51 protein-coding genes and 1 tRNA gene (1 of these 52 running past the window's edge) are annotated in these 57,671 nt (G+C 60.9%); 32 read left to right on the top strand and 20 right to left on the bottom strand.

From position 1 onward, the window contains the following. The 3 genes from J3361_RS16855 to J3361_RS16845 form a co-directional block, all read left to right on the top strand. Positions 1 to 10: transfer RNA gene (locus J3361_RS16855), tRNA-Ile, on the top strand (it extends 67 nt beyond the left edge of the window). Between the two features lie 464 nt (positions 11 to 474). Continuing rightward, positions 475 to 1,905, top strand: coding sequence for an alanine/glycine:cation symporter family protein (locus J3361_RS16850; protein WP_207965523.1), 1,431 nt, complete (start codon positions 475 to 477; stop codon positions 1,903 to 1,905). A gap of 200 nt (positions 1,906 to 2,105) precedes the next feature. After that, complete coding sequence (locus J3361_RS16845) at positions 2,106 to 2,567, top strand: Lrp/AsnC family transcriptional regulator (RefSeq protein WP_207965522.1); 462 nt, start codon at positions 2,106 to 2,108, stop codon at positions 2,565 to 2,567. A gap of 60 nt (positions 2,568 to 2,627) precedes the next feature. Here the strand turns inward: J3361_RS16845 and J3361_RS16840 are convergent, their stop codons facing one another. Further along, positions 2,628 to 2,942: an XRE family transcriptional regulator gene (locus J3361_RS16840; RefSeq protein ID WP_207965521.1), complete on the bottom strand. Its 315-nt coding sequence runs from the start codon at positions 2,940 to 2,942 to the stop codon at positions 2,628 to 2,630. Between the two features lie 19 nt (positions 2,943 to 2,961). Beyond that, positions 2,962 to 3,300 carry a type II toxin-antitoxin system RelE/ParE family toxin gene (locus J3361_RS16835; RefSeq protein ID WP_207965520.1) on the bottom strand — a complete coding sequence of 113 codons (339 nt, stop codon included), beginning with the start codon at positions 3,298 to 3,300 and terminating at the stop codon, positions 2,962 to 2,964. Between the two features lie 274 nt (positions 3,301 to 3,574). Between J3361_RS16835 and J3361_RS16830 the strand changes: the two genes are divergently transcribed. The 9 genes from J3361_RS16830 to J3361_RS16790 all read left to right on the top strand — a co-directional run bounded on the left by J3361_RS16830 (position 3,575) and on the right by J3361_RS16790 (position 13,952). After that, positions 3,575 to 5,257 carry an NAD(P)/FAD-dependent oxidoreductase gene (locus J3361_RS16830; RefSeq protein WP_207965519.1) on the top strand — a complete coding sequence of 561 codons (1,683 nt, stop codon included), beginning with the start codon at positions 3,575 to 3,577 and terminating at the stop codon, positions 5,255 to 5,257. Between the two features lie 12 nt (positions 5,258 to 5,269). Further along, positions 5,270 to 6,064 carry a carbon-nitrogen hydrolase family protein gene (locus J3361_RS16825; protein ID WP_207965518.1) on the top strand — a complete coding sequence of 265 codons (795 nt, stop codon included), beginning with the start codon at positions 5,270 to 5,272 and terminating at the stop codon, positions 6,062 to 6,064. Between the two features lie 62 nt (positions 6,065 to 6,126). Next, positions 6,127 to 8,559, top strand: coding sequence for a pyrroloquinoline quinone biosynthesis protein PqqF (gene pqqF / locus J3361_RS16820; protein ID WP_207965517.1), 2,433 nt, complete (start codon positions 6,127 to 6,129; stop codon positions 8,557 to 8,559). Between the two features lie 169 nt (positions 8,560 to 8,728). Continuing rightward, entirely contained in the window at positions 8,729 to 8,803 is a 75-nt protein-coding gene (gene pqqA / locus J3361_RS16815) for a pyrroloquinoline quinone precursor peptide PqqA (protein ID WP_003177660.1), read from the top strand. 80 nt (positions 8,804 to 8,883) lie between these two features. Then, positions 8,884 to 9,795, top strand: a complete 912-nt coding sequence (pqqB, locus tag J3361_RS16810) for a pyrroloquinoline quinone biosynthesis protein PqqB (RefSeq protein ID WP_207965516.1) — start codon at positions 8,884 to 8,886, stop codon at positions 9,793 to 9,795. A 214-nt stretch (positions 9,796 to 10,009) separates the two neighbouring features. Further along, positions 10,010 to 10,762, top strand: a complete 753-nt coding sequence (gene pqqC, locus J3361_RS16805; RefSeq protein ID WP_186729607.1) for a pyrroloquinoline-quinone synthase PqqC — start codon at positions 10,010 to 10,012, stop codon at positions 10,760 to 10,762. Further along, positions 10,759 to 11,034, top strand: a complete 276-nt coding sequence (pqqD, locus tag J3361_RS16800) for a pyrroloquinoline quinone biosynthesis peptide chaperone PqqD (protein ID WP_207965515.1) — start codon at positions 10,759 to 10,761, stop codon at positions 11,032 to 11,034. The genes pqqC and pqqD overlap by 4 nt, the downstream gene beginning before the upstream one ends. Further along, positions 11,006 to 12,157 carry a pyrroloquinoline quinone biosynthesis protein PqqE gene (gene pqqE, locus J3361_RS16795; protein WP_207965514.1) on the top strand — a complete coding sequence of 384 codons (1,152 nt, stop codon included), beginning with the start codon at positions 11,006 to 11,008 and terminating at the stop codon, positions 12,155 to 12,157. The genes pqqD and pqqE overlap by 29 nt, the downstream gene beginning before the upstream one ends. Further along, positions 12,123 to 13,952, top strand: a complete 1,830-nt coding sequence (locus tag J3361_RS16790) for a S9 family peptidase (protein WP_207965513.1) — start codon at positions 12,123 to 12,125, stop codon at positions 13,950 to 13,952. Before pqqE ends, J3361_RS16790 begins: the two co-directional genes overlap by 35 nt. A gap of 141 nt (positions 13,953 to 14,093) precedes the next feature. Here the strand turns inward: J3361_RS16790 and J3361_RS16785 are convergent, their stop codons facing one another. The 11 genes from J3361_RS16785 to bioB all read right to left on the bottom strand — a co-directional run bounded on the left by J3361_RS16785 (position 14,094) and on the right by bioB (position 27,288). Continuing rightward, positions 14,094 to 14,252, bottom strand: coding sequence for a YqaE/Pmp3 family membrane protein (locus J3361_RS16785; protein ID WP_003177654.1), 159 nt, complete (start codon positions 14,250 to 14,252; stop codon positions 14,094 to 14,096). A 346-nt stretch (positions 14,253 to 14,598) separates the two neighbouring features. Beyond that, positions 14,599 to 16,377, bottom strand: coding sequence for an acyl-CoA dehydrogenase C-terminal domain-containing protein (locus tag J3361_RS16780; RefSeq protein ID WP_207965512.1), 1,779 nt, complete (start codon positions 16,375 to 16,377; stop codon positions 14,599 to 14,601). A gap of 256 nt (positions 16,378 to 16,633) precedes the next feature. Then, positions 16,634 to 18,430 carry an acyl-CoA dehydrogenase C-terminal domain-containing protein gene (locus J3361_RS16775; protein WP_207965511.1) on the bottom strand — a complete coding sequence of 599 codons (1,797 nt, stop codon included), beginning with the start codon at positions 18,428 to 18,430 and terminating at the stop codon, positions 16,634 to 16,636. 91 nt (positions 18,431 to 18,521) lie between these two features. Beyond that, positions 18,522 to 19,811, bottom strand: a complete 1,290-nt coding sequence (locus J3361_RS16770) for a GGDEF domain-containing protein (protein ID WP_207965510.1) — start codon at positions 19,809 to 19,811, stop codon at positions 18,522 to 18,524. 387 nt (positions 19,812 to 20,198) lie between these two features. Next, complete coding sequence (locus tag J3361_RS16765) at positions 20,199 to 22,004, bottom strand: phenylacyl-CoA dehydrogenase (protein WP_053125979.1); 1,806 nt, start codon at positions 22,002 to 22,004, stop codon at positions 20,199 to 20,201. A gap of 276 nt (positions 22,005 to 22,280) precedes the next feature. After that, on the bottom strand, positions 22,281 to 22,577 hold the full coding sequence (locus J3361_RS16760) for a pyrroloquinoline quinone biosynthesis protein PqqE (protein ID WP_207965509.1): 297 nt from the start codon (positions 22,575 to 22,577) through the stop codon (positions 22,281 to 22,283). A gap of 119 nt (positions 22,578 to 22,696) precedes the next feature. Then, positions 22,697 to 23,377, bottom strand: coding sequence for a dethiobiotin synthase (bioD, locus tag J3361_RS16755; protein WP_207965508.1), 681 nt, complete (start codon positions 23,375 to 23,377; stop codon positions 22,697 to 22,699). After that, positions 23,374 to 24,186 carry a malonyl-ACP O-methyltransferase BioC gene (gene bioC, locus J3361_RS16750; RefSeq protein WP_207965507.1) on the bottom strand — a complete coding sequence of 271 codons (813 nt, stop codon included), beginning with the start codon at positions 24,184 to 24,186 and terminating at the stop codon, positions 23,374 to 23,376. Before bioC ends, bioD begins: the two co-directional genes overlap by 4 nt. Further along, entirely contained in the window at positions 24,179 to 24,910 is a 732-nt protein-coding gene (locus J3361_RS16745; RefSeq protein WP_207965506.1) for an alpha/beta fold hydrolase, read from the bottom strand. Before J3361_RS16745 ends, bioC begins: the two co-directional genes overlap by 8 nt. Then, positions 24,903 to 26,081: an 8-amino-7-oxononanoate synthase gene (gene bioF / locus J3361_RS16740; RefSeq protein ID WP_207965505.1), complete on the bottom strand. Its 1,179-nt coding sequence runs from the start codon at positions 26,079 to 26,081 to the stop codon at positions 24,903 to 24,905. The genes J3361_RS16745 and bioF overlap by 8 nt, the downstream gene beginning before the upstream one ends. Positions 26,082 to 26,232: 151 nt before the next feature. Next, positions 26,233 to 27,288: a biotin synthase BioB gene (gene bioB, locus J3361_RS16735; RefSeq protein ID WP_186706935.1), complete on the bottom strand. Its 1,056-nt coding sequence runs from the start codon at positions 27,286 to 27,288 to the stop codon at positions 26,233 to 26,235. Positions 27,289 to 27,378: 90 nt separating this feature from the next. Between bioB and J3361_RS16730 the strand changes: the two genes are divergently transcribed. The 5 genes from J3361_RS16730 to rarD all read left to right on the top strand — a co-directional run bounded on the left by J3361_RS16730 (position 27,379) and on the right by rarD (position 33,166). Next, on the top strand, positions 27,379 to 28,119 hold the full coding sequence (locus J3361_RS16730; protein WP_207965504.1) for a ComF family protein: 741 nt from the start codon (positions 27,379 to 27,381) through the stop codon (positions 28,117 to 28,119). Positions 28,120 to 28,177: 58 nt separating this feature from the next. Next, the gene (locus J3361_RS16725; protein ID WP_207965503.1) at positions 28,178 to 28,942 is read left to right on the top strand and encodes a TOBE domain-containing protein; all 765 of its coding nucleotides are present in this window, start codon (positions 28,178 to 28,180) and stop codon (positions 28,940 to 28,942) included. A gap of 67 nt (positions 28,943 to 29,009) precedes the next feature. Beyond that, entirely contained in the window at positions 29,010 to 30,905 is a 1,896-nt protein-coding gene (locus J3361_RS16720) for a PhoX family phosphatase (RefSeq protein ID WP_207965502.1), read from the top strand. A 197-nt stretch (positions 30,906 to 31,102) separates the two neighbouring features. Continuing rightward, a complete protein-coding gene (locus tag J3361_RS16715) occupies positions 31,103 to 32,077 on the top strand; it encodes a serine/threonine protein kinase (RefSeq protein ID WP_207965501.1) in 975 nt (324 codons plus the stop codon). A 201-nt stretch (positions 32,078 to 32,278) separates the two neighbouring features. Then, on the top strand, positions 32,279 to 33,166 hold the full coding sequence (gene rarD / locus J3361_RS16710) for an EamA family transporter RarD (RefSeq protein WP_207965500.1): 888 nt from the start codon (positions 32,279 to 32,281) through the stop codon (positions 33,164 to 33,166). A 214-nt stretch (positions 33,167 to 33,380) separates the two neighbouring features. On the opposite strand, the gene J3361_RS16705 is transcribed toward rarD, so the two are convergent. Continuing rightward, positions 33,381 to 33,902: an ACT domain-containing protein gene (locus tag J3361_RS16705; RefSeq protein WP_207965499.1), complete on the bottom strand. Its 522-nt coding sequence runs from the start codon at positions 33,900 to 33,902 to the stop codon at positions 33,381 to 33,383. Positions 33,903 to 34,452: 550 nt separating this feature from the next. On the opposite strand from J3361_RS16705, the gene J3361_RS16700 reads away from it, so the two are divergent. Further along, positions 34,453 to 36,630 carry a malate synthase G gene (locus J3361_RS16700; protein ID WP_207965498.1) on the top strand — a complete coding sequence of 726 codons (2,178 nt, stop codon included), beginning with the start codon at positions 34,453 to 34,455 and terminating at the stop codon, positions 36,628 to 36,630. Between the two features lie 195 nt (positions 36,631 to 36,825). Here the strand turns inward: J3361_RS16700 and J3361_RS16695 are convergent, their stop codons facing one another. After that, the gene (locus tag J3361_RS16695; RefSeq protein ID WP_207965497.1) at positions 36,826 to 37,272 is read right to left on the bottom strand and encodes a response regulator; all 447 of its coding nucleotides are present in this window, start codon (positions 37,270 to 37,272) and stop codon (positions 36,826 to 36,828) included. A 257-nt stretch (positions 37,273 to 37,529) separates the two neighbouring features. On the opposite strand from J3361_RS16695, the gene J3361_RS16690 reads away from it, so the two are divergent. From J3361_RS16690 to J3361_RS16655, 8 genes are all read left to right on the top strand, one after another. Then, complete coding sequence (locus tag J3361_RS16690) at positions 37,530 to 39,464, top strand: putative nucleotidyltransferase substrate binding domain-containing protein (protein WP_347709636.1); 1,935 nt, start codon at positions 37,530 to 37,532, stop codon at positions 39,462 to 39,464. Next, positions 39,461 to 40,168 (top strand): 3'-5' exonuclease, encoded by a 708-nt coding sequence (locus tag J3361_RS16685; protein WP_207965495.1) that lies wholly within the window; start codon positions 39,461 to 39,463, stop codon positions 40,166 to 40,168. Before J3361_RS16690 ends, J3361_RS16685 begins: the two co-directional genes overlap by 4 nt. A gap of 230 nt (positions 40,169 to 40,398) precedes the next feature. Further along, positions 40,399 to 40,917, top strand: a complete 519-nt coding sequence (locus J3361_RS16680; RefSeq protein ID WP_018607416.1) for an RNA polymerase sigma factor — start codon at positions 40,399 to 40,401, stop codon at positions 40,915 to 40,917. Then, positions 40,914 to 41,888 (top strand): FecR family protein, encoded by a 975-nt coding sequence (locus tag J3361_RS16675; RefSeq protein WP_207965494.1) that lies wholly within the window; start codon positions 40,914 to 40,916, stop codon positions 41,886 to 41,888. The genes J3361_RS16680 and J3361_RS16675 overlap by 4 nt, the downstream gene beginning before the upstream one ends. Positions 41,889 to 42,121: 233 nt before the next feature. Further along, a complete protein-coding gene (locus tag J3361_RS16670) occupies positions 42,122 to 44,560 on the top strand; it encodes a TonB-dependent siderophore receptor (RefSeq protein ID WP_207965493.1) in 2,439 nt (812 codons plus the stop codon). Between the two features lie 222 nt (positions 44,561 to 44,782). After that, entirely contained in the window at positions 44,783 to 45,913 is a 1,131-nt protein-coding gene (locus tag J3361_RS16665) for a PepSY-associated TM helix domain-containing protein (RefSeq protein WP_207965492.1), read from the top strand. Continuing rightward, positions 45,910 to 46,089, top strand: a complete 180-nt coding sequence (locus J3361_RS16660; RefSeq protein WP_207965491.1) for a hypothetical protein — start codon at positions 45,910 to 45,912, stop codon at positions 46,087 to 46,089. The genes J3361_RS16665 and J3361_RS16660 overlap by 4 nt, the downstream gene beginning before the upstream one ends. A gap of 198 nt (positions 46,090 to 46,287) precedes the next feature. Next, entirely contained in the window at positions 46,288 to 46,917 is a 630-nt protein-coding gene (locus tag J3361_RS16655) for a glutathione S-transferase (protein ID WP_207965490.1), read from the top strand. Between the two features lie 264 nt (positions 46,918 to 47,181). On the opposite strand, the gene creD is transcribed toward J3361_RS16655, so the two are convergent. From creD to creB, 3 genes are all read right to left on the bottom strand, one after another. Continuing rightward, positions 47,182 to 48,555 (bottom strand): cell envelope integrity protein CreD, encoded by a 1,374-nt coding sequence (creD, locus tag J3361_RS16650; protein WP_207965489.1) that lies wholly within the window; start codon positions 48,553 to 48,555, stop codon positions 47,182 to 47,184. A gap of 227 nt (positions 48,556 to 48,782) precedes the next feature. Continuing rightward, complete coding sequence (creC, locus tag J3361_RS16645) at positions 48,783 to 50,201, bottom strand: two-component system sensor histidine kinase CreC (protein WP_207965488.1); 1,419 nt, start codon at positions 50,199 to 50,201, stop codon at positions 48,783 to 48,785. After that, entirely contained in the window at positions 50,201 to 50,881 is a 681-nt protein-coding gene (gene creB, locus J3361_RS16640; protein WP_207965487.1) for a two-component system response regulator CreB, read from the bottom strand. Before creB ends, creC begins: the two co-directional genes overlap by 1 nt. A gap of 180 nt (positions 50,882 to 51,061) precedes the next feature. Between creB and J3361_RS29540 the strand changes: the two genes are divergently transcribed. After that, positions 51,062 to 52,090, top strand: a complete 1,029-nt coding sequence (locus J3361_RS29540) for an RHS repeat-associated core domain-containing protein (protein ID WP_243458903.1) — start codon at positions 51,062 to 51,064, stop codon at positions 52,088 to 52,090. 66 nt (positions 52,091 to 52,156) lie between these two features. Here J3361_RS29540 and J3361_RS16630 read toward each other — a convergent pair whose 3' ends face one another. Further along, on the bottom strand, positions 52,157 to 52,663 hold the full coding sequence (locus J3361_RS16630) for an ATP-dependent zinc protease (protein ID WP_207965486.1): 507 nt from the start codon (positions 52,661 to 52,663) through the stop codon (positions 52,157 to 52,159). Positions 52,664 to 53,004: 341 nt separating this feature from the next. Between J3361_RS16630 and J3361_RS16625 the strand changes: the two genes are divergently transcribed. The 3 genes from J3361_RS16625 to J3361_RS16615 all read left to right on the top strand — a co-directional run bounded on the left by J3361_RS16625 (position 53,005) and on the right by J3361_RS16615 (position 55,537). Next, a complete protein-coding gene (locus J3361_RS16625; protein WP_207965485.1) occupies positions 53,005 to 53,898 on the top strand; it encodes an acyltransferase in 894 nt (297 codons plus the stop codon). Positions 53,899 to 53,979: 81 nt separating this feature from the next. After that, positions 53,980 to 54,999: an RHS repeat-associated core domain-containing protein gene (locus J3361_RS29535; RefSeq protein ID WP_243458902.1), complete on the top strand. Its 1,020-nt coding sequence runs from the start codon at positions 53,980 to 53,982 to the stop codon at positions 54,997 to 54,999. Between the two features lie 130 nt (positions 55,000 to 55,129). Continuing rightward, on the top strand, positions 55,130 to 55,537 hold the full coding sequence (locus J3361_RS16615; RefSeq protein ID WP_207965484.1) for a DUF3757 domain-containing protein: 408 nt from the start codon (positions 55,130 to 55,132) through the stop codon (positions 55,535 to 55,537). A gap of 33 nt (positions 55,538 to 55,570) precedes the next feature. Here J3361_RS16615 and J3361_RS16610 read toward each other — a convergent pair whose 3' ends face one another. Continuing rightward, on the bottom strand, positions 55,571 to 56,146 hold the full coding sequence (locus J3361_RS16610; protein ID WP_207965483.1) for a DUF2780 domain-containing protein: 576 nt from the start codon (positions 56,144 to 56,146) through the stop codon (positions 55,571 to 55,573). 303 nt (positions 56,147 to 56,449) lie between these two features. On the opposite strand from J3361_RS16610, the gene J3361_RS16605 reads away from it, so the two are divergent. After that, positions 56,450 to 56,872 (top strand): DUF3757 domain-containing protein, encoded by a 423-nt coding sequence (locus tag J3361_RS16605; RefSeq protein WP_207965482.1) that lies wholly within the window; start codon positions 56,450 to 56,452, stop codon positions 56,870 to 56,872. A 105-nt stretch (positions 56,873 to 56,977) separates the two neighbouring features. Continuing rightward, entirely contained in the window at positions 56,978 to 57,553 is a 576-nt protein-coding gene (locus J3361_RS16600; protein ID WP_207965481.1) for a hypothetical protein, read from the top strand. Positions 57,554 to 57,671: the final 118 nt, after the last annotated feature.

Raw genomic sequence — 57,671 nt, 5'->3', positions numbered from 1 at the left:
GGGCCCACCAAATTGAAAGCCGCGCATTGCGCGGCTTTTGCGTTTTTGAGCGGCAAGACTGGGCGCCGTTGCCAGAGGGGTGAGCCAAGTTGCTTCGCGATGAGGGCATCCTTCCTGTCATGCATCCACAACCAGCTATATTCAATGTCACCGATACCGACACCCGGAAAAAATAGCAGTAGCCCTCATGTGCACAGGAGAGCCCCTGAGATGGATCGCGCATAACAATCAGGGCCCAAATTTACCACTCTGTAGTAAAGTGCGCGCGCCAGGGCCCGGCCACTGCCAGCGATAAAGGCCGGTGTTGCCCTCGAACAACTCGACGGTGCCATGTTTGCGGGTTTTCGGATCGGAAACGATCGGCGGCATCGAAACCGTCCGAAGAAGAGAATCGGATGTAAAGCCAGTCATAACTGATCGCGGGACGCTCAAGAGAGCGGCACCGCCGATAATAAGAAAAAATAGGAGAAACAGATGGAATTCCTGCAAACGCTGTTTGGGTATGTCGACAGCCTCACGTGGGGGTGGTCGCTCATACCCATTCTCGTAGTCTTCGGGGTGTTCATCACAATTATGTCGGGCTTCGTCCAATTCCAATTCTTTGGCCGGATGTTCCGCGTACTTTCAGGGAAGAACCAGAACAGCGACCCTAACAACCTCAGCGCACGCCAAGCGTTACTCGTATCTGTGGGCGGTCGCGTGGGCGGCGGAAACATTGCCGGTGTAGCCGTCGCGATTACTCTCGGTGGGCCCGGAGCTGTTTTCTGGATGTGGTGCATCGCGCTCATCGGCATGGCGACCAGTCTCGTCGAATGTACGCTTGCCCAGATTTATAAGCGCACCGACGGTGAACATTCCTTCCGTGGCGGCCCAGCCGACTATATCCGGCATGGCCTCGGGTCGAACTACAACTGGCTTGCGATAGTTTATGCCGTCTGCCTGCTGTCGGCCTTCGGCCTTGGCTTCAACGCCTTCCAAGGCAACACTGTTGCGGGCGCAATGCTGGATTCGTTCGGGATCAGCCGCTTTGTGACCGGAGCGCTGCTGGTCGTTGTCACCGGGTTCGTGATCTTTGGTGGAATCAAGCGCATCGCCAAGGCGGCCGATGTCGTGGTCCCCTTCATGGCGCTGGGTTACTTGGCGCTTGCCCTGATCGTCATCGTGATGAACATCGGTGAAATTCCGGCGCTCTTCGTACGCATCGTCTCGGGCGCCTTCGGCTATGAAGAAGCTATCGCCGGTGGCATGGGGGCGGCGATTGCGCAAGGCTTGCGCCGCGGGCTGTTCTCAAACGAGGCGGGGCTAGGTTCGGCGCCGAACGTCGCAGCGACCGCGCTGGTACATCACCCGGTCAGCCAGGGCATCACCCAATCGTTCTCGGTCTTTATCGACACGATCGTGATTTGCTCGTGCACCGCGTTCATCATCCTGCTGGGTGATGTCTACGTTGCCGGAGCAACAGGTGTCGATGGTGTCGTACTGACACAGCAGTCACTGGCCAGCCATTTCGGTGAATGGTCACGCTACGCGCTATCGATGGCGATCCTGCTCTTCGCCTTCTCGTCCATCATCTATAACGTCTATCTGGGCGAGAACGCACTGGCGGCCATCACCAAATCGAAACCAGCGCTGCTGGTGCTGCGCGTGTTGATCTTGGGCTTGATTTTCCTCGGCGCCGCAGCCCCCAACGCCACATCGGTCTTCTTCTTCTCAGACCCGATGATGGGCATTCTGGCACTTGTGAACCTGATTGCGATTCTGATGCTTTTCCCGACTGCAATACGGGTGATCAACGACTTCCGCGCGCAGTTGAAAGCCGGTGTGGCAAGGCCAGTCTTCGATCCTGCAAAATTCCCCGACCTCGATCTCGACCGCAAGGCATGGGATACCGATCGCTGGAAATGATCCTGGCCCGGTCGCCGCCTGGACTGGGCTGCGGCCACATTTGAAACGGGCTAATCCCCGCATCGTCAAATCTGCGGATACTGCCGCCATGACCAAGGTCATGGCGGCACGCATTTCCCGATCGCATCCGACTGGAGTAGGTGGCAAAGGCATGCAAGCCTGTAACATGCCTACCACCGATATCCACGCCGGAGCCCCTCTTGTCTGACACCCGCCCCCCCATCCTCGACGAAATCGACCGGCAACTGATCGCGGCGCTGCAAATCAACGCCCGGGAAAGCGTCGCAATGCTGGCCCGGCAATTGGGCATCGCCCGCACGACCGTGACTTCGCGGCTGGCGCGCCTGGAAAAGACCAAAGTGATTACCGGCTACGGCGTGCGCCTGGGCCAACGGGTGATTGACGGCGGCTTGCAGGCTTACGTCGGCATCAAGGTCCAACCGCGCTCCGGCAAGGACGTGCTGCGACGCTTGAGCGCCATGGCCCAGGTCCAGCAACTGTGCGCGGTCAGCGGTGAGTTCGACTATGTCGCCTGGCTGCGCACGGAATCGCCGGAGCAACTGGATCAGTTACTGGACCAGATCGGCAGCGTGGACGGTGTCGAGAAAACCACCACCTCGATTATCCTCAGCAGCAAGATCGATCGGGGCCAGCCGGTCTAGCCCTGCGCAACTTAACCTGTGAGAGCGAGCTTGCTCGCTCCCACAGAGGAACATCGCCAGTTATGGTGTTTGATGGGCAAAGTTTTCGATCCTGACCTGCCCTTCCGGAAAGGTCGCGATAATCTCCAATTCGCCGCCCATGGCCCGGATGTAGTTTCGCAATGTGCTGATGTACATGTCCGTACGGCGCTCCATTTTCGAGACTGCCGCCTGGTTGATATGCAGTGCCTTGGCCAAGGCTTCCTGGCTCAGCTCCTGCGCCTGACGCAACTCGTGCAACGGCATTTCTGCACGCAATTTCTGATACAGAGCCTGTGCCCTAGCCTGGGAGTCAGGCGAACGACGCGCCATCAAGTCAGAAAATTTCTTAGCCATTGTCAAAGCCCTCTCTGTTCTATATTTCCAAATGCTCGTCATAGAGGCGTTCGGCCAAAGGCACATAATCCTGATACCAACGGTCCTGACCGGCTTTGTTCCCTCCGATCAGCAGGATGGCGCAGCGGCGCGGATCAAACGCATAGAGCACACGATAAGGCCTACCTGCGTGTTGCACTCGTAACTCACGAAGATTGCCATGACGCGAACCTTTGATATCACTGGTGTGAGGAAAGCCCAGATACGGCCCTGTATCGCCGAGCAGCATCACCGAAACCTGTACCGAGTCTTGCTCCGACTCACTGAGAAGGTTCCACCACATCTCGAATTCGTCAGTGTATTCAACGTCCCACTTCATATAAATATGCCACCCAGGTTATATAACCTCAAGGGAATAACCATAGGAGTTTTGTCAGGTGTCTGCTCCTGTTGATCGCGCAAGCAATTGTTAAGGAGAGTTTCTGTGGGACTGGTTTCGTCATTACGATTGAGCAATTGGTCAAAATGACTGAAAGGTACTCAAAACGACGACATATTGTGTCTTATTAACGTGTTCCACCCTCCCTAGAATGGCTGGCATCTTTCCTATACTCAGACGCGAAGCCGCGTCGAGTCGCCCATCAAGGTCAGCCATGAACAAGAACAATCGCCACCCAGCAGACGGTAAGAAGCCCATCACCATTTTCGGGCCGGACTTTCCTTTCGCCTTTGACGACTGGATCGAACATCCGGCTGGCCTGGGCAGCATTCCCGCCCACAACCACGGTACGGAAGTGGCAATTGTCGGTGCCGGAATCGCCGGTCTGGTGGCGGCCTACGAGCTGATGAAGCTGGGCCTCAAACCTGTGGTCTACGAGGCGTCGAAGATGGGCGGACGCCTGCGCTCGCAGGCGTTCAACGGCGCCGAAGGGGTGATCGCCGAGCTGGGCGGCATGCGTTTTCCAGTGTCGTCCACGGCGTTCTACCACTACGTCGACAAGCTGGGCCTGGAGACCAAGCCCTTCCCCAACCCGCTGACCCCGGCCTCCGGCAGTACGGTCATCGATCTGGAAGGACAGACCTATTACGCACAGAAACTGGCGGACCTCCCTGCCCTGTTCCAGGAAGTCGCCGACGCTTGGGCCGATGCGCTGGAAGATGGTTCGCGCTTCAGCGAGATCCAGCAAGCGATCCGCGACCGCGACGTGCCACGCCTCAAGGAACTGTGGAACACCTTGGTGCCCCTCTGGGACGACCGCACTTTCTATGATTTTGTCGCCACCTCCAAGGCGTTCGCCAAGCTCTCGTTCCAGCACCGCGAAGTGTTCGGCCAAGTCGGTTTCGGCACAGGCGGCTGGGATTCGGATTTCCCCAATTCGATGCTGGAAATCTTCCGCGTCGTGATGACCAACTGTGACGACCACCAGCACCTGGTGGTCGGCGGCGTCGAGCAGGTGCCCCACGGCATCTGGAACCATGTGCCGGAACGCTGTGCGCACTGGCCCGAAGGAACCAGCCTGAATTCGCTGCACCTGGGCGCCCCCCGCAGCGGCGTGAAGCGCATTGCTCGTGCGGCCGATGGCCGGTTCAGCGTGACGGACGTCTGGGAAAACACCCGCGAGTACGCCGCCGTGCTGGTCACCTGCCAGAGCTGGCTGCTGACCACTCAGATCGAATGTGAAGAAGCGCTGTTCTCGCAAAAAATGTGGATGGCGCTGGACCGCACCCGCTACATGCAATCGTCCAAGACATTCGTGATGGTCGACCGGCCGTTCTGGAAGGACAAGGACCCGGAAACCGGCCGCGACCTGATGAGCATGACCCTGACCGACCGCCTGACCCGTGGCACCTACCTGTTCGACAACGGCGACGACAAGCCTGGGGTGATTTGCCTGTCATATTCCTGGATGAGCGACGCGCTGAAAATGCTCCCGCACCCGGTGGAGAAACGCGTGAAGCTGGCCCTCGACGCCCTGAAGAAGATCTACCCCAAGGTCGATATCGCCGCGCGGATCATCGGCGATCCGATCACCGTGTCCTGGGAGGCCGACCCGCATTTCCTCGGCGCGTTCAAGGGCGCCCTGCCCGGCCACTACCGCTACAACCAGCGTATGTACGCGCACTTCATGCAGGACGACATGCCGGCCGAACAACGCGGGATCTTTATCGCCGGCGATGACGTCTCATGGACACCTGCCTGGGTCGAAGGCGCGGTACAGACCTCACTCAATGCCGTGTGGGGCATCATGAAGCACTTCGGCGGCGAAACTCACGCCGAGAACCCGGGTCCAGGTGATGTGTTCCATGAGATCGGTCCGATCGCCCTGCCCGAATAAAAGGAGTTTTTGATGCGTGTAGCCCTCTACCAATGCCCACCGCTGCCGCTGGATCCAGCCGGCAACCTGCAACGCCTGCATCAGGTGGCGCTGGAGGCCAGGGGCGCCGATGTGCTGGTGCTGCCGGAGATGTTCATGACCGGCTACAACATCGGCGTCGACGCGGTGAATGTGTTGGCCGAAGTCTACAACGGCGAATGGGCGCAACAGATCGGCCGCATAGCCAAGGCGGCCGGCCTGGCGATTGCCTATGGCTACCCCGAACGCAGCGAAGACGGGCAGATCTACAACGCCGTCCAGTTGATCGACGCCCAGGGCGAGCGCCTGGCCAACTACCGCAAGAGCCACCTGTTCGGTGACCTCGATCACGCCATGTTCAGCGCCGGCGACTCAGCGCTGCCTATCGTCGAGCTCAACGGCTGGAAACTCGGCCTGCTGATCTGCTACGACCTGGAGTTCCCGGAGAACGCCCGACGCCTGGCCCTGGCCGGCGCCGAACTGATCCTGGTGCCGACCGCCAACATGCAACCCTACGAGTTCATCGCCGACGTCACCGTCCGTGCCCGGGCCATCGAAAACCAATGTTTCGTGGCCTACGCCAATTATTGCGGCCACGAAGGTGAACTGCTGTATTGCGGCCAAAGCAGCATCGCCGCACCGAATGGCAGCCGACCGGCGCTTGCGGGGTTGGACGAGGCCCTGATCGTCGCTGAACTGGATCGACAACTGATGGACGACTCCCGCACGGCTTACAACTACCTGCACGACCGCCGTCCCGAGCTTTACGAAGACCTGCACAAACACTGATTGAGGATTGAGAAAGGGCCCTGATCCGCTAGCATGGGCGCATCTTTGTTCTGGAAGCGCTCATGCCGGCCCCCGCCCCCCTCCGTCTCCACACTGAAACCCTGGCCAACGGCTTGCGGGTGACCTTGCGTCATGTCCCAGGCCTCAAGCGCAGCGCTGCGGTACTGCGCGTCGCGGCTGGCAGCCATGACGCCCCCCTGGCCTGGCCGGGCATGGCGCACTTGCTCGAACATCTGTTCTTCCTTGGCTCCGAACGGTTTCCCACCGGTGAGTCCCTGATGGCCTACGTGCAACGGCACGGCGGTCAGATCAATGCGCGCACCTGCGAACGCACCACGGACTTTTTCTTCGAATTGCCTCCCGCTACCTTCGCCGACGGATTGGAGCGATTGGGGGACATGCTCGCCCACCCAAGCCTGGATAAAGCCGATCAGTTGCGGGAACGAGAAGTGCTGCACGCGGAGTTCATCGCCTGGTCCCAGGACACGGCTGCCCAGCAACAGCTTGCCTTGCATGACGGCCTGTCGGCGTCCCACCCGCTGCGGGGTTTTCATGCGGGTAATCGCGACAGCCTCGCGGTGGAGCACGCCGAATTCCAAATCGCATTGCACGATTTCTATCGCCGTTTCTACCAGAGTGGCCAGATGACCCTGAGCCTCGTCGGCCCGCAGAGCCTCGATACCTTGAAAGCGCTGGCGGAACAGTTCGGCAGCCATGTGCCGACCGGTGAAGCGGTCGCCAGATCATCACCGCCAAAACTGATGGCATCTTCCCAAACGAGTTATCGACAGGTCCGCGAAGGTTGTCTCGACCTGCTGTTCGCCTTCGAAACGCTGCCCACCGCCTCGCCCCAAGCCTTGGACTTTCTCTGTACGTGGCTGAACTCCAGCAAACCGGGCGGCTTGCTCGCCACACTGCGCCAGCGCGGCCTGGCCGACAGCCTCAAGGCCACTGCGCTGTATGAATTTGCCGGACAGGCACTGCTGCACATCGAACTCAAGCATGGCAACACTCCCGCAGCGGCGCACATCCAGCCGTTGCTGCACGACTGGTTGGGCTTCTTTGCCGCCCAGGATGCCTGGGGGCCGTTGCGCGAGGAGTTCACCGCGTTGTTGCAGCGTCGGCAGGAGACCGGATCGGCCTTGCAGTTGGCCCGCTGGGACGGTGAAGGACGTGATGAACCGCTACAGGCAAATGACTTGGCGAGACTCAGGGACATCCTCAAGCAACTGCACGCCGCTGATCACGTCGCGGAGCAATGGCAACTGCCCACGCCCAACCCGTTCCTGCAAATGCCAAGCGAAGCGCCTCGCGCCGGGCTGATACGCGGCCAGACCAGCGCCCACCGCGGCTTGCGGACCTTCGCCCAAGACCGCTCCCGAGGCCGGCGGGAACGCTCGCCCATGCAGTTCAGCCAGGCGCTGCCCGACAACGGTCGCGACGGCGCGGTGTACCTGCGCTGGCACCTGACGACCCAGGCACCGCTGGATCTTCAAGCCCGACTCGACCGGCATTTGGAGGACGTACGTGAGGATGCTCGCCAAGCAGGCGTGGACGTCAGTTTCGAACTGTCCGCTCACCAAGGGTTGTTGAAGCTGGTCGGCTTGCAGGCCCCGATGCCGCTGGTACTCGAACACGTTCTGGCGAAGCTTTCACAACCGCTGCCCACGGCTCAGGCCGCCGACGAACCCACACCCATACCGATTCGACACCTGCTCAAAGCGCTGCCGAATCACCACCGGCAATCGCCAGCGTTGCCAATGCCCGACAGCGATCAAGATGTGTGGACAACGGCCCGTTGGGATGGACTGTCCATCGGTCTGTCGGCCGCCACTCAAAGTGCGCTAGGCCCGGCGTTGGCCCGTGTGCCAGGTATCGCCAGCGAGGACATCAGCCTGACTGCCGCGCCGTGCGGGCGACGCATCTGGCATAGGCTCCAGACCCACAGTGAAGAAGCGGCCGTGTTACTGTTTTGCCCCACCACCACCCTGGCGCTGGCCGACGAAGCCGCCTGGCGGTTGCTGGCACAGCTGTGCCAGACGCCGTTCTATCAGCGCCTGCGCGTGGAGCTGCAGTTGGGTTATGCCGTGTTCAGCGGCTTGAAGCAGATCGATGGGCAAACCGGGTTGTTGTTCGGCGTCCAGTCGCCCAGCGTCTCGGCGACGCAATTGATCACCCACATCGAGCAATTCCTGGTCGGGTTACCGGCGCTGATCCAGCAGCTCGATGATGCGTCCCTGGCCGGCCAGCAACAGGCGCTCGCCGCCCAACTCCGGATTGATGCCCTGCCCCGCGCCCAGGCCGCCGAACTGCTCTGGCAGGGCAAGCTGGCTGGCCGCCCGTCGGATTACCTTGAGCAATTGGCCGATGCCATCCTGTGCCTGGACCGCGCCCAGCTAGAGGCAGCCGCCCGTGGTTTGCTCGACGCCGAAGGAGGATGGTGTTGCCTAAGCAACGAAACCTGCCCGAAAGAAGGTTGGCAAGCGGCGCAGTGATCATTGCAGCCGCTGTAATGAGCTTTCTTCGAGATTCGCGGCGAACGAATTTGTCAGATTTAGTAACATAGCCGCCTAAGCATCTGAACATCTCCGAACAGAGGTGGACTATATGTATAGGCCTCACCGTTCCATCGAACCAAGTTCCCCCAACCAAAGGAGTATTCCCATGTCCTGGTCCAAACCCGCATATATCGACCTGCGTATCGGTTTCGAAGTCACCATGTACTTCGCCAGCCGCTGATTGCTGCAAGCGCTTGAGCACGCAGCACTACGCCTCGGCCAGCCGAGGCGTTTTTATTTCGGTTTGCAGATGGAGCAGCCATGTTCGTCCAGATTCTAGGTTCCGCCGCCGGTGGCGGTTTCCCCCAGTGGAACTGCAACTGCGCCAACTGCGCAGGGTTTCGCAACGGCAGCCTGCGGGCCCAGGCGCGTACCCAGTCGTCCATCGCCCTGTCCGATGACGGGGTGAACTGGGTGCTGTGCAACGCCTCTCCGGACATTCGCGCCCAGCTCCAGGGCTTTGCCCCGATGCAGCCGGGCCGGGCCCTGCGCGACACGGGCATTGGCGCGATCATCCTGATGGACAGCCAGATCGACCACACCACCGGCCTGCTCAGCCTGCGCGAAGGTTGCCCGCATCAAGTCTGGTGCACCGACATGGTCCATGAAGACCTGAGCACGGGTTTTCCGCTGTTCAACATGCTGACCCATTGGAATGGCGGGTTGAGCTGGAATCGCATCGAACTCGACCAGAGCTTCACCATCGCCGCCTGCCCGAACCTGCGCTTTACCCCGCTGCCCCTGCGCAGCGCCGCACCGCCCTATTCGCCCCATCGCTTCGACCCGCACCCGGGCGACAACATCGGACTGATCGTCGAAGACCTGCGCACCGGCGGCAAGCTGTTCTATGCCCCGGGGCTGGGCAAGGTCGACGAGTCGTTGCTAACGATCATGGCCGGCAGCGACTGCCTGCTGGTGGACGGCACGATGTGGGACGACGATGAAATGCAACGCCGTGGCGTCGGCACCCGCACCGGTCGGGAAATGGGCCACCTGGCTCAAAACGGCCCCGGCGGCATGCTGGAAGTGCTGGAGCAACTGCCCGAGCAGCGCAAGGTCCTTATTCATATCAACAACACCAACCCGATCCTGGACGAAGACTCGCCCGAGCGGGCTGAGCTTGTACGTCGAAAGATTGAAGTGGCTTACGACGGAATGAGTATTGAGTTGTAGAAAGGGTAGGACGATGGTGGACGTGAGCTTGCGGTTGTATCAGCCAACATTATTGCTGGCTGACAGGACGCATTCGCGAGCAAGCCCGCTCCCACAGAGACCGAGTAAGACTTGATATTTCATGCACCGCAAAACCAATGTGGGAGCGGGCTCGCTCGCGAAAAGGCCAGAACAGGCACCCCAACCGCCAGCGGTTATTCCCCGGAGAACCGAAATGACTGACACCCCCCTGTCCCCCGCCGAGTTCGAAGCCGCCCTGCGTGCCAAAGGCGCGTATTACCACATCCATCACCCCTATCACGTGGCGATGTATGAAGGCCGTGCCACTCGCGAGCAGATCCAGGGCTGGGTCGCGAACCGCTTCTACTACCAAGTGAATATCCCCCTCAAGGACGCCGCGATCCTGGCCAACTGCCCGGATCGGGAAATCCGCCGCGAGTGGATCCAGCGCCTGCTCGACCATGACGGCGCGCCCGGCGAAGACGGCGGCATCGAAGCCTGGCTGCGGCTGGGCCAGGCGGTGGGCCTGGACCCCGATCAACTGCGCTCCCAGGAATTGGTGCTGCCCGGCGTGCGCTTCGCGGTGGACGCCTACGTCAACTTCGCCCGCCGGGCCAGTTGGCAGGAAGCCGCCAGCAGCTCGCTGACTGAACTGTTCGCCCCGCAGATCCACCAGTCGCGCCTGGACAGCTGGCCGCAGCATTACCCGTGGATCGACCCGACCGGCTACGAATACTTCCGCACCCGCCTGGGCCAGGCCCGGCGTGATGTGGAACATGGCCTGGCGATCACCTTGCAGCACTACACCACCCGCGCCGGGCAGGAGCGCATGCTGGAGATTCTCCAGTTCAAACTGGACATCCTCTGGAGCATGCTCGACGCCATGACCATGGCCTACGAACTGAACCGCCCGCCCTATCACACCGTGACCGACCAACGGGTTTGGCACAAAGGAATTACCTTATGAGCTTCGACCGCAGCCAAACCCCACATTGGCGCCCCGGCTATCGCTTCCAGTACGAACCGGCCCAGAAAGGCCATGTGCTGCTCTATCCTGAAGGCATGATCAAGCTGAACGACAGCGCTGCGCTGATCGGCGGCCTGATCGATGGTGAACGGAATGTCGCGGCGATCATCGGCGAGTTGGCGAAGCAGTTCCCCGACGTGCCGGAACTCGGTGACGACATCGAGCAATTCATGGAGGTCGCCCGTGCAGAGCACTGGATCACGCTTGCCTGAAAAGGCCACCGTCGGTTTGCCGCTGTGGCTGCTGGCCGAACTGACCTATCGGTGCCCGCTGCAATGCCCGTACTGCTCCAACCCGCTGGACTTCGCCGAACAGGGCAAGGAGCTGAGCACCGAGCAGTGGTTCAAGGTGTTTCGCGAAGCCCGGGAGATGGGCGCCGCGCAGCTGGGTTTCTCCGGCGGTGAGCCGCTGGTGCGCCAGGACCTGGCCGAATTGATCGGTGAGGCGCGCCGGCTGGGCTTCTACACCAACCTGATCACCTCTGGCATCGGTTTGACCGAACAGAAAATCAGCGACTTCAAGAAAGCCGGCCTGGACCATATCCAGATCAGTTTCCAGGCCAGCGACGAGCAGGTGAACAACCTCCTGGCCGGCTCGAAGAAAGCCTTCGCGCAGAAACTGGAAATGGCCCGGGCGGTGAAGGCCCACGGCTATCCGATGGTGCTGAACTTCGTGACCCATCGGCACAACATCGACAAGATCGACCGCATCATCGAGCTGTGCATCGCCCTCGAAGCTGACTTCGTCGAGCTCGCCACCTGCCAGTTCTATGGCTGGGCGCAGCTCAACCGCGTCGGCCTGCTGCCCACGCGGGAGCAATTGGTGCGTGCCGAGCGCATCACCAATGAATACCGCGCCAAGCTGGAAGCTGAAGGCAACCCGTGCAAGCTTATCTTTGTCACACCGGACTACTATGAGGAACGCCCCAAGGGTTGCATGAACGGCTGGGGCAGCATTTTCCTGACCGTCACTCCGGACGGCACGGCACTCCCCTGTCACGGCGCCCGACAGCTGCCGGTGCAATTTCCCAACGTGCGCGACCACAGCATGCAGCACATCTGGTACGACTCGTTCGGCTTCAACCGCTTCCGCGGTTATGACTGGATGCCCGAACCGTGTCGCTCTTGCGATGAAAAGGAAAAGGATTTCGGCGGCTGCCGCTGCCAGGCGTTCATGCTCACGGGCGATGCCAGCAATGCCGACCCGGTGTGCAGTAAATCCGAACATCACGGGGTGATTCTAAAGGCGCGCGAAGAAGCCGAGCACGCCACACAAACCATTGAACAGTTGGCCTTTCGCAATGAACGAAACTCGCGCCTCATCGCTAAATGCTGAGCCTTTCAGCGCCACCCAGGCCGTAGCCGCCGGCACCGACTTCGCCGAACTGCAGCTCGGGCCTCTGGGCTTGTTCTGGAATGAGTACCGCCCCGCGGATGGCGCCTGCCGGATCTGGCATTGGCAAGACGCCAAGGCTCGCTGCCTGACGCCGGACGGCTTCAGCGCCCGCAGTCGGGTCTATGAATACGGCGGCGGGTCGTTCTGCCTGAGCAACGACGGCGTGCTGTTCGTCAACGAGGCCGACCAACAGCTGTACCACCAATCCCTGAGTGATGGGCGCCCCGTAGCGCTGACCTCGGGCGAGTGCCGCTATGGCGACCTTGCCTTCGCCGACGGCCAGGTGTTGGCGGTGGAAGAACAGGCCAACCAGCATCGCCTGGTGTCGATCGGGTTGGCGGATCGTCAACGGCATCTGTTGGCCGAAGGCGCTGATTTCTACGCGGCACCTACGCTGAGCCCGGATGGCCAGCGGCTTGCCTGGATTGAATGGAGCCGTCCGCATCAACCCTGGACAGCAACGCGCTTGATGCTGGCCGAGCGCAATGCTTCGGGCTGGAGTGAGCCGCGCTGTGTGGCCGGCAGCGGTGAAGAAGAGTCTATCCAGCAACCGCGCTTCGACGCGGCCAGTCGCCTTTACTGCCTGACTGATCGCGGGGGTTATTGGCAGCCCTGGATGGAATCGGCCCAGGATTTAGAACCATTGCCCGCCGCCGCAGCCGATCATGCCCCCGCGCCATGGCAGTTGGGTGGTTGTACTTGGCTGCCACTGGACGAACACACCTACCTGGCAAGCTGGACTGAAGCGGGTTTCGGACGCCTGGGCCTGTGCCGCCGTGACGATGCCAGCGAAGACTTCACCGGCACCTACAGCCGCTTTCGCAGCCTGGCGCTGGATGAGCGGTTCATCTACGCCATCGCTGCCTCGCCGACCAGTCCATCGACAGTCATTGCCATCGAGCGGCAGCGTCATGAAGTGGCGGTGCTGGCCGGCGGTGTCGCGCCGTTGCCCATCGAACAGATCAGTCGCCCCCAGACCCTGCGGTATCCATCCGGGTCAGGTGAGGCCCACGGGTTCTTCTACCCGGCCAAGAATGCAGCCGCGAAGCCGCCCTTGGTGGTGTTCATTCACGGTGGTCCCACTTCGGCCTGTTACCCCCTGCTCGATCCGCGTATCCAGTACTGGACCCAGCGTGGCTTTGCCGTCGCCGACCTCAACTACCGCGGCAGCAGCGGCTATGGCCGGGCCTACCGCCAGGCGTTGCATTTGAATTGGGGCGTCGTGGATGTCGAGGACGCCTGCGCGGTGGTTGCTTACCTGGATGAACAAGGCTTGATTGACAGCCGTCACGCGTTCATTCGCGGTGGCAGTGCCGGTGGCTACACGACCCTCTGCGCCTTGGCGTTCCAGGATGTATTCCGCGCCGGCGCGAGCCTCTATGGCGTGAGCGATCCTGTCGCCCTCGGCCGGGCCACGCACAAGTTCGAAGGTGATTACCTGGACTGGCTGATCGGCGACCCGCAACAAGACGTCGAACGCTACCGCGCCCGTACTCCGCTGTTGCACGCCGGGAACATCCGCGTGCCGGTGATCTTTTTCCAGGGTGAACTGGACGCCGTGGTGGTGCCGCAGCAAACCCGCGACATGGTCACCGCTTTACAGGCCAACGGCGTGGCGGTCGAGACGCACTACTATCCGGATGAACGCCACGGTTTTCGCAAGGCGGCGAACCAGGCGCATGCCCTGGAGCATGAGTGGTTGTTCTATCGCAAGGTGATGGATGGCTCCACATAGGAGATGCCAAACCAATGTGGGAGCGAGCCTGCTCGCGATAGCAATGGTTCAGTCAACATCCCTACAGACTGATACACCGCTATCGCGAGCAGGCTCGCTCCCACAGGGCTTTCAACAACTCTTTAAATTTGCGCCAGGTTCTCAGCGCTTGGCGATGATGTACACCGCGTGCACGATGCCGGGAATGTAACCCAGCAGCGTCAGCAGGATATTCAGCCAGAACGCCCCGCCAAAGCCCACTTGCAGGAACACCCCCAGTGGTGGCAGCAGGATGGCGATAATGATGCGAATGAAATCCATGGATGACTCCCCTGATCGATGATGGCCAAATTGCCCTATAGCTCATTGACCCCAGACCGCTCGTCAGGGTTCAGTGGGACGCATACAGAAGCAGCCCCAAGGGTTGGACACCTGCAAGAATAAAAACGCAGGCAAAAGAAAACCCCGCCGAAGCGGGGCTTTGCAGACTGTTTCCCTGACATCCATTTCACTCCGCCGTCCTGGCAGAATCCTACGTGTCCGTGTTGTTACTTTTGCGCGTCCTGCGCTACGTCCATGGAAGCTAGGTTAGCCCTGGATCCAATTCGCCGATAGAGGGAAAACACCGGCACGTTGTGTAAGCAAATACTTACACAATGTCATCGTTTCAGAACTGGCTGGCTTCCAGCAGGAACAGCGACTCGCTGCCGGCCTTGACCGACGCACTCAAGGAATGAATACGCGGCAGCAGGCGGGCGAAATAGAACCGCGCCGTGCCGAGTTTGCTCGCGTAGAAATCCTCTTGGTGTTCCTTGCCCAGGGCCGCCCTGGCCATCAGTGCCCACATGTAGGCATAGGCGGTGTAGCCAAACGCTTGGAGGTATTCCACCGACGCGGCGCCAATTTCGTTCGGGTTGCTCTTCGCCCGGTCCAGCAGCCAGTCGGTCAATTCGTCCAGCGTGTCGACCGCGCTGTTCAACGGCTTGACGAACTCTTCCAGGTCGCTGCTCGCCGTGGCGGTGAAATGGCGAATCTCATCGGCGAACAAGCGGTAGAACGCACCGCCGCTGCCAACGATCTTGCGCCCCACCAGGTCCAGCGCCTGGATACCGTTGGTGCCTTCGTAGATCTGGGTGATGCGCACGTCACGCACCAGTTGTTCCTGGCCCCACTCACGAATGTAACCATGGCCGCCGAACACTTGTTGACCATGGACGGTGGTTTCCAGGCCGAGGTCGGTCAGGAACGCCTTGGCCACCGGCGTCAGCAACGCCACCAAGTCTTCGGCGCGCTTGCGGGTGACCGGGTCTTCGCTGAACTTGGCGGTGTCCAGTTGCATCGCCACGTAGGTGGAAAACGCCCGGCCACCCTCGTTCGAGGCTTTCATGGTCAGCAGCATCCGACGCACGTCGGGGTGGACGATGATCGGGTCAGCGACCTTGTCCTTGTTCTGCGCACCGGTGGGCGAACGGCTTTGCAGGCGGTCGCGGGCGTATTCGACGGCGTTCTGGTAGGAGCGCTCACCGGTGGCCAAGCCCTGGATGCCAACCCCGAGGCGCTCGTAGTTCATCATGGTGAACATCGCCGCCAGGCCTTTGTTCGGCTCGCCCACCAGATAGCCCACGGCTTCATCGAAGTTCATCACGCAGGTGGCGGACGCCTGGATGCCCATCTTATGTTCGATCGACCCGCAGTTGGCCGCGTTGCGCGCGCCCAGGCTGCCGTCGGCATTGACCATGAACTTGGGCACCAGGAACAGCGAAATGCCCTTGGGGCCTGCCGGCGCGTCCGGCAGTTTCGCCAGTACCAGGTGAATGATGTTCTCGGTGAGGTCGTGCTCGCCACCGGTGATGAAGATCTTCGTGCCACTGACCTTGTAGGAACCGTCGGCCTGGGGCTCGGCCTTGGTGCGGATGATCCCCAGGTCCGTACCGGCGTGGGGCTCGGTCAGGCACATGGAACCGGCCCAGACGCCAGCGTACATGTTCGGCAGGTACGTCGCCTTCAGCTCTTCGCTGGCATGGGCATTGATCGACAGGCAAGCACCGGCGGTCAGCATCGGGTACAGGCCGAAGGACAGGCTCGCGGAGTTGACCATTTCCTCGACCTGGGCCGAAACGGCCTTGGGCATGCCCATGCCGCCGTACACCGGGTCACCGCCGACACCGACCCAACCGCCTTCAGCATACGTCTTGTAGGCCTGTGGGAAACCTGCCGGCGTGGTGACGGCGCCGTCCGCCCAGTGGCAACCTTCTTCGTCAGCGGAGCGACTGAGAGGCGCGATGCTTTTGCTGGTGACTTTGCCGGCTTCTTCCAGGATCGCTTCGACCGTTTCAGCGTCCACGGTGTCGGCCAGCACCGGCAATTGGGCCCAGAGTTTCGCGACCTCGAACACTTCATTGAGGACGAAGCGCATATCGCGCAGGGGCGCTTTGTAGTCAGCCATGGCAAACCTCGCAGGATCTAAACAATTGTTCGTAAAAGACGGTTTTTCGCAGTGACCTGAGTGTACCTCAACAACTTTTGCGACACATAGGGTCAACCAATGACTGTTTTGTTATTTTTAGTCATAACCGAAGTTCGAGTAATTTATCGTGGCGAGGGAGCTTGCTCCCGCTTGAGTGCGCAGCGCTCACAAAGAGGGTCTGCTGCGCAGCCCAGCGGGAGCAAGCTCCCTCGCCACAGAGAAATGTTTCAGCCCATCAGAGTGCAAACAACTCCGCAGGCAATTGCATCAGGCAATCACTCCCCGCCTCGATGGCGGCCCGATGAGCGGTCGTACGCGGCAACAGGCGCTTGAAGTAAAACTCGCACGTCGCCAATTTGGCCTGGCAAAAATCACCATTTCCCGTGCCGCTGTCGAGTTGCGCCTGGGCCACCAAGGCCATGCGCAACCACAGGTAGGCCAGGATGATGTAGCCGCTGTACATCAAGTAGTCCACTGAGGCGGCGCCCACTTCATCCGGGTTCTTCATGGCGGCCATGCCAACCCGGGTGGTCAGTTCGCCCCATTGCTGGTTGAGCCCGTCCAGTTGCGCCACGTAATCCTTGAGCTGCGGATGTCCAGCGTTGGCGGCGCAAAATTTATGGACGATTTTGGTGAAGCCACGCAGCAACTTGCCCTGACTACCCAATACCTTGCGCCCCAGCAGATCCAAGGCCTGGATGCCATTGGTGCCCTCGTAGATCGGTGCAATGCGACAGTCGCGCACCAACTGCTCCATGCCCCACTCGCGAATGAAGCCGTGGCCGCCGAAGACCTGCATACCGTGGTTGGTCACCTCCAGCCCGGTGTCGGTCATGAAGGCCTTGCAGATCGGGGTGAGGAACGCCAGCAGGTCCTCGGCTTCCTGGCGGGCGGTTTCGTCCGGGCTCAGGTGGGCGGTATCGAGCAGTTGCGCGGTGAAATAGGTCAGCGCCCGGTTGCCTTCGTTGAAGGCTTTCATGGTCAGCAACATCCTGCGCACATCGGGATGGACGATGATCGGGTCGGCGACTTTTTCCGGCGCCTTGGGGCCGGTCAGCGCGCGCATTTGCAAACGGTCGTTGGCGTATTTGATCGCACCCTGGAAGCTCGCTTCCCCCAGACACAGGCCCTGCATGCCGGTGCCGAGCCGGGCGTGGTTCATCATGGTGAACATGCAGTTGAGGCCCTTGTTCGGCTCGCCGATCAGGAACCCCTTGGCCCCGTCGAAGTTCAGCACGCAAGTGGCCGAGGCCTTGATGCCCATCTTGTGTTCGATCGAGCCACAGGACACGCCATTGCGCACCCCGGCCTCACCCGAGGCGTCGGGCAGGAACTTGGGCACGATGAACAACGAGATGCCTTTGGTCCCGGCGGGAGCATCCGGCAACTTGGCCAGCACCAGGTGGATGATGTTATCGCTCATGTCGTGTTCGCCGGCGGAAATGAAGATCTTGCTGCCGGAGATCGCGTAGCTGCCGTCGGCCTGGGGCACAGCGCGGGTCTTGATGATGCCCAGGTCGGTGCCGCAGTGGGCTTCGGTCAGGCACATGGTGCCGGTCCACTGGCCGGCGGTGAGTTTGCCCAAGTAGGTCTGTTTCTGTTCTGCGCTGCCGTGGGCGTGAATGGCTGACATGGCGCCGTGAGTCAGGCCGGGGTACATGCCCCAGGACGTGTTGCTGGAACCGATCATCTCGCTGATGACCAGGCCCAGGGAGCTGGGCAAGCCTTGGCCACCATAGGCCGGATCCGCCGCCAAGCCGTGCCAGCCGCCTTCCACGTATTGTGCGAAAGCCTGCTTGAAACCTGTAGGCGTGGTGACTACGCCGTTGTCGAAATGGCAGCCCTCTTCATCACCGGAGCGATTGAGCGGCGCCAACACGTTTTCACAGAACCTGGCGCCTTCCTCGAGGATCGCGCTGACCATGTCTGGGCTGGCATCGCTGGCACCCAGTTCGGCATAACGGCCATGGAAATCGAAGACATGATCGATCAGAAAGCGCATGTCGCGCAGGGGGGCTTGGTACTCGGGCATGGTGGTTTTCTCCGGTAGCAGATCGTTCCAACCTACTGCCGGCCACCCAGGCCCACAATCACAGTCCAGACGCTGAATGCGCCGTCATCACTCAACCCGCGGCGGCTTCCATGCGCACCGCGCCACGACGGTTCTGGCCGAACGCGACCACACAGTTACGTCCCGCGCCCTTGGCGTTATACAGCGCCTGGTCGGCGGACTTGAGCACTTCTTCGGGCGTGCGTTGTTCGAGACGTTCCGCGACACCGATGCTGACCGTCACCGATACGCTGGACGCACCCGCGCCGGAGCGACGCTGGCGGCCTTGCTGATCGTCCTGGGGACGGCTGTCGGGATTGCGTAGCTGGATCGCGTATGTCTCGATGGACTGGCGGATGACTTCCAGATGGGGCATGCACTCGTCGATGGTCTTGCCTGCGAACACCAGGGCAAATTCCTCACCGCCGTAGCGATACGCCCTACCGCCACCGCCGATTTTCGACAGTTTGCTGGCGACCAGGCGCAGCACCTGATCCCCCACATCGTGGCCGTGGGTGTCGTTGAATTTCTTGAAATGGTCCACGTCGCTCATCGCCAACACATAGTTACGCCCCAGGCGCTGCATGCGTTCGTTCAGTGCCCGACGGCCCGGCAGGCCGGTGAGTTCGTCACGGAAGGCCATTTGATAGGCCTCGTGGGCGACCGCCGCGGCGATCATCAACATCACCTGGCTGCACATGATGTTCAGGGTGAATGGCAGGATGAAGGTTTTCGGCAACATCCAGAACAACCCGAGCAGTCCCACCAATTGCGCCGCGTGCAACGGCCGGGGGTTACGCCAGTATTGCCAGGCCAGCAGCAGGAACGCGGCGGCGAACATCGGGTAGGACAATTGGATCAGGCTCATCCAGGCGCCGTGCAACGCGGGCCAGCGGATCTCCGAAAGCCACAACAGCAAGGCCTGGGGAAAACTCTGCTCCAGGGCCAGCGCCACGCTGCCGAAAACCAGCAACACCGCGAACCGCGCCACCATGTCCTGGAACAAGTGGGTGCGCTCCTGCCACGCCGCGAACAACCCGAACAGCAGCGGCAACAACAGGCAGACGAGATGGAACACCACCGCCGCGTCTTCGCGCACCTTGCCGTTATCACGATAGAAGTCGGTCTGGGTGTCCAGGAGGAAGTAGGCGATGTACACCGTGACCATCAGAAACAGCTCGCGTTGACGTCGGTAGACGGCGCTATACGCCCCGCCCAGCAACAACACCAGCGTTGGCAGAACGTTGAACAACGAAGTGAAGAAAACGTTGAGATCCTTGACGTAGGCAGCCGCAAGCCCCGCCACCAACAACAGCAACGACGGTAGGAAATGGCTCAGACGTACAGCGGAAAAACGCGGCAAGGGTAAAGCTCCGACCCGGCTGATCAAAGATGGCATTGTGCCTGCAACTGGAACAGTAAGGCACGCGAGATGTGACAGATGTCACACTGCCATCGCTGTAACGGCAGAGCGGGAGGATTTCTTAGGGTTGGGTTGGATGAATATTGTTTCAGGATCACCGCGCCCCTCCTGTGGCGAGGGAGCTTGCTCCCGCTCGGCTGCGAAGCAGTCGTAAACCGGCGGGTGCGGTGTGTCTGATATTCCGCATTTGGCAGGTTTGGGGCCGCTTCGCAGCCCAGCGGGAGCAAGCTCCCTCGCCACGGGTTTGCCTTGATTTGGGGTTATCGCAGACACGAAAAAGCCGCTACTCCCGAAGAAGCAGCGGCTGTGTGAAGAACCGCCTAAGGCTTAGTAGCCCAGCGCGAAGTCTTCTTCTTTCATGTCCATCAGGTTGTTGGCGCCCGACAGCATGGTTGCCACATGGGTACGGGTACGCGGCAAGATGCGCTGGAAGTAGAAGCGCGCGGTCTGCAGCTTGGCGGTGTAGAAGGCTTCTTCGGTGGTGCCGGCGGCGAGTTTTTCCGCCGCCAGGCGTGCCATGTCGGCCCAGAAATAAGCCAGGCAGGCGTAACCGGAGTACATCAGGTAATCCACCGATGCCGCGCCCACTTCTTCGCGATCCTTCATGGCTGCCATACCGACTTTCATGGTCAGTTCGCCCCATTCCTTGTTCAGCGCAGCCAGGGGTTCGACGAACTCCTTGACCGCTTCGTTGCCTTCGTTGCCCTGGCAGAACTTGTGGACGATCTTGGTGAAGCCCTTGAGCGCCTCGCCCTGGGTCATCAGCACTTTACGGCCCAGCAAGTCGAGGGCCTGGATACCGGTGGTGCCTTCGTACAGCATCGAGATACGGCTGTCGCGAACGTTCTGCTCCATGCCCCATTCGGCGATGAAACCGTGGCCGCCATAGATCTGCACGCCATGGTTGGCGGACTCGAAACCAACTTCGGTCATGAAGGCCTTGGCGATCGGGGTCATGAACGCCAGCAGCGCATCGGCTTTTTTCTTCTCTTCTTCATCCACGCCGTACTTGACGATGTCGACCTGCTTGGCGGTGAAGTAGACCATCGCCCGGTTACCTTCGGCGAAGGCTTTCATGGTCAGCAGCATGCGACGCACGTCAGGGTGGACGATGATCGGGTCGGCAGCCTTGTCTGGCGCTTTCGGACCGGTCAGGGAGCGCATTTGCAGGCGGTCACGGGCATATTTCAGGCCGCCCTGGAAGCCGATCTCGGCGTGGGCCAGGCCTTGCAGCGCAGTGCCCAGACGCGCGGTGTTCATGAAGGTGAACATGCAGTTCAGGCCTTTGTTCGCCGGGCCGATCAGGAAACCGGTGGCCGCGTCGAAGTTCATCACGCAGGTGGCGTTGCCGTGGATGCCCATCTTGTGTTCCAGGGAACCACAGCTCACCGCGTTGCGCTGGCCAATGGTGCCGTCGGCGTTAGGCAGGAACTTGGGAACGATGAACAGGGAAATGCCCTTGGTGCCGGCCGGTGCATCGGGCAGGCGTGCCAGCACGATGTGGACGATGTTGTCGGCCATGTCGTGTTCGCCGGCCGAGATGAAAATCTTCGTACCGGAAACCTTGTAGGAGCCGTCGGCCTGAGGCTCGGCCTTGGTGCGCAACATGCCCAGGTCGGTGCCGCAGTGCGGTTCGGTCAGGCACATGGTGCCGGTCCATTCGCCGGACACCAGTTTGGTCAGGTAGGCCTCTTGCTGTTCGGGCGTACCGTGTTCGGAAATCGTGTTCATCGCGCCATGGGACAGGCCCGGGTACATGCCCCACGACCAGTTGGCTTCACCGACCATCTCGCTGACCGCCAGGCCCAGGGACTCCGGCAGGCCTTGACCACCATGCTCGACGTCGTGGGCCAGGCTTGGCCAGCCGCCTTCGACGAATTGCTTGTAGGCTTCCTTGAAACCGGTCGGGGTTTTCACGCCGGACTCGCTCCAGGTGCAACCTTCGATGTCACCCACGCGGTTCAGCGGAGCCAGCACCTGCTCACAAAACTTGGCGCCTTCTTCGAGAATGGCGTCAACCATGTCCGGAGTTGCGTCCTGGCAAGCCGGAAGGCTCTGATAATGCGCTTCGTAGCCAAGCAGTTCGTCACGAACGAAGCGAATATCACGCAAGGGGGCCTTGTAGTCAGGCATAGCGATAAACCTCTGCTGATGTAACCGGGAATGAACGACCGCGTGGATTTGTTGTAGCGGTCAAACAGTTGTTTGAAACATACGTTTACGCCCAAATCTTGTCAAGCGCCGATCTTTTGCCGTTCGTCATCAGCCGAAGAAAATGTCGGATACGGGAAATCCATCGCAATGAAGAATCCGCGATGCGCGTAGGAAAAGATTAGTTGAGCAATAAGACGTTAGAGACAAGAACGCCGCGAATAATCGCGGCGTTTTCGTAAATCTGGAGGAACGGGATCAGGCAAAGGTATCGATCAACGTACCGAGCATTTCGTCGGATGCCTTGGCCACGCTCACACCCAGCTGCACCTGGGACTTGCCCTGGGCCATTTCGACCATGTTGCTGGCCAGGTCAGATTGCTGGCTGCGATCCACTGAACGCAGTCGATCCACTTGGACTTCGGACGATTGACTGGTGACCGAACGCTCGATCGTATTGTTGGCGATCTGGCTGGACGCCTGATCGACGCGGTTCTGCCCTGTCTGAATCGTACTCAGACCGGCATAGAACGCGGTATTTCCTGAGATCTCCATGGCAGAGCTCGTCTTCTTGAAGGGTCGACAGTGGCCATTGAATCAGAAGCCCCGTGAAAAGGCCCGACAAAAACACTAATGGCACAGTGCCTTGCCATAGGCAAAATCTTGTTGAGGTGTCAGTCCAGCAGATCCAATTGCAAGTGTTCGGCCACGGCTTCGGCCGTCACGCTCTGGATCCGCGCCACCCTGCCCAGACAGGGTGCGGGGAGTCGCTCGGCCAGGGTTGCCAGGTTTTCTTCCAGGCGCGAGGTGGCCGGGTCGATGATGTTCGCGACCCAGCCGGCAAGCTGCAAGCCATCACGGGCGATCGCCTCGGCGGTCAACAACGCGTGGCTGATACAACCCAGGCGCACGCCCACCACCAGGATCACCGGCAAGCCCAGCGCTATCGCCAGGTCGGACAGATTATCCTGGCCGGCCAGCGGCACGCGCCAACCGCCCGCGCCTTCGATCAACGTGAAGTCGGCGCCCAGCGCCAGCACTTCACGCATCGGCCCCAACAGCGACTGCACCGTCAACGCCACGCCCGCCTCCCGGGCGGCCAAGTGCGGTGCTATGGCTGGTTCGAACGCCACCGGGTTGACCTGTGCATAAGTCAACGGCACCGAGCATTCCGCCAGCAAGGCCAAGGCATCGGCGTTGCGCAGGCCCTTGGGCGTCACGTTGCAGCCGGAAGCCACGGGTTTTCCGGCAGCCGTGCTCATGCCGGCCTGCCGCGCAGCATGCAGCAGGCCCGCCGCGACGGTGGTCTTGCCAACATCAGTGTCGGTTCCCGTGATGAAATAGGCTTGGCTCATAGCGGTTTCTCCAAAACGGCGTAGACCACTTGGTAAGTCGCGGGCAGCCCCTGTGCCTGGCGAAACTGCTCATAAGCTTCAACCAGCGCGAGGATCCGCGCCCTGCCCGTCAAGCCGCCAGGGCGACCAGGGTTCAGATTATGGGCCCCCAACGCTTTCAATTCATGGGTCAGGCTGCGCAGGTCGGAGTAATGCAACACATGGGGACAGTTTTCAAGACTGACGACCTTCAGCCCGCTGACCGCGCAAAGCTGTTGATACGTCTCGAACCCCCGGAAACGGTTGACGTGCACCAAGCCATCCACCTGACGCCAACTGTCGCGCAATTCGTACAAAGTGCCCACACAGAGGCTGGCAAAGGCCAACACTCCGCCCGGTTTCAACACACGATGAGCCTCGCTCAGCACCGCGGCAAAATCCTCGCACCACTGCACCGCCAGGCTGGAGAACACCAGGTCGCAGCTCGCCGCCTGCAAAGGCAGCCGCTCGGCGTCACCGGCGACAAAATGCGCGGCGCCACCTTGGGGTCGAGCATGGTTGAGCATACCTTCGGCGATATCCAGCGCCAGCCCTGTGCTCGCGCCGAAACGCGCGCCCAGGGCGCGGGTGAAATAGCCGGTGCCACACCCTAGGTCCAGCCAACGTTGCGGCATGAACGAAGTTGGCAAGCGATCGAGCAATTGCTGGCCGACGTCGCGCTGCAGCTCGGCCACGCTGTCATAGCTGCTCGCCGCCCGGGAAAACGAAGCCGCTACCTGACGTTTGTCGGGCAGGGCGCCGGGCAATGGGGGAAGGGACAAATCAGTCATCACCGGACTCATGCAAAAAAGCCTGGATCGCCCCCGCTACACCGTGCGGGTCATCCAGAAGGAATCCGTGGCCGGCCTGTTCGATCAGACCGATTTCAACATCCGGCAGCAAGACCAGCAAATCACCCGCAGCCTCAGCCGGCACCAAGGCGTCGAGCCCGGCAAACAGATGCAATTGCGGGCCGCGGAAGCTCTGCAATGCGGCGCGAGTATCCAATTGCGCCAGCAGCTCGAGCCCGGCCATCAGTACTTCAGGTGAGGCGTTCGGCGCCCCGGCCAATAGCAACCGCGACAAGCCGCGCGGATCGCTGCAACCCTGGGCACACAGTAGGCTGAAGCGTTTGAGAGTCTGGCGTGGGTCGGCCGCACAACCGGCGAGAAAGCCATCGAAGGTCGGGCCGTCCATCGCGCTCGGCCATTGTTCATGGGTGACAAAGGCCGGATTGCTCGCCAACGTCAACAAGCCGCAGCAATGCTCCCCCCGACGCGCCGCCAGGGCCGAGGCCAGCATGCCGCCCAGGGACCAGCCGCCAAGCCAGGCGTCCTGGGGCACGGTGGCGTCCAACTCTTCGAGCCATTCATCGGGATCGCTCGACAGCAATGCCGGCAGTGGCTCGATTTCCACCCGCAGGTGTTCGTCGAGCCCTTGCAACGCCGCCGCCAGCGGCTCCAGCGGGGAAACGCCCAGACCCCAGCCGGGCAATAGAATCAGTCGATCACGCATGGCTTGGCTCCGGTCCCAACAGGGCAGCACACTCGGCCAGTGCATTCAACAATAGCTGCACCTGGGCCTCGCTGTGGGCGGCGGTCAGGGTTACACGCAAGCGAGCGCTGCCGGCCGGCACGGTGGGTGGACGGATCGCCGTGACCATCAGCCCGCGCTCACGCAGCATCTGCGACATGTGCATGGCCCGCCCCGCATCGCCAATCAGGATCGGTTGGATCGGCGTGAAGCTGTCCATCAATTGCAGGCCGATCTGCTCGGCGCCCTGGCGGAACTGGCGGATCAGCACCTGCAAGTGTTCGCGACGCCAATGTTCGCTGCGCAGCAGTTCGAGGCTCTTGAGGGTGGCGCAGGCCAAAGCCGGCGGCTGGCTCGTGGTGTAGATGTAGGGCCGCGCGAACTGGATCAGGCTTTCGATCAGTTCTTCACTGCCGGCGACAAAAGCCCCGGCGGTGCCAAAGGCCTTGCCCAAGGTGCCCACCAGTACCGGCACATCGTCCTGGCTCAAGCCGAAATGCTCGACGATACCGCCGCCGTTGGCCCCCAGCGGACCGAAGCCGTGGGCATCATCGACCATCAACCAGGCGCCCTTGGCCTTGGCTTCACGGGCCAGGGCCGGCAGGTCGGCAAGGTCGCCGTCCATGCTGAACACGCCGTCGGTGACCACCAGGGTATTGCCGGTGGCTTTCTCCAGACGGCTGGCCAGGCTCCGGGCATCGTTGTGCAGGTATCGGTTGAAACGCGCACCGGACAGCAGCCCGGCGTCAAGCAGCGAGGCATGGTTGAGGCGGTCTTCCAGCACCGTGTCGCCCTGCCCCACCAGCGCGGTGACGGCGCCGAGGTTGGCCATGTAGCCGGTGGTGAACAGCAACGCTCGCGGACGCCCGGTCAGGTCGGCCAGGGCTTCTTCCAAGGCGTGATGCGGGCTGCTGTGGCCGATCACCAAATGGGAAGCGCCACCACCGACACCCCAACGGAGCGCCCCGGCGCGCCAGGCTTCAATCACTTGCGGGTGATTGGCCAGGCCCAGGTAATCGTTATTGCAGAACGCCAGCAGGGGCTGGCCGTCCACCACCACCTCCGGGCCCTGGGGGCTTTCGAGCAGCGGGCGCTGGCGATAGAGATTGTCGGCACGACGGGCAGCCAGGCGTGCGGCGAGATCGAAGGGCATGCAGGCCTCGGGTGAACGCTATTTAAAGGGCTGAAGTAGATCCCCTGTGGGAGCGGGCTTGCTCGCGAAGGCGGTGTGTCTGACAACATTACTTTGCCTGACGCACCGCTTTCGCGAGCAAGCCCGTTCCCACACTTGGTGTCGTGTTAGCTCAGAGGGCGGCGTTATAGAACTGCTCGCTGCTCTTCTGCTCCACCAACGCCTGTTCAATGGCCGCCTGGTGCACTTCGTCGGCATGTTCTTCGCGGGCTTCGGGTTGGATGCCCAGGCGTGCGAACAACTGCATGTCCTTGTCGGCTTGCGGGTTGGCGGTGGTCAACAGCTTGTCGCCGTAGAAAATCGAGTTGGCGCCGGCAAAAAATGCCAGGGCCTGCATTTGCTCGTTCATTGCTTCACGGCCGGCGGAAAGACGTACGTGGGACTGGGGCATCATGATCCGCGCCACGGCGAGCATGCGGATGAAATCGAACGGATCGATGTCTTCGGCATTCTCCAGCGGCGTGCCGGCGACCTTGACCAGCATGTTGATCGGCACCGATTCCGGGTGCTCCGGCAGGTTCGCCAGCTGGATCAGCAGATTGGCGCGGTCGTCCAAGGACTCGCCCATGCCCAGGATGCCGCCGGAGCAGATCTTCATCCCCGAATCACGCACGTAGGCCAGGGTTTGCAGGCGCTCGCTGTAGGTACGGGTGGTGATGATGCTGCCGTAGAACTCCGGCGAGGTGTCGAGGTTGTGGTTGTAGTAGTCCAGGCCGGCCTGGGCGAGCGCTTCGGTCTGCTCCTGATCGAGGCGGCCCAGGGTCATGCAGGTTTCCAGGCCCATGGCCTTCACGCCTTTGACCATCTCCAACACATACGGCATGTCCTTGGCCGACGGGTGCTTCCACGCCGCGCCCATGCAGAAGCGGGTCGAACCGATGGCCTTGGCCCGTGCAGCCTCTTCGAGGACCTTCTGCACTTCGAGCAACTTCTCTTTATCCAGCCCGGTGTTGTAGTGACCGGACTGCGGACAATATTTGCAATCTTCCGGGCAAGCGCCGGTCTTGATCGACAGCAGCGTGGAAACCTGGACGCGGTTGGCGTCGAAGTGCGCGCGGTGCACGGTCTGCGCCTGGAACAACAGGTCATTGAATGGCTGGACAAAGAGTGCTTTGACTTCGGCCAAAGACCAGTCATGACGCAGGTTGGCAGTGGTGCTGGCGCTCATGGGCATTTCCTTGATTATGCTTGGCTGGCGCCTGGGGCATGGAATACCCACAGGCGCGACACGGATGTTCGGCATATTTAAGGAAGAGTCATGCGCTGTCAACCACGATACAAAGGACCGGTTTACATCTGGTTAAAAAACAAACAATTCTGCTTGCTGTGCGGCGAAAGCACCGATACGCCGCAGCCTCTCTGCACCCCCTGCGAAAGCGAGCTGCCCTGGCTCGGCGATCAATGCAGCGTCTGCGCCCTGCCGCTGCCCATGGCCGGATTGCGTTGCGGCCAATGTGCCGCGCGGCCGCCGGCCTTCGAACGGGTCCTGGCACCCTGGGTCTACGACTTCCCAGTGGACAGCCTGATCACCCGCTTCAAGCATCAGGCGAAATGGCCTCTGGGCCGGCTGCTGGGCGAACTGCTGGCGCAATCGCTGCAACATCACTTCGACGAAGGGCTGGAACGGCCCGACGCCTTGGTACCGGTGCCACTGGCGACCCGACGCCTGCGCCAGCGCGGTTTCAACCAAGCGGCGCTGCTGGCCCGCTGGCTCAGTGGACCGCTGAGGATCCCTTGCGAAGAAAACCTGCTGCGCCGCACCCAGGACACCCCTGCTCAACAGGCCCTCGATGCCAAGGCCCGGCGACACAACCTGCGCCAGGCCTTTGCCCTAATGCCGGAGGCTTCATTGCGCAACCGTCATTTGGCATTGGTCGACGATGTGCTCACCACCGGTGCCACCGCCCAGGCGCTGGCGGCTCTATTGCTGGATGCCGGCGCCGCGCGGGTCGATGTGTACTGCCTGGCTCGCACGCCGAAACCCGGCGAGTCGGCTTGACGTACCGCGCCCAAGGCGCCAACGTCCGCCCATCGACCTTCGCACGCAGTTCTCTGTCATGTCATTGCCCACGCTCCTGACCCAGCACATCGTCCGGCGACCCCAGCGCATCGCCCTGCTGCAGCACATCGCCGAACAAGGCTCGATCACCCGCGCCGCCAAGAGCGCGGGCCTGAGCTACAAGGCGGCGTGGGACGCCATCGATGAGTTGAACAACCTCGCGGATCAACCGCTGGTGGAACGCAGCGTCGGCGGCAAGGGCGGTGGTGGCGCCAAGCTGTCGGAGGAAGGCCATCGGGTGCTGCGCCTTTATCTGCGCCTGCAAGCACTGCAGGCACAACTGCTGGAAGCCAGCGAAGACGCTGGCGACCTCGGCCTGCTCAGCCGCCTGATGCTGCGCACCAGCGCCCGCAATCAATTGCACGGCAAGGTCCTGGGCATCGAGGCCCAGGGACATAACGACCGGGTACGCCTGGAGCTGGCCCGGGGCTTGGTCATCGAAGCGCAGATCACCCACGACAGCACGCTGCGCCTGGAGTTGGGTGTCGGCACCGACGTGGTGGCGCTGATCAAGGCCGGCTGGCTGCAATTGCATCCTGTCGAGCACGCGGAAAAACCGGGGATCAATACGCTGCGCGGCATGATCGAGCAGGTCGACGCCGCCCAAAACGGCCCCAGCGAAGTTCGCATCGGCCTGCCCAACGGCCAGACGCTGTGCGCCCTGGCCGATCCGCTACAGTTGCAAGCGCAGGACCTGGCAGCCGGTTCACCCGTACAAGTGACGTTTTCAGCAACAAATGTGCTGCTCGGCACACCGCTGTAGCGCGTTGCAACAATAGTTTCATCGACCCGCTTTAAGGTGACTGCCAAAACCAGCAGGGAGCCTGATGATGAGCCTATTAGAAGAAAACCAATCCACCGACCTGGAAAAGATCGTCGGCCTGAGCCGTCGCCGTTTTATCGGCGCTGGCGCCTTGTGCGGCGCAGCGATGTTCCTGGGCGGCAACCTGCTGAGCCGCAGCGTCATGGCGGCCGCCGTGAGTGAAGGCAACAAAAGCATGCTGGGCTTCAACAGCATTGCGGCCTCCACCGCCGACACCATTACCTTGCCGCCGGGCTACAAGGCCTCGGTGTTGATCAGTTGGGGCCAGCCACTGAAGAAAAATGCACCGGCGTTCGACCCCAGCGGCAATGGCACCGCCCGTGCACAAGAAATGCAGTTTGGCGACAACAACGACGGCATGAGCCTGTTCGAATTCCCGGGCGACAAGAACCGGGCGCTGTTGGCGATCAACAACGAGTACACCAACTACCAATACCTGTTCCCTCACGGCGGCCAACCGCAATCGGCCGAAGACGTGCGCAAGGCCCAGGCCAGCGAAGGCGTGTCGGTGATCGAAATCCAACGCCGTCGCGGCCAGTGGCAATTCGTCCAGGACTCGCGCTACAACCGCCGGATCCACGGCAACACGCCGATCCGCCTGCGCGGCCCGGCCGCCGGGCACGACCTGCTGAAGACCAGTGCCGACAAGAGTGGCAAGAAAGTCCTCGGCACGTTCCAGAACTGTGCCAACGGCATGACGCCGTGGGGCACTTACCTGACCTGCGAAGAAAACTTCACTGACTGCTTCGGCAGCAGCCAGTCGGACCTGCAATTCGATGCGGCACAAAAACGCTATGGCGCCACCGTCACCAGCAGCGAAATCAATTGGCATTTGCACGATCCGCGTTTCGACCTGGCGAAGAACCCCAACGAACTCAATCGCCACGGCTGGGTAGTGGAAATCGATCCGTTCGATCCAGAATCCACCCCGGTAAAACGCACCGCCCTGGGCCGCTTCAAACATGAAAACGCGGCCCTGGCGCAGACCAATGACGGTCGCGCCGTGGTGTACATGGGCGACGACGAACGTGGCGAGTTCATCTACAAGTTCGTCAGCCGCGAGCGCATCAACCATCGCAATGCCAAGGCCAACCGCAACCTGCTGGACCATGGCACGTTGTACGTGGCGCGCTTCGATGCCGGCGACGGCAACCCGGATCATCCCAAGGGTAAAGGCCAGTGGATCGAACTGACCCATGGCAAGAACGGCATCGACGCCAGCAGCGGTTTCGCTGACCAGGCCGAGGTGTTGATCCATGCGCGCCTGGCCGCCAGTGCTGTTGGCGCCACTCGCATGGACCGCCCGGAGTGGATCGTGGTCAGCCCCAAGGACGGCCAGGTCTATTGCACCCTGACCAACAACTCCAAGCGCGGCGATGCCGGCCAGCCGGTGGACGGGCCGAACCCGCGGGCCAAGAACGTCTACGGGCAGATCCTGCGCTGGCGCACCGACCGTGACGATCACGCCTCCAAGACCTTCGACTGGGACCTGTTCGTGGTCGCCGGCAACCCAACGGTACACGCGGGTACGCCAAAGGCCGGCTCGTCCAATATCAACCCGCAGAACATGTTCAACAGCCCCGATGGCTTGGGTTTCGACAAGGCCGGGCGGCTGTGGATCCAGACCGACGGTGACTCGAGCAACGCTGGCGACTTCGCGGGCATGGGCAACAACCAGATGCTCTGCGCCGACCCCAACAGCGGTGAGATCCGCCGCTTCATGGTCGGGCCGGTAGGCTGCGAAGTGACCGGGATCAGTTTCGCGCCGGACTACAAGACCCTGTTCGTCGGGATCCAGCATCCCAGCGGCGGCTCGACCTTCCCTGAGCACCTGCCCAACGGCAAGCCGCGCTCGTCGGTGATGGTGATCACGCGGGAGGATGGCGGAGTCATCGGCGCCTGACCCTTTGTGGCGAGGGAGCTTGCTCCCGCTGGGTTGCGCAGCGACCCCACGTTTTTGTGGGCGCTACGCACTGGAGCGCCAGCCCGGCCAAGCGGGAGCAAGCTCCCTCGCCACGAAGTCTCACCAATCAATCCCGACTGCTTTGCGCTACCATGCTGGGCCGGACGCGGCAGCCCTGCCGCTGCGCAGGAGTCAGCATGTCCCATCCGTTCGAAACCCTCACGCCCGACCTGGTGCTCGATGCCGTTGAAAGCATCGGCTTTCTCAGCGACGCCCGCGTGTTGGCCCTCAACAGCTACGAGAACCGCGTCTATCAAGTCGGCATCGAAGATTCCGAGCCGCTGATCGCCAAGTTCTATCGCCCCCAGCGCTGGACCAACGAAGCGATCCTGGAAGAGCACAGTTTTACCTTCGAACTGGCCGAATACGAGGTGCCCGTGGTGGCGCCGCTGATTCACAACGGCGCCAGCCTGCACGAGCACGCCGGGTTCCGTTTCACCCTGTTTCCCCGTCGCGGCGGGCGAGCGCCGGAGCCGGGCAATCTCGACCAACTCTATCGCCTGGGACAATTGCTCGGGCGCTTGCACGCGGTCGGGGCAACCCGTCCGTTCGAACATCGTGAAGCCCTGGGCGTGAAGAACTTTGGCCATGATTCACTGGCCACCGTGCTGGCAAGCGGTTTCGTCCCTCGTAGCCTGCTGCCGGCCTACGAGTCGGTCGCCCGGGACCTGCTCAAGCGCGTCGAAGAGGTCTACGCCGCCACGCCCCACCAGAACATCCGCATGCACGGCGATTGCCATCCCGGCAACATGATGTGCCGCGACGAGGTGTTCCACATCGTCGACCTCGACGATTGCCGCATGGGCCCGGCGGTGCAGGATTTATGGATGATGCTCGCCGGCGATCGCCAGGAATGTCTGGGACAGTTGTCGGAATTGATGGACGGTTACCAGGAGTTCCACGATTTCGATCCCCGTGAACTGGCGCTGATCGAGCCACTGCGGGCCCTGCGCCTGATGCACTACAGCGCCTGGCTGGCGCGGCGCTGGGACGACCCGGCCTTCCCCCGCAGCTTCCCGTGGTTCGGCAGCGAACGCTACTGGGGCGACCAGGTGCTGGCGTTGCGCGAGCAACTGGCGGCGCTCAATGAAGAGCCGCTGAAGCTGTTCTGATGTACCGCAGAACCACCCTGTGGGAGCGGGCTTGCTCGCGAAAGCGCTAGGTCTGGCAAAGTTGTGCTGCCAGGTACGCCGCCTTCGCGAGCAAGCCCGCTCCCACAGGGATCTGCGGTGATTGTGCACAATACTCACAGCACAACCAGCCAAATCTCCTTACAATCACCCCTTTGTTAGCTGCCTAAGCAAGGATTCTGCATGCAAGCCGCCAACCCTCGTCGCGGGTACATCCTGGGCCTGAGTGCCTACATCATCTGGGGTCTGTTCCCGATCTATTTCAAGGCCATCGCCAGCGTGCCTTCGGTGGAAATCATTATCCACCGGGTGCTGTGGTCGGCCCTGTTCGGCGCGGCGTTGCTGCTGGTGTGGAAACACCCGGGCTGGTGGCGCGAACTGCGGGACAATCCACAGCGCCTGGCGATCCTCGCCCTGAGCGGGACGCTGATCGCGGCCAACTGGCTGACCTACGTCTGGGCCGTGAATAACGAGCGCATGCTCGAAGCCAGCCTGGGTTACTACATCAATCCGCTGGTCAACGTGTTGCTGGGCATGTTGATCCTCGGTGAGCGCCTGCGCCGCATGCAGTGGCTGGCGGTGGGATTGGCGGCCGTCGGCGTGGCGCAGCAGGTCTGGCAAGTGGGCAGCCTGCCGTGGGTGTCGCTGGTGCTGGCGCTGACCTTCGGTTTCTATGGGTTGATCCGCAAACAGGCGCCGGTCAAGGCGTTGCCGGGCCTGGTGGTGGAAACCTGGATGCTCGTACCGATCGCCATCGCCTGGTTGCTGTTCAACCCCACGGCCACCAGTGCCCAGGCGGCATTCTGGACCACCTCCGAAGCCTGGTGGCTGGTGGCGGCCGGCCCCGTGACGCTGGTTCCACTGGTGTGTTTCAACGCCGCGACACGGCATTTACCCTACACGACTATCGGTTTTCTCCAGTACATCGCGCCGACGCTGGTGTTGTTACTCGCCGTGCTGCTGTTCGGTGAGCACCTGTCGTCCAGTACGCTGGTGGCGTTCCTGTTTATCTGGGCCGGGCTGGCGGTGTACAGCATCGATGCGGTGATCAGCATGCGTCGACGCAGCTGATCAAAAAACGCACAAACCTCTACAGGCCACGTCTGGCGTGGCCTGCGCTTATCCTTCCCAAGGTTATCCACAGCGTGATCCCCGCCGTTTGTGCACAAGCCCTTGAAAACTGGTGATTTTTTGATCACTGACCGCTAAACCACGGCGGGCCTGGGCTGGAGCCGGGTCTCTACAGGTTATCCACAGGCAGGCGCAGCTTTTTCTTGGATAACCTTTATTGCACTTCGTCGCTGAACTTGAGCTCTACCATCAACTCATCAGCCAAGGTCTCAAGGCGTTCCTGCAACGCCTCCAGCGACAGGGTCAAGGGCACGCCCAGGAGCGCCTCGGCATGAAACAGCAGTTCGCTGCTCATCGGTGCCGGCCGGACATGGGTCACCAAGCGTTCGACATTGACGCCTTGCTCGCTCAACAACCGGGTGATGTCCCGCACGATACCGGGACGATCATTGCCCACCAACTCCATGGTGATGGGTTTCCACGTGCAAGACTCTTCAACGGCGCTTTCCGCGATCAACACTCGAATGCTGTGGGCGGATAACCCTTGCAAGGCTTCGATCAATTCTTCATGGGCCTCCGCCGGGGCGCTGATTCGCAGGATCCCGGCAAACTGCCCGGCCAAGTGCGACATGCGGCTTTCCAGCCAGTTACCGCCATGGGCGGCGATGCAATCGGCGATGCGCTCGACCTGTCCGGGCTTGTCCGGGGCGAAAACAGTGATGACGAGGTGGTCCATGGGCGCAGTCCTCTTGTTGGGGAAGGGACAGTATAGGCAGCTGATCTGCGAGCAGACTGGACCTGGAGATTTATACCTTCCTCCTGTGGGAGCAAAGCTTGCTCGCGATGAGAACAACTCGATCCCTCTGACGCCGAGGCGCCAGTATCGCGAGCAAGCTTTGCTCCCACAGGATGACACCAAGCATATCGTGTACAAACCTTAAGATTTATCTGGAACAATCCATCTGTTTTTTGAGAACATCCCATACCCCGACGTGACCGTAACACTTTAGTCGGTCGCGGAACGACGCAATTAGTCTAATTTTCACAACCGCAATTGATCATGTAGTATTCCGCAGCGAGCACTACATAATCGCGACACCCCTGTTGTACCGATGTCTGCTTAAGGCCAGTCGCATCCCTGAAAAGCCCCGTCAGCAAGGCTTGAACACCCAGCCGCCAGCGATGGCATGTACTGGTTCCGGGGTTTGTGGTTTAAATGTCCCGAGGCTTCATTGTCAAAATCGAAGAGCTGAAAAGCGAAATAGCTGAGCAGAGTGAGGCAAGCAATGACTGAACACGTTCAAGTCGGTGGCCTGCAGGTCGCCAAAGTCCTGTTCGACTTCGTGAATAACGAAGCCATTCCCGGAACCGGCCTCACCGCCGACGCGTTCTGGGCCGGTGCCGACAAGGTCATCCACGACCTGGCCCCGAAGAACAAAGCCCTACTCGCCAAACGCGATGATTTCCAGGCGCGGATCGATGCCTGGCACCAGGCCCGTGCCGGCCAGGCCCACGACGCCGTGGCTTACAAAGCCTTCCTGCAAGACATTGGATACCTGCTGCCAGAAGCGGCGGATTTCCAGGCCACGACCCAAAACGTCGATGACGAAATCGCCCGCATGGCCGGCCCGCAACTGGTGGTGCCGGTGATGAACGCCCGCTTCGCCCTCAACGCCTCGAACGCCCGCTGGGGTTCGTTGTACGACGCGCTGTACGGCACCGATGCCATCAACGAAGCCGATGGCGCGGAAAAAGGCAAAGGCTACAACAAGGTCCGCGGCGACAAGGTCATCGCCTTCGCCCGTGCCTTCCTCGACGAATCGGCGCCCCTGGCGGCCGGCTCCCATGTCGATTCCACCGCGTACAAAATCATCGACGGCAAACTGGTGGTCACCCTCAAGGGCGGCAGCAACAGCGGCCTGCGTGACGATGCCCAGTTGATCGGTTTCCAGGGCGATGCCTCGGCACCGACCGCCGTGCTGCTGAAACACAACGGCCTGCACTTCGAAATCCAGATCGATGCCAGCACCCCGGTCGGCCAGACCGACGCAGCCGGCGTCAAAGACATCCTGATGGAAGCCGCGCTGACCACCATCATGGACTGCGAAGACTCGGTCGCCGCCGTCGATGCCGATGACAAAGTGGTGATCTACCGCAACTGGCTCGGCCTGATGAAGGGTGATCTGGCGGAAGAAGTCGCCAAGGGCGGCCAGACGTTTACCCGGACCATGAACCCTGACCGTGTCTACACCGCCGTCGACGGTTCGAGCGTCACGTTACATGGCCGTTCGCTGCTGTTCGTGCGTAACGTCGGCCACCTGATGACCATCGACGCGATCCTGGACAAGGATGGCAACGAAGTGCCGGAAGGCATCCTCGACGGCCTGATCACCAGCCTGGCAGCGATCCATAGCCTCAACGGCAACACCTCGCGGCGCAACAGCCGCACTGGCTCGGTGTACATCGTCAAGCCGAAGATGCACGGCCCGGAAGAAGCCGCGTTCACCAACGAGCTGTTCGGTCGCGTCGAAGACGTGCTGAACCTGCCGCGCAACACCCTCAAAGTCGGGATCATGGACGAGGAGCGCCGCACCACGGTCAACCTCAAGGCCTGCATCAAGGCCGCCAGCGAACGCGTGGTGTTCATCAACACCGGCTTCCTCGACCGTACCGGCGATGAAATCCACACCTCCATGGAAGCCGGCCCGATGGTGCGCAAGGCCGACATGAAAGCCGAGAAGTGGATCGGCGCCTACGAAAACTGGAACGTCGATATCGGCTTGAGCACCGGCCTGCAAGGTCGCGCGCAAATCGGCAAGGGCATGTGGGCGATGCCGGACCTGATGGCGGCGATGCTCGAACAGAAAATCGCTCACCCAATGGCCGGCGCCAACACCGCATGGGTGCCCTCGCCTACCGCCGCCGCCCTGCACGCGCTGCATTATCACAAGGTCGACGTGTTCGCCCGCCAGGCCGAACTGGCCAAGCGCGCCCGCGCGTCGGTGGACGACATCCTGAGTATCCCTCTGGCGGTCAACCCGAACTGGACGCCGGAGCAGATCAAGAACGAACTGGACAACAACGCCCAGGGCATCCTTGGTTATGTGGTGCGCTGGATCGACCAGGGCGTGGGCTGCTCCAAGGTGCCGGACATCAACGATATCGGCCTGATGGAAGACCGTGCGACGCTGCGTATCTCCAGCCAGCACATCGCCAACTGGCTGCGCCATGGCATCGTTACCCAAGACCAAGTCATGGAAAGCCTCAAGCGCATGGCCCCGGTGGTCGACCGTCAGAACGCCAGCGATCCGCTGTACCGCCCGCTGGCACCAGACTTCGACAGCAACATCGCCTTCCAGGCGGCGGTCGAGCTGGTGATCGAAGGCACGAAACAGCCGAACGGCTACACCGAGCCGGTGCTGCACCGTCGTCGTCGCGAGTTCAAGGCAGCCAATGGGTTGTGATTGAGCGGTAACTACGCGGCACAAAAAAAGCCCTGATCTCTCGATCAGGGCTTTTTTATTTGCAACACCTGACTGCCTTTGTGGCGAGGGAAAATTATCTGTGGGAGCAAGGCTTGCCCGCGATGCAGACGGCGCGGTCTCTGGTGCACCGAGGCGCCTGCATCGCGGGCAAGCCTTGCTCCCACAGAAGATGGGCTAGAGATCCATCCCCAACTCATGCTTGACCAACCCCAGCAGCTGTTCGGTGTTTATCGGCTTGAGCAAAAAGTCCACCACGCTCAGGTGCATGGCTTCGATCGCGTCCTTCACGTCGGCATCGCCCGACACAATGATGATCGGCAACGCCGCCCGCTCGGACTCGCGCACCAGGCGAATCAGTTCCAGGCCATCAACATTCCCCATCCGCAGATCGGTGATCAGCAGGCCGATTGACGGCTTGGTTGCCAGCATCTTGAGTGCCGTTTCGCCACTGGCGGCGGTCATGCAGTGAATCCCGTCCAATGCCAGGATCTCCGACAACAGTTCACGCGCATCCTTGTCGTCGTCGACGATCAGCACGCGCTGCGGCGGCAGGTCGGGTTCCAACATGACGGCACTCAGCGCCTCGCGCTCGGCGTCACTCAAAATATCGTGGTCGGACATGGTGCTCTCTACGTTCTTAAATCGATCCCCAGGCACAGTGGTCAGACATCGTTCTGCGGCGCTTCAATGTGCACTTCGTCGGATTTTTTTCCAAGAACATTCAATGAAGATTTTTCTGACGTCTAGCGTAGGACTTTTCTGTAAGTCAGCCCTAGGCAACGACCTAGACTTACGTCCAATGGGCACCCCGCGCTGAGGGGTCGACCATGGTGAACAGATCCGACCACAACAATTCGAATAAGACTGCGCAAATGGTTATGAAAAAAGCGGACGCCTTTATCCAGGCAGGGAAAACCGCGGTGTTGCAAAACATCCAGGGGACGCTGCAGTTTCTCCAGCGCTTTCCCCCGTTCAACCAAATGGAAAACGCCCACCTAGCCTATCTGGTGGAGCAATGCCTGCTGCGTTTCTACGCCCCGGGCGACACCATCATCAAACCGGCCGACGGCCCGGTGGAGCACTTCTACATCGTCAAGCAGGGCCGGGTGGTGGGCGAACGCCCGCATTCAGCCAAAGGTGGCACCGAGACCACTTTCGAGATCACCACTGGCGAATGTTTCCCCCTCGCCGCGCTGCTGGGCGAACGGGCCACGCGCACCGAGCATCGGGCCGGCGAAGACACGTTCTGCCTGCAACTGAACAAACAGGCCTTCATCAAGCTGTTCGCCCTGTCCGGCCCGTTTCGCGATTTCGCCCTGCGTGGGGTCAGCAGCTTGCTCGACCAGGTCAATCAGCAGGTCCAGCAAAAGTCGGCACAAACCCTGGGTACCCAGTACTCCCTCAACACGCGGCTGGGCGAATTGGCGATGCGCCACCCGGTCAGTTGCAGCCCGGACACGCCGCTACGGGAAGCCGTGAAGCTGATGCACGAGCAGCAAGTTGGCAGCATCGTGGTGGTGAATGAACAAAAAGCACCGGTGGGGATTTTTACCTTGCGCGACCTGCGGCATGTGGTGGCCGATGGGGCCGGGGATTTTTCCCAGGCCATCGTAGGACATATGACCCAGGAACCGTTTTTTCTCTCGCCGGACCACAGCGCCTTCGACGCGGCCATCGCCATGACCGAGCGCCACATCGCCCACGTCTGCCTGGTCAAGGACCATCGCCTGTGCGGCGTGGTCTCGGAGCGCGATCTGTTTTCCCTGCAGCGCGTCGACCTGGTGCACCTGGCCCGGACCATTCGCAACGCGCCCAGATTGGAAAACCTCGTGGCCTTGCGCGGCGAAATCGGCCAGCTGGTGGAACGCATGCTGGCCCACGGCGCATCTTCGACCCAGATCACCCACATCATTACTCTGCTCAACGACCATACCGTCTGCCGGGTCATCGAGTTGACCCTGGCCGATAAGGGCGACCCGGGCGTGCCGTTCAGTTGGCTGTGCTTTGGCAGCGAAGGCCGGCGCGAGCAAACCCTGCACACCGACCAGGACAACGGCATTCTGTTCGAAGCCCGGGACGCCGCCCATGCCGCGCAGATCCGTGGCCTGCTGCTGCCCATCGCCCAACAAATCAACCAGAGCCTGGCCCTGTGCGGCTTCACCCTGTGCAAGGGCAACATCATGGCCGGCAACCCCGAGCTGTGCCTGTCCCGCGCGGAATGGGCCCGGCGCTTCTCGGCATTCATTCGCGAAGCGACGCCGGAAAACCTGCTGGGCTCGAGCATCTATTTCGACCTGCGGGTGGTCTGGGGCGATGAGCAAGGTTGCGAACAGTTGCGCCAGCAGATCCTCAGCCAGGTGGCCGACAACCGCTTGTTCCAGCGCATGATGGCCGAGAACGCCCTGCGCCATCGCCCGCCTGTGGGACGCTTCAGGGATTTCGTACTGAGCCGCAAGAATGGCGAAAAGGCGACTCTGGACTTGAAAGTGCAGGGCCTGACACCCTTCGTCGACGGCGCCCGTCTGCTGTCCCTAGCCAACGGCATCGAAGCCAACAACACCCTGGAACGCTTGCGGCAATTGGTCGACAAGCAAGTGATCGAACCGCTCGATGGCGCAGCCTATGAAGAGGCCTATCACTTCATCCAGCAGACCCGCATGCAGCAACATCAACTGCAAACCCGTGAGAACCTGCCTTATTCCAACCGCGTCGACCCCGACAGCCTCAACCACCTGGACCGACGCATCCTGCGCGAATCCCTGCGCCAGGCCCAACGCCTGCAAAGCAGCCTGACGCTGAGGTACCAGTTGTGAGTATTTTTTCCTGGCTGCGCCCGGCCCAACCCCTGTTGCCCGAAGAAATACAAAGGCGCCTGGAACAGCTTCCAGCGGCGTCAGCCTTGAGTGAATGCGACCTGCGGGAACAACGCTGGGTCGTGCTCGATCTGGAAACCACCGGGTTGAACCTGAACAAGGACCAGGTACTGTCCATCGGAGCGGTGGTCATCGAAGATGGCGCCATCGACTTCAGCCAGCAGTTTGAACGCACCTTGCAATGCGATAAGCAGAAACTCGGGCCAAGTGTGTTGATCCATGGCCTGGCCCCCAGCGCGATTGCCGCCGGCAGCGACCCGGCCGAGGCGCTGCTGGCGTTCATGGAGTTCCTGGGCGACAGCCCACTGCTGGCTTTTCACGCGCCGTTCGATTCCCACATGCTCGGGCGCGCCTTGAAAGACTACCTGGGCTATCGCCTGCAGCATCCGTTCCTCGACGTGGCGGACCTGGCCCCGATGCTTTGCCCGCAAGCCCATCTGCGCAAGTCAGGCCTGGACGAGTGGATCGACTGGTTCAAGCTGCAAGTCTTCGACCGCCACAACGCCAGCGCCGATGCCCTGGCCACGGCGGAACTGGCGCTGATCCTGTTCAGCCGCGCCCGCCAGCAACAGATCCACAACCCCCTTGAGCTGCAACAGCGCGTGGGCCAGTGGAAACGGCGGCAGCAGGCGCCTTCGCTTTAACCTGAAGACTTACAGCCCGAGGCTTTTGTGGGAGCGAGCCTGCTCGCGATGGCATCACCCTGATCCCACAGGACACCGAGTTGTCCGCATCGCGAGCAGGCTCGCTCCCACAAGGGACCTGGTTCATTCAGCACCATCGCCACTGCCCGACCAGCGCCAATTGCTTTCCCTCCCCGCCCTCTGCCACAATCGCGAACAATTCTCGTTACTTAAAACGTCGGTGATACTCCGTGTCGTCAGTCCCCACTCCCCACAGTGATTTGGTTGGTGCGTTGTACCGTGACCATCGCGCTTGGCTGTTGGCGTGGCTGCGACGCAACGTGGCGTGTGCGCACCGGGCCGAGGACCTGAGCCAGGACACTTTCGTGCGTTTGCTGGGTCGCGAGGAACTGAAAGCCCCCCGCGAGCCCCGGGCGTTTCTGGTGGCCATCGCCAAGGGCCTGCTGTTCGATTATTTCCGGCGCGCAGCCTTGGAGCAGGCCTACCTCACCGAACTGATGCTGATCCCCGAGGCCGAGCAGCCCTCGGTGGAAGAACAGCAAATCATCCTGGAAGACCTCAAGGCCATCGATCGCCTGCTCGGCAAACTGTCGAGCAAGGCCCGCGCAGCCTTCCTCTATAACCGCCTCGACGGCCTCGGCCACGCCGAAATCGCCGAGCGCCTGGGGGTGTCGGTGCCGCGGGTACGGCAGTACCTGGCCCAGGGCATCCGCCAGTGCTACATCGCCCTGTACGGTGAGCCGACATGAGCCAGGCCCATGCCAAACCGGTCTCGGCCAGCGTGCTGGATGCCGCCATTGCCTGGCAGTTGTCCTTGGACTCGAGCAACGCCCAGGAGCGTGAAGCGTTCGCCCAATGGCACGCGGCCAATGAAGAACACGCTCGGGCCTGGCGCCAGCTAGGCATGCTCGACCAACGCTTCAGTGTCGCCAACGGGCCGGCGCGGGCGGCATTGCTGCAATCGCGGGTGAGCATTCGCCGACGAATACGCAAAGTAGGCAGTGGCCTGGCCAGCGTTGTTGCGGTCATCGGCCTGGCGTTGTTTGCCGGGGAGCGTTACCTGCCGTTGGATTACTGGCTGGCCGACCAGCGCACCGCGACAGGCGAGCAGCGCACCTTGCGCCTGGCCGACGGCACGCTGATCAATCTCAACACCCACAGCGCGCTGGACGTGCGTTTCGATGACAAACAGCGTCGCATCATCCTGCAGGAAGGCGAGATCCTGGTGGAAACCGGCCATAACGATCCGCGCCCTTTCATCGTTGAGACTCGCGAGGGCAGCATGCGCGCCTTGGGCACACGGTTCCTGGTCAAGCGCGAAGACCAGGGCACACGCCTGAGCGTACTGAAATCCGCAGTAGCCGCGCATCCGCAGGCCACCGATGAAGAACAGATCCTGCGCGAAGGCCAACAAGTGCTGATGCGCCGCGACGGCCTCGGCCCGACCATCGCCCTGAACCCCGGCGCCGATGCCTGGACCCGCGGCATGCTGGTGGTGGACAACGCCCGCCTCGAAGACCTGGTCCATGAGCTGGGCCGTTACCGGCGCGGCTACCTGGGCGTCGAGCCACACGTGGCCGACCTGCGCATCACCGGCAGTTTTCCGCTACACGACACCGACCTGGCCCTGACCGCCTTGCTGCCGACCTTGCCGGTACAGATCGAGCATCACACGCGGTGGTGGGTGGTGGTGGGGCCAAGTACCGCGCCGAAACCCTGAGAGATCGTTGCTCAGTTAGGCCGCCTTCGCGAGCAAGCCCGCTCCCACATGGGAATGCGGACTCCTGTGGGAGCGGGCTTGCTCGCGAAGAGGCCTGTTGATCCAGTAAAAAAACAGACTGGACACCATCACCCGCAAACCGAATCTAAATTATTTTCATCTACCCCTATCACTTTTCGATTTTCATCCGGCACCCAAGCAATTGAGAAATATTTCCATTCAGGAGCCGCCGTATGTCCCGCCCGCTAGACACCCTGTTGCGCCCCAGCCTGTTGGCCGTTGCCATTGCCTTCGCCGCCCCGTTGACCAGCGCCCCGCTGTTGGCCGCCGAACAGACCACCAACGTGCGCGCCTACAACCTGCCCGCCGCGCCTCTGGCCAGCACCTTGAATCAGATCGCCAGCCAGGCCGGCCTTGCGCTGAGCCTGAATCCGTCCCTGGCCTCGGGCAAGACCTCGGCCCCGGTCCAGGGCCAGTTCGACGCCACCGGAGCATTACGCGAAGCCTTGCGCGGCACCGGCCTGCAGCTGGAACAAAGCAGCGCTGGCACCTACAGCCTGGTAGCCGTGCCTGAAGGGGTCATGGCCTTGCCGGAAACCAGCGTGATCGGTGCCGGCCTCAGCGAAACCGCATGGGGCCCGACCGAGGGCTACGCCGCCACCCGCACCGCCGCCGGGACCAAGACCGACACGCCGATCGTCGAACTGCCGCGTTCGGTCTCCGTGGTCACGCGCCAACAGATGGACGACCGTTCGGTCCTCAACCTCAATGACGCCCTGCGCTACACCGCCGGTGTGCAGAGCAGCGGCTATGGCTCGGATTCGCGCAACGACTGGCTGCTGGTGCGCGGCTTCGTGCCGACCCAGTTCCTCGATGGCCTGCCGCTGCCCAAGGGCAACTACATCACGCCGAAAATCGAGCCTTGGAACCTTGAGCGCATCGCCGTGCTGCGTGGCCCGGCCTCGTCGGTCTACGGCCAGACGCCACCCGGCGGCATGCTGGACATGGTCAGCCGTCGCCCACAGGCCGAAAGCAGCCATGAAGTCGAGCTGCAAGCCGGCAGCTACGAACACAAGCAGATCAACTTCGACAGCACCGGCAAAGTCGATGACGAAGGCCAGTTCCTCTACCGGGTCAGCGGCACCGTGCGCGACAGCAACGCCCAGGTCGATCACATCCCGGACAAGCGCTACAACCTCGCGCCGAGCCTGACCTGGAACATCAACGACGACACGCGCCTGACCTTCCTGTCGCAATACACCCGCGACGACACCGGCATTACCGGGCAATTCCTGCCGCTGCAAGGCACCAAGCTGTCCTCGCCGGCGGGCAAGATTTCCCACCACAAGAACCTCGGCGACCCGGACTGGGAATTCTACGACCGCACCTACTACGCCCTCGGCTACGCGTTTGAACATCGCTTGAACGATACCTGGCAGTTCCGCCAGAACCTGCGCTATACCAAGAGCGATTTGGAAACCCAAGGTATCTCGGCTGGCGGCCAATTCTGGCCAGACGGCCCCGACCAATCGGTGGACGCCGACGGCAACGTCAAGCGCAGCGCCAGCGTCATCAATGAAGACATCAGCCAGTTCGCCGTGGACAACAACTTCCAGGCCGACTTCCAGACCGGCGCCCTCAGCCACACCCTGCTGCTGGGCCTGGATCACCAGCGCTCCAACAGCAATTCGCGCTGGGATTGGGGTTCGACTGGCGTGCCGACCAGCAACATCCACAACCCGACCTATGGACAGGATTTCTCCAACGTCGAGTACTTCACCATGTACGACTACAACCAGAAAACCAATCAGACTGGTCTGTACGTCCAGGACCAGATCGCCCTGGACAACTGGCGCCTGACCCTCGGCGGCCGTGAAGACTGGATTCATACCGGCACCGTGTTCCACAACCTGAACAACGTCACCAACACCCAGCGCGACAAGAAATTCAGCGGCAACGCGGCGTTGAGCTACGTCTTCGATAACGGCGTGACGCCGTACCTTTCCTTCGCCCAGTCGTTCCAGGCGGCGGCAGGTTCAACCGTCAACAGCACCGAAGCATTCAAGCCGACCGAAGGCGAACAGTACGAAGCGGGCATCAAGTACCAGCCACCCGGCACCAAGACGCTGCTGACCGCCGCGGTGTTCGACCTGACCCAGAAAAACAACTCCGTGACCGAAAACAACGTCACCCGCCAGGTGGGTGAAGTCCAAGTCCGCGGCCTGGAACTGGAAGCCTCGGGCGATGTAACCGACAACCTCAAGCTGATCGGTTCCTACACCTACAACGACAGCGAAATCACCAAAGGCACGGCGGCGGAAAAAGGCAAGCGCATGGCCCAGGTGCCGCGCAACCAGGCCACCGCCTGGGCCGACTACACCTGGCACAACGGCCCGCTGGACGGCTTTGGCGTCGGCGCCGGCGTGCGTTATGTCGGCGACACCTACGGCAACACCACCAACACCGACTGGGGCCATGTCGGTTCCTACACCGTGTACGACGCCTCGGCCCATTACGACCTGGGTCGTTTGAACAGGACCCTCAAGGGCGTCACCGTGGCGGTGGATGCAAAAAACATCTTCAACAAGGACTACCTGTCCACTTGCGACGGCTTCTACTGCTACTACGGTGACCAACGTAATGTCGTCGCCAGCGTGAATTACAAATGGTAAACGGTTAGCATTTGCAAAACCTATTTGAGGGTGCTCGGTTGGCAAAGCTGTCCATGTAAGGAAAACCGTGGCGAGGGAGCTTGCTCCCGCTGGGCCGCGTAGCGGCCCCAAAAACATGGGATCGCTGCGCAATCCAACGGGAGCAAGCTCCCTCGCCACAATGGCTGTCCCCCAAAAGAACAGTGTTATCCCCCCAAGTGCCCTTTTGCATTCGGATCGCTCATGAAAAGCAAAACCATCCGCCGCTGGTCCTTCATCCACACCTGGACCAGCCTGATCTGCACGGTGTTCCTGCTGATGCTGGCGATCACCGGGCTGCCGTTGATCTTCCATCATGAAATCGAACACCTGCTGGGCGATGCCCCCGAGCTTCGGGAGATGCCAGCCGACACGCCGCCGCTGGACTTGCAGCAACTGGTGGAAAAAGCCAAGGCCCATCGCCCGGGTGAAGTGGTCCAGTATTTTGGCTGGGACGAGGACGAGCCCAACGGCGTCATCACCATCATGGCGCCGACACCGGGGACCGAACCTAATTCCTCTCACACCTTCATGCTCGACGGGCGTACCGGCGAGGCCCTGGAAATGCCCTCGGCCAATGGCGGTTTCATGATGGTCATGCTGCGCCTGCATGTGGACATGTTCGCCGGGTTGCCGGGCAAGCTGCTGCTGGCCTTCATGGGGCTGTTGTTCGTGATTGCCATCGTCTCCGGGGTGGTCCTGTACCTGCCGTTCATGCGCCGCTTGAAGTTCGCCACGGTGCGCCAGGACAAATCCACGCGCCTGCGCTGGCTCGACCTGCACAACCTGATTGGCGTGGTCACGCTGGTCTGGGCGCTGACGGTGGGCGTGACCGGGGTGATCGCCGCCTGCGCTGACCTGCTCATCGCCGCGTGGCGCAACGACAGCCTCAGCGCCATGGTCGAACCCTACCGCAACGCCCCGCCGCTGACCCAACTGGCCCCGGCCACACGCTTGCTGGATATTGCCAAGGGCGTCGCGCCAGGCATGGAGCCGAGTTTCATCGCCTTCCCCGGCACGCTGTTCTCCAGTGAGCACCACTACAGCGTCTTCATGAAAGGAGACACCCACCTGACCTCGCACCTACTCACGCCCGTGCTGATCGATGCCACCACCTTGGACGTCACCGCCGTCGCCGAACGACCGTGGTACATGGACATGATGAGCCTGTCCCTGCCCCTGCACTTCGGCGACTACGGTGGCCGGCCGATGCAGATTTTCTGGGCGACCCTCGATGTGCTGACCATCATCGTCCTCGGCAGCGGCGTCTACCTGTGGCTGGTGCGGCGTAAAGCGGCCAAGCGAGCAACCGTTGGTGCGGAGGTCGCTTCGTGAGGCCTCGGCAGTCGAATTTCTGGAAGGTGTTTGGTATTCCCGTGATGATTGGTGCGCTGAGCGCGGCGGGGTTGTTCAGCGCATTGCTCGGTGACGGTGCGTGGGATGCGGTGAGCTGGGTTGGCCTGGGCATACCCACGGTGCTAGGGACTTGGGGCTTGATCAAACGCGGATAACGCCAGCCAAACACAGAGCCAATGTGGGAGCGAGCCTGCTCGCGAAAGCGGGGTGTCAGTCAACTTCAACGGAGCTGACTCACCGCCATCGCGAGCAGGCTCGCTCCCACATTGGGCTGCACTGGCCAACCGGGAACTCGCCAGCCGCCCTTCAACTGTCTAGGCTAAGCCCCTGCCCGCCCAATCGAGGATACCCGCATGTCCCCCCCCAGCATGACGCTGTTCCACAACCCCGCTTCCCCTTTCGTGCGCAAGGTCCTGGTGCTGCTGCACGAAACCGGCCAGCAAGACCGCGTGGCGTTGCAGCTCAGCCAGCTCACGCCGGTCAAGCCGGACCGGGCGCTGATCGAGGACAACCCGTTGAGCAAGATCCCGGCCCTGCGCCTGGCCAACGGCACAGTGATCCATGACAGCCGCGTGATCCTCGATTACCTCGACCACCAGCACGTCGGCAACCCGTTGATCCCCCGGGACGGTGCGGCCCGCTGGCGGCGCCTGACCCTGGCTTCCCTGGCCGACGGGATCATGGACGCGGCGGTGATGATTCGCTACGAAACCGCGCTGCGTCCTGTGGAAAAACACTGGGACGAATGGCTCGATGCGCAACGGGACAAGATTCGCCGTGCCCTGGGCCTGCTCGAAGCCGAGGCGATTGCCGAACTGGCCTGCCATTTCGACGTGGCCTCCATCAGCGTGGCCTGCGCCCTGGGCTACCTGGACCTGCGCCATCCCGATCTGGAATGGCGCAAGGTCAACCCGCAATTAGGAGCCTGGTTTGCCGAGGTGAGCCTGCGGCCTTCGATGGTCGAGACGGTGCCCAGGGTTTAGCCTTGCGTTAACCGTACCGGCCTCATCGCGGGCAAGCCTTGCTCCCACATGGACCACCACTCGACCTGTGGGGGTAGGTGAGAGCTCCCACATGGACCCGCTCAACCTGTGGGAGCAGTTGAACTCCCACATGGACCCGCTCAACCTGTGGGAGCAAGGCTTGCCCGCGATGGCAGCGCACCGGATCCAAAGGAAACAACCCAGCAACCTGCCTCACTAACACTTCCCGCCATTGCCGGTCCTCCCGCAACCCCAGCGACCGGCTCATTTCACCTCTCCTAACTCAAAGCTCATCGCCGCCGCCGACTTCGACCCAACCCCATACCAGTCCAACTTGCGGGTCAGCACCATGAACACGCCCAACAGGCCGAACAGCAACAGCGAGCCCATCAACAACGCATAATCCTCGGCGCTCAACAGGCCATAGAGCAAACCGTACAAGCCCGCCAGCCCCGCCGAAAACCCTAGGCCGTGGCTCACGCTGCGCAGCACATGGCAGACATAAAACCCGATCAGTACGACACAGGCACTGGCCGACACCAAGTACGCCAGGGTGAAACCGATGTGCTCCGACAGTGACAACAGCAGCAGATAAAAGAACGCCAACGCCACACCCACCAACGCGTACTGGACCGGGTGCACCGCCAGGCTCTTGAGCACCTCGAAGAGGAAGAAGCCAGCGAAGGTCAGGGCGACGAACAGCAGCGCATATTTGATCGCCCGGTCGCTCTTGAGGTATTGATCCACCGGGTCGATGAAGCTCACCCCGAAGGCACGGCTGCGGAACGCTTCACAACTATCGCTTGGCTCGCAGGCTTGCAGCGTTTCCAACAAGTTAGTGGAGAAAAACGACGTCTGCCAGTCAGCGCTGAAACCCTGCTCATTGATCTCACGGTTGGTGGGCAGGTAGTTACCGATGAAGCTCGGGTGTGGCCAGTCGGCCGACAAGTGCACCTTGGTGGATTTGCCCACCGGCAGAATCTGGAACTCGCCCGTGCCTTGCAGGCGCAGGTCAAAACCGAAGGTCAACTCGGGACCGCCCTCGGCGGTGATCATCGGCAGCGGCACATGCACGCCCTGCCCCAGCCAGCCGAGTCGCGAGCCGGGCAGGAAATCGACGGTCTGCTGGTTCAGCGTCAAGGTCAACGCATTCTCGATGCCACGAATATCGCTGATGCCGACGCTCAGGTACGGCTCGTCAAAACGGTAATCGGCAAAATCCTTGGCAGCGACACCGTAGCGCTCTGGCACCTTGAAGCGGCCATCGATGCGGTTATCGGCGTGGAACATCCGCGCCTCGTAGATCCCGCGGGCACGGGTTTCGGTGCGGACCTGGCCGTCGAGCTCGAATTGCTCAGGCAGGAAATACAACTCGCCCGTTCGCTCGACCGTTTCCAGGAAACGCACACCGGTCTTCTCGTTGGTGTTCCAGACCTTCACGCTCTTGCGAAACGGCACCACGATCATCGGCCCGATCAGTTGCTGGTTGTAGCTGGAGCTGCGGGCGATGTCCTGCAGCACACCGTCGCGCAGTTCCTGGCGCTCGTCGATGAGGCCATTGATCATCAACAGCGGGATCATCAGCAAAAGGATCAAAAGGGCGATCATGCCCAGTTTTATGGCGAGGCTGCGGTTCATGTGGGGCTCTCCCTGTTCGAATGAGGGAGAGTCTGGGGTGGCTGTGTGAGGGGTTTATGGGGGAAATGTGGAGATTGTGTGGAGAAGGCTCAACGACAGACGAACTGTGGGAGCGAGCCTGCTCGCGATGGCGGACTGTCAGGCAACTAAATGCAAGCTGATCCACCGCTATCGCGAGCAGGCTCGCTCCCACAAGGGTAGTGTTTAGTCAGATAGCAGATGGGGTTTCAGGGCAACCGCAAAACCACCTCCACCCCACCCTCGACATTGCCAATACTGAATTGCCCGCCATGCAACTGCACCACTTCCTCGACGAAGTTGAGCCCCAGGCCGGTGCTCTTGCGGCCGCTGTCCGGGCGCGGCAGGGAGTAGAAGCGTTCGCTCAGGCGCGGCAGCGCGTAGTCGGGAATCGGCGCGGCCTGATTGAACAGGCGGATCTCGACACGGTTCCCACTGCGTTCGGCGCTGACCCGTAGCAGGCCGTTGACGGGGGTGAAGTCCAAGGCGTTTTCCAGCAGGTTGCCCAAGGCCTGGCGCAACAGGAACGGCTCTCCCGTCAGCGTCAGGTCGGCAGGGATACGCTGTTCCACCGTCAACTGACGACTTTCGATCCAGCCACCGCGCGCTTCCAGCAACTCGTCCATCAACGCCGCCAGCGGCACCGCGACCTCTTCCTCCAGCCCCTGGCGCTGCTCAATCTGGGCCAGGTTGAGCAAGCGTTCGATCAACTGCTGCATGCGCACGCTTTCGTTATCGATGTTGCTGACAAAACGTTGGTGCTGGGCGGCGGGCATATCGTTTTGCAACAGTTCAGCAGCGCCGCGAATCGCCGCCAGCGGGCTCTTGAGTTCGTGAGTGAGCGTGTGCACGTAACGCTCGACGTAGGCCTTGCCTTCGAGTTGGGTGCGCATGTGCTCCACCGCACCGGCCAGTTGCTCGAATTCACCGCCACGATAATGCGGCACTTCCACCCGACGCCCCTGGCTGACCGCCTGGGCGTAGATCGTCAAACGCCGCAGTGCCGCGCTGAGCCACCACGACAGCAAGCCGCCCAGCAACAAGCCCAGGGCGACCAAGCCGGCGCCATAGATCAACAGCCGCCGCTCGGTGCGATCGACATAAGGCTGCAACGAGCTGTTGGGTTTGGCGACCGTGACAACGCCGATGATCCGGCCGTTGTCGCGAATCGGCGCGCCGACGTGCATCACCGACGACGCCGGATCGTCCGGATCGCTGCGGCTCGAACGGGCACCGTAGTGGCCGCGCAAGGTCAGGTAGACGTCGTTCCAGCGTGAATAATCCTTCCCGACCGCCGCGCCACTGGAATCGAGCACGACAATACCGTTGGCATCGGTGACGTAGATGCGATGGCTGACCTGGTTTTTCGGCAGGCCCCAGATCGTCGCCGCCGGCTGGCGCTCGCCGTAAGCCCTGAGCAATTGCGGCCAGCGATTCTGGTTGAGCGTGCCGGCCTTGAAATCGTCCCGCAGGATCTCGGCCATCAGGTTGGCGGTGTCCACCAGGGTTTCCTCGGTGGACTGGCGCACGCCGGGGCGGATTTCCTCCATGACCGTGTTGAGCACGAAATAACCGGTCAGGGCGATAAACAGCACATACACCAGGAAAATCCGGATCCCCAGCGACATCAGCTGTGCCCCGGGCTGTAGCTGTAGCCCAGGCCCCGATGTGTCTGGATCGGCTCGGCCTCGGCCCGAACCAAACGCAACTTGGCGCGCACGCTCTTGATGTGGCTGTCGATGCTGCGCTCGTAGCCGGCATCGCTGGCCACGCCGAGGGCATCGAGCAGTTGCTCACGGCTGAAGACCCGCTCGGGCTGCTCCAGCAGACAATTGAGCAGGCGGAATTCGTGACGAGTGAGGCTCAGCGGGGTGCCGCGATAATTGATTTGCACGCGGTCGGCATCGACCTGAAACAACGCCGAGCCCAGCTCCGCCGCCGGCCGCGGCGCCACGCGCTTGAGGATCGCCCGAACCCTGGCCGCCACCTCGCGAGGGCTGAAAGGCTTGACCACGTAATCGTCGGCACCGATCTCCAGACCCACGATCCGATCGATCTCGCCATCCCGGGCTGTCAGAAAGATGACCGGAACGTCGCTGAAACGTCTGATTTTTTTACAAGTCTCGAATCCGCTGATATCCGGCAGGCCTACATCGAGAATGATCAGGTCCGCCGGGGTGTTTTTCTGGTGTTCAAGAGCGGCTGCGCCGAGGCTCAACCAAGTGGTGTCAAACCCCTCCCCTTGCAGGGCAAACACCAGCGTATCGGCGATGGCGGCTTCGTCTTCGACAATCAGGATATGAGGCATGGCTTGCGGGCCCGGCAGTAAAGTTGCCGGAACGGTGCCGCAAGGTTTGGGGGACGTCAATCGGCAGTCGAATTTGTCAGGTGTTGGCGGTCAGGACTAACAGTTCTGATAGTAGGCAAGCGCTGGAAAACGGATGATGCTTAAGACCGGTTTTTTTGGATTTCAGATGGAGATTAGTCGATGGCTCCCTCCCTTCGCGAAACCGTATTGTGCCGCTACCGCTACGACCCGCTGGATCGCCTGGCCGATTGTGCGCCCTGCGCTGAGATCGATATCCAGCGGTTTTATTGCAAGAGCCGATTGGCGACGGAGATACAGGGGGCGGTGCAGCGTAGTGTCTTTCAGCACGACGACCAGTTGTTGGCGCAACGGCGTCGCGAAGATGCAAAGGTCGATACCGCCCTGGTGGCGACCGATCAGCAGCGGTCGGTATTGAATGTGCTCGATGCCACCGGGCCTAACCCCCTTGCCTACACCCCCTACGGCCATCGCCCGGCGGAAAACGGCTTGCTCAGTTTGCTTGGGTTTAACGGCGAACGGCCGGATCCGGTGACGGGGCATTATTTGTTGGGGAATGGGTACCGGGCGTTCAATCCGGTGTTGATGCGGTTTAATAGTCCGGACAGTTTGAGTCCGTTTGGGGAGGGCGGGTTTAATGCTTATGGGTATTGTGGAGGGGACTCTATCAATCGGAGCGATCCTACGGGGCATATCTTTGGAATAAAAACACTCCTTAGAGATTGGAAAGTAATACCTCTAAAAAACATAAATACATCCCAGGCTGCCGATAAGGCATTCCAAGGCCACCCAGTCATATACAAAGGAAAAGATATACTTCCAAACCAGCCCTTACTTAACAAAGAGCCTGAGCCTGTGCAGCTGAGCGGATTAACTTCAAAGCAGATTATCGAGATCGCAAAAAAAACCGACAGCAAAAATATTGAATTTGGCCAGAAGATGGCCGAAATAGCGACAGAGCACGAGACATATATAAAACACATTACCAGCCCTAGCCGCCCGCTAATAACGCCATCAAAAATATCAAAAAAAGACGCGATAAAAACCCTCGCCAGCACTTTAGAAACATCTAAAACCCTCCACCTAGAAGTTATACCACGAGTAAGGAACGATCACGACTTTTTAAATAATAGAGCCCTGCCACTAATAGAACGAATTATCGCCCAAAAAAATAACATTCGAAATAGGTAAAAAACTCGGCCATCAACACTTCATACAGTTACCGGGGCGCTTTCCCGCCAGCCTCAGCCCCGCCCTTCAACAATCCGGCTTATCCGCCGTAAACCGCCGCGCCGGATTCACCGCCGCCCCGAACTCACGCAACGCCTTCGCGCCAATCAGCAACGGGTAATTGAAACTGCTGCGGTCGGTCAGGTTGACCTCGACCGTGCGCTTGACGTTGCCCAGGCACAACTCCAGATCGACCACCGGGCGCTTGGTGGGGGCGATCTTTTCGTCGTCGTCCTCATCCTCTTCGGAACGGGTCTTGATCTTGCTGATGCGGGCGATCTTGTGTTCGTAGACCTTGTTGTCCGCATCCTTGGTCGCCAGGCGGAAGCGCACCCAATCATCGCCATCACGGGTAAAGGTCTCGATGTCCTTGGCCGACAGCGAGGCGGTCAGGGCGCCGGTGTCCATCTTGGCCTTGAGCACTTTACCGCCGATTTCCGGCAGCGCGATGTATTCATAGCGCCCGTACAGGGTCGGCTCGGCGGCCAGTACTGGAAGGGCTATCAGGGAAAGCAGGGCGAGGACCGATTTCATGTAGTTAAGGCTTCCATTGTGAGCGTGGGATTTTAGACCGTGGCCAACGAATTCGTTCGGTTAAACATCCCTGTGGCGAGGGCGCTTGCTCCCGCTCGGCCCTTGTAGGAGCTGTCGAGTGAAACGAGGCTGCGATCTTTCCAAAGACACTTGAGTCCAAAGCGAAAGATCAAAAGATCGCAGCCTTCGGCAGCTCCTACACAGCTCAGCGAGAGCAATCTCTGGCCACAAAAGCGGCCCCAATCTACCCTAGCCCAAGTGAAATTTTCGTCCACACCGATTTGGCCTACCACCCGAAGCTTGCTTATCATGACCCGCCCACCCGTTTGCAAGAGTCATCTATGCGCCGCCTGCTCACCGGCTGTTTCGTCACTCTATTGCTGTTGCTCAACACTCTGATGCTGTTCGGCCCGCTGATGGTGTTCGCACTGCTCAAACTGGTCCTGCCCGGGCGCTTTCGCGACTACGCCTCTTGGGCGGTGATGTGGATCGCCGAGACCTGGGCCGAGATCGACAAGCTGATCTTTGCCCTGTGCATCCCCACCCGTTGGGACATCCGCGGCGGCGCGGACCTGCGCAGCGACACCTCCTACCTGGTAATCAGCAATCACCAATCCTGGGTGGACATCCCCGCCCTCGTCCAGACCCTCAACCGCCGCACGCCGTTCTTCAAGTTTTTCCTCAAGAAAGAGCTGATCTGGGTGCCGTTCCTGGGGTTGGCCTGGTGGGCGTTGGATTACCCCTTCATGAAGCGCTACACCAAGGCGTTCCTGGCAAAGAACCCCGAGCTGGCCGGCAAAGACCTGGAAATCACCAAGGCCGCCTGCGAACTGTTCAAGCGCCAACCGGTCACCGTGGTCAACTACCTCGAAGGCACACGCTTCACCGCCAGCAAAAGCCAACAACAGCAATCGCCCTTCACCCACCTGCTCAAGCCCAAGGCCGGTGGCGTGGCGTTCGTGCTGGCGGCCATGGGCGAGCAACTGGACGCGGTGCTGGACGTGACCGTGGTCTATCCGCAAGCGCGCATTCCCGGGTTCTGGGACTTGATCAGCGGCGCGGTACCCCGGGTCATCATCGACATCCAGACCCGCGAACTGGACCCGGCACTCTGGCAGGGCGATTACGAAAACGATCCACTGTTTCGCCAGCAGGTGCAGGACTGGGTTAATCGGCTCTGGACTGAAAAGGACCGGCGCATCGCCCAATTGCGCGGCGAACGCCAGGAAACCTAACAGTTCTGATAGTAGGCAGCGGCTGAAAAAGCGCCGATGCTGGAGGTCCGGATTTTTTGGACCTTGCGCGGAGTTCGGTGCATGCCTACCACTCCTCAACAAACCGTATTGTGCCGCTACTCCTACGACCCATTGGATCGCCTGGTGGATTGTGCACCGTCCGCCGAGGCCGGGATCCAGCGGTTCTACTGCAAGAGCCGATTGGCGACGGAGATACAGGGCGCGGTGCAACGCAGCGTTTTCCAGCATGAAGACCAGTTGTTGGCGCAACTTCAGCGCGAGGATGTGAAGGTCGATACCGCCCTGCTGGCGACCGATCAGCAGCGGTCGGTATTGAATGTGCTCGATGCGAACCGGCTTCATCCCCTTATCTATACACCCTACGGCCATCGCCCACCGGGAAACGGCCTGCTCAGCTTGCTTGGGTTTAACGGCGAACGGCCGGATCCGGTGACGGGGCATTATTTGTTGGGGAATGGGTATCGGGGGTTCAATCCGGTGTTGATGCGGTTTAATAGTCCGGATAGTTGGAGTCCGTTTGGGGAGGGGGGGTTGAATGCGTATGGCTATTGTGCAGGAGATCCGAGGAACCGGATGGATCCAACTGGGCACTTCTCGTTTCTCAAGGGCATTCGCTCGTTATGGCGCAACGTGTTCAGATCCTCGAAAACCCATTACAAACATGAGGCAAAACTGGCCCAGAGAAATGCCACTCAGGCGGGTGTAAAACTAGAACGGGTAGAATCCCAGCTAGCAACGGTAACATCGGAACTACAAGCGACAAAGAAAGCAAAAACTCTTGAAAAGATTCATTACGAGGGAACTATTTCCAGTCAGGCCGACGAAATTGCAAAACTGAAGGCGATCAACCAAAAATTGCACGATACAAATCAAGAGCTTTTGTCAAAAAAGACTCAGCGGCCACCAGTAACTACTTCAAGTCGTTTAGGACCTCCTATACCAAAACGCCCGGTAGTTACCCTAGCCCCGCAGAATATAAAAAATGATCTTTGGGACCAACAATTGGCATATTTAGATCTAGCACAAGCTACGGAAACCGTTCGCAAAGCTCCAGCCAGACCGACAAACCGTCGCCGCTGATTTATTCAAAAAATCAATAAAAAATGACCAATGCAATTCCAAATAAACATAAAAAACTGTCAACCCTGACAGTACCCCTCACCAGACCCAGCCATAACCATGTCCCCGAACCCTAATCGGAAGCACACCCATGCGAAACTTCATGACGGGCGGCGGTGGAATAATTCTGCTGATGAGCGGCCATGTCCATGCTGGAGAAGTCACTTGTCCAGCCGTGACACAACTCCATGACAACACTGCGACGGTAGAAATGCAGGATGATCCCGAATGGCAAAGCCAGGGCCTCGTGCAGGAGCTCAACCCGGCGGCGCTGCCCTTCAACGACGCCGAGTTCGCGATCCATGAGCCTGACGAAAATCAACAGGCATCGGCGAAGGTAAGCATTACATGCACGCACGGTGAGAGAAATCTCACGCTGGATTATTGCCCCACGCCCCAAGAGCTGAACTTGATGCCGGGGCTGGACACGCGTTGCGCCAGCCAGCTCCCTCAGACGTGCAGGCGGGAAAAAGCCGACTACCTCAGCTTGAGATTCTGATACCCCTGTGGCGGATTTTCGGTGTCGCCACCCTCACACCCCCGAACCGCTCCCCCAAATGCCCCCCAAGTTCTGCAACAGCGAACCGGCAACGCCCTGTTGGCCGAGGTACTGCAGAATAATCGGAGCAAACTGGCCGATCATCCCGCTGTCCATGCCCAGCGCGCTGAAGGCATTGTTCAGGTCGCTGGTGTCCTTGACGTTACCGAGCAGGCCGTCGAGCAGAGCATTTTTGTCCGATCCGCCACCGAGCAAGCCACCCAGGCCATTGAGGCCGCCGATGGCGCTGTTTCCGGCGATCTGATCCAGGCCCGGCACACTTTTGCTCAACTCGGAGAACTGCGGCTCGCTGAGCCGATTCTTGGCCAGCCCCAGCATCGCACCGGCACCGCCGATGGCCTGTTCCGGCGTGATCTTCAGTTCCGATCCCAAGGTGTTGAGTAGCCCGGCCGCTTTCGGCGCAGCGGCCACCACGCCCTCTTCCTCACCTGAGTTGCCCTGCATGGCCGAGACCACGTTGGCGGCATCGCTGAGGCTGAACTGCGCGAAGGCCGGGCTGGCGGCCAGCGTCAACAGCCAAGACAGTACAAAACCGCGTGAAACCTTCATCCGGGACATCCTCTTTAGCACGAAAAAGCCGCCCACGAAGAGCGGCGTAAAGCGTGCGTTGGACTGGTGCGAACGAGGATTGTTCCTCAACTTACCGGACTAATAGCCGATAGCCACTACAGAAAAATCGTTCAAGGTCGTAAGAAGTGTCTGATTTAGCGAAAGCCGCGCGTTTTTATATAGCCAAAAGTTACCAAACATCCCTATACAGTTCAAAATTGACATAAATAACTGTCAACATTGACAGTAGCCCGCCCGACCAAAGCAGTGAATCGTTGAACTGAGCCCTGGAGCCTGGCACACATGAATAAAATACTGGCTGGAGGCGCGGTCTTGCTTTTGCTGATCATCGGCCACGTCCAGGCCGGTGAAATAACCTGTCCCGCCGCCACCGACATCCGCAGAAACATCGAAGCGGTGGAAGACGTTTTCTTCGTCGATGTACAGGACGACCATGAATGGGCGAGCGAAAGCCTGGTGGATGTGGTCAACCCGGTATCGTTGCAATTCGAAGGCGCCGAGTACGTGATACATAAGGACGATGAAAACGAGCAGACACCCTCCCGTGCAACCATCACATGTAGGTACGGGGCGATCAATCTGAAGTTGGAAGAACAACAGATCCTGGAACCGGCCTTTTCAAAATGGGCGAGCAATCGCTGCGACAGCGCGGACACCCGAATGTGTAGGTTGATGGATGGCGACTACTTCAACTTGATTTATTGATCGGTCATGGCAACCGCGTCACTGTTCCAGCACAGCGATTCAAAGCGCCCTGCCATCCCCTGCGCCATTACCGTACAGTGCGGCGTCCTCCAACAGAGTTTGCCCATGAACGTACAAATCGGCGGCGCCACCCTCGCGGTCATCGTGACCGGCATGCTCATCGTCCTGGGCGTCAATGAATGCCAGCGCGGCCCGCTGAATCCAGAACTGGCCGATGGCACCAGCGAAGAACAAAAGACCTGGCTGACCATCGAGCACCGCATCAAGCGCTCCGATCCGACCCTCACCGATGTAACCCGCGACCAGCAAACGCTGACCATGCACTACCGTCTTGGCACGTGCGCGGATGACTGCGAGCCCTGGGTCCCGCACATGCTGCGGATCGTCGGCCACGGCCTGGCGGCGCTCAACGGTGCGCCGGGGGGCAAGCAGTACACGCAAGTGACGGTCAAGGCGCGGATCCTTGCCGATGATGACGTGGAACTGGCCTATGACATGCCAGGGTTTGACGCCATCAAGACCCAACAAGGCGGCTACGAAACCTTTGCCGGTATGCCCCGCAGCCTGAAATTCAGCAGCGACGCCCTGGCCCAGGCGCAGGCCTATTGCCAAGGCCCCAGCGCCAAAGGGTTCTACCCTGAATTTTGCGAACGAGTCGAGACCGCAACGGCCCAAGACTAACCGTGGCGAGGGAGCTTGCTCCCGCTGGGGTGCGCAGCGCCCCCAATGAAGCGGATGGCATCTTTCTGATACGCCCCGGTGACTGGCTTTGGGGCCGCTGCGCAGCCCAGCGGGAGCA

It is taken from the genome of Pseudomonas sp. OA65 (assembly GCF_017498305.1).
Taxonomy (GTDB): domain Bacteria; phylum Pseudomonadota; class Gammaproteobacteria; order Pseudomonadales; family Pseudomonadaceae; genus Aquipseudomonas; species Aquipseudomonas zanjanensis.
This window is presented reverse-complemented; position numbering and strand designations above follow the sequence as displayed.

What these genes read in the sequence shown, in the direction of transcription:
- J3361_RS16850 (WP_207965523.1), top strand. Translation starts at nt 475, where the DNA reads ATGGAATTCCTGCAAACGCTGTTTGGGTATGTCGACAGCCTCACGTGG.
- J3361_RS16840 (WP_207965521.1), bottom strand. Translation starts at nt 2,942, where the DNA reads ATGGCTAAGAAATTTTCTGACTTGATGGCGCGTCGTTCGCCTGACTCC.
- J3361_RS16835 (WP_207965520.1), bottom strand. Translation starts at nt 3,300, where the DNA reads ATGAAGTGGGACGTTGAATACACTGACGAATTCGAGATGTGGTGGAAC.
- J3361_RS16830 (WP_207965519.1), top strand. Translation starts at nt 3,575, where the DNA reads ATGAACAAGAACAATCGCCACCCAGCAGACGGTAAGAAGCCCATCACC.
- J3361_RS16825 (WP_207965518.1), top strand. Translation starts at nt 5,270, where the DNA reads ATGCGTGTAGCCCTCTACCAATGCCCACCGCTGCCGCTGGATCCAGCC.
- pqqF (WP_207965517.1), top strand. Translation starts at nt 6,127, where the DNA reads ATGCCGGCCCCCGCCCCCCTCCGTCTCCACACTGAAACCCTGGCCAAC.
- pqqB (WP_207965516.1), top strand. Translation starts at nt 8,884, where the DNA reads ATGTTCGTCCAGATTCTAGGTTCCGCCGCCGGTGGCGGTTTCCCCCAG.
- pqqC (WP_186729607.1), top strand. Translation starts at nt 10,010, where the DNA reads ATGACTGACACCCCCCTGTCCCCCGCCGAGTTCGAAGCCGCCCTGCGT.
- pqqD (WP_207965515.1), top strand. Translation starts at nt 10,759, where the DNA reads ATGAGCTTCGACCGCAGCCAAACCCCACATTGGCGCCCCGGCTATCGC.
- J3361_RS16790 (WP_207965513.1), top strand. Translation starts at nt 12,123, where the DNA reads ATGAACGAAACTCGCGCCTCATCGCTAAATGCTGAGCCTTTCAGCGCC.
- J3361_RS16785 (WP_003177654.1), bottom strand. Translation starts at nt 14,252, where the DNA reads ATGGATTTCATTCGCATCATTATCGCCATCCTGCTGCCACCACTGGGG.
- J3361_RS16780 (WP_207965512.1), bottom strand. Translation starts at nt 16,377, where the DNA reads ATGGCTGACTACAAAGCGCCCCTGCGCGATATGCGCTTCGTCCTCAAT.
- J3361_RS16775 (WP_207965511.1), bottom strand. Translation starts at nt 18,430, where the DNA reads ATGCCCGAGTACCAAGCCCCCCTGCGCGACATGCGCTTTCTGATCGAT.
- J3361_RS16765 (WP_053125979.1), bottom strand. Translation starts at nt 22,004, where the DNA reads ATGCCTGACTACAAGGCCCCCTTGCGTGATATTCGCTTCGTTCGTGAC.
- J3361_RS16760 (WP_207965509.1), bottom strand. Translation starts at nt 22,577, where the DNA reads ATGGAGATCTCAGGAAATACCGCGTTCTATGCCGGTCTGAGTACGATT.
- bioD (WP_207965508.1), bottom strand. Translation starts at nt 23,377, where the DNA reads ATGAGCCAAGCCTATTTCATCACGGGAACCGACACTGATGTTGGCAAG.
- bioC (WP_207965507.1), bottom strand. Translation starts at nt 24,186, where the DNA reads ATGACTGATTTGTCCCTTCCCCCATTGCCCGGCGCCCTGCCCGACAAA.
- J3361_RS16745 (WP_207965506.1), bottom strand. Translation starts at nt 24,910, where the DNA reads ATGCGTGATCGACTGATTCTATTGCCCGGCTGGGGTCTGGGCGTTTCC.
- bioF (WP_207965505.1), bottom strand. Translation starts at nt 26,081, where the DNA reads ATGCCCTTCGATCTCGCCGCACGCCTGGCTGCCCGTCGTGCCGACAAT.
- bioB (WP_186706935.1), bottom strand. Translation starts at nt 27,288, where the DNA reads ATGAGCGCCAGCACCACTGCCAACCTGCGTCATGACTGGTCTTTGGCC.
- J3361_RS16730 (WP_207965504.1), top strand. Translation starts at nt 27,379, where the DNA reads ATGCGCTGTCAACCACGATACAAAGGACCGGTTTACATCTGGTTAAAA.
- J3361_RS16725 (WP_207965503.1), top strand. Translation starts at nt 28,178, where the DNA reads ATGTCATTGCCCACGCTCCTGACCCAGCACATCGTCCGGCGACCCCAG.
- J3361_RS16720 (WP_207965502.1), top strand. Translation starts at nt 29,010, where the DNA reads ATGAGCCTATTAGAAGAAAACCAATCCACCGACCTGGAAAAGATCGTC.
- J3361_RS16715 (WP_207965501.1), top strand. Translation starts at nt 31,103, where the DNA reads ATGTCCCATCCGTTCGAAACCCTCACGCCCGACCTGGTGCTCGATGCC.
- rarD (WP_207965500.1), top strand. Translation starts at nt 32,279, where the DNA reads ATGCAAGCCGCCAACCCTCGTCGCGGGTACATCCTGGGCCTGAGTGCC.
- J3361_RS16705 (WP_207965499.1), bottom strand. Translation starts at nt 33,902, where the DNA reads ATGGACCACCTCGTCATCACTGTTTTCGCCCCGGACAAGCCCGGACAG.
- J3361_RS16700 (WP_207965498.1), top strand. Translation starts at nt 34,453, where the DNA reads ATGACTGAACACGTTCAAGTCGGTGGCCTGCAGGTCGCCAAAGTCCTG.
- J3361_RS16695 (WP_207965497.1), bottom strand. Translation starts at nt 37,272, where the DNA reads ATGTCCGACCACGATATTTTGAGTGACGCCGAGCGCGAGGCGCTGAGT.
- J3361_RS16690 (WP_347709636.1), top strand. Translation starts at nt 37,530, where the DNA reads ATGAAAAAAGCGGACGCCTTTATCCAGGCAGGGAAAACCGCGGTGTTG.
- J3361_RS16675 (WP_207965494.1), top strand. Translation starts at nt 40,914, where the DNA reads ATGAGCCAGGCCCATGCCAAACCGGTCTCGGCCAGCGTGCTGGATGCC.
- J3361_RS16670 (WP_207965493.1), top strand. Translation starts at nt 42,122, where the DNA reads ATGTCCCGCCCGCTAGACACCCTGTTGCGCCCCAGCCTGTTGGCCGTT.
- J3361_RS16665 (WP_207965492.1), top strand. Translation starts at nt 44,783, where the DNA reads ATGAAAAGCAAAACCATCCGCCGCTGGTCCTTCATCCACACCTGGACC.
- J3361_RS16655 (WP_207965490.1), top strand. Translation starts at nt 46,288, where the DNA reads ATGTCCCCCCCCAGCATGACGCTGTTCCACAACCCCGCTTCCCCTTTC.
- creD (WP_207965489.1), bottom strand. Translation starts at nt 48,555, where the DNA reads ATGAACCGCAGCCTCGCCATAAAACTGGGCATGATCGCCCTTTTGATC.
- creC (WP_207965488.1), bottom strand. Translation starts at nt 50,201, where the DNA reads ATGTCGCTGGGGATCCGGATTTTCCTGGTGTATGTGCTGTTTATCGCC.
- creB (WP_207965487.1), bottom strand. Translation starts at nt 50,881, where the DNA reads ATGCCTCATATCCTGATTGTCGAAGACGAAGCCGCCATCGCCGATACG.
- J3361_RS29540 (WP_243458903.1), top strand. Translation starts at nt 51,062, where the DNA reads ATGGCTCCCTCCCTTCGCGAAACCGTATTGTGCCGCTACCGCTACGAC.
- J3361_RS16630 (WP_207965486.1), bottom strand. Translation starts at nt 52,663, where the DNA reads ATGAAATCGGTCCTCGCCCTGCTTTCCCTGATAGCCCTTCCAGTACTG.
- J3361_RS16625 (WP_207965485.1), top strand. Translation starts at nt 53,005, where the DNA reads ATGCGCCGCCTGCTCACCGGCTGTTTCGTCACTCTATTGCTGTTGCTC.
- J3361_RS29535 (WP_243458902.1), top strand. Translation starts at nt 53,980, where the DNA reads ATGCCTACCACTCCTCAACAAACCGTATTGTGCCGCTACTCCTACGAC.
- J3361_RS16615 (WP_207965484.1), top strand. Translation starts at nt 55,130, where the DNA reads ATGCGAAACTTCATGACGGGCGGCGGTGGAATAATTCTGCTGATGAGC.
- J3361_RS16610 (WP_207965483.1), bottom strand. Translation starts at nt 56,146, where the DNA reads ATGAAGGTTTCACGCGGTTTTGTACTGTCTTGGCTGTTGACGCTGGCC.
- J3361_RS16605 (WP_207965482.1), top strand. Translation starts at nt 56,450, where the DNA reads ATGAATAAAATACTGGCTGGAGGCGCGGTCTTGCTTTTGCTGATCATC.
- J3361_RS16600 (WP_207965481.1), top strand. Translation starts at nt 56,978, where the DNA reads ATGAACGTACAAATCGGCGGCGCCACCCTCGCGGTCATCGTGACCGGC.